The organism is Kluyvera sp. CHPC 1.2972 (genome assembly GCF_036759925.1).
Classification (GTDB): domain Bacteria; phylum Pseudomonadota; class Gammaproteobacteria; order Enterobacterales; family Enterobacteriaceae; genus Kluyvera.
Window position 1 is genome coordinate 1 of sequence record NZ_JAPKIB010000001.1, and the last position, 56380, is coordinate 56380.

The following is a 56380-nucleotide window of genomic DNA, read 5'->3' on the forward strand; positions in this document are numbered from 1 at the left end:
TGAAAACCAGTATTATCAACGGCTCGGAAGTGTCTAGATTATCCGTGGCGATTCATCGGAACCCCAGGAATATGAAAATAACTGGAACAGCACAGGCTGAGTTTTTAGCTCTCCCGACCCACTCTAAGGCGAAGGTGATACATGCTATCGACAGGTTCCTGCTCGGCGATGGTTTCTCTACCCTGGTCAGGGTGGATGATAATTTAACAGGGATTCAAACAGAAGGAGCAGGCATCCAAAGAGTTATTTTCATTCGCAGAACCGTTGAAGGTGACGTAATTCTAGGCGTAGCAATGAAGAAAAAGAAGCGTTTCAACCAGAATGACGCCTTAGCATTTTTGGCAGACCGACTGGCCTTATCAAAACCAGCTAACCATGAATACTGGAATAATTTCAGAAAAGAGGCACTTACTGTAGCAGCGGTAAAAAGCGGATTTGAAAATGAAGTTTTAAAGGAAACTCTCCAGAAAACACTGATGAAATGGCGCAGTATCGCTGGCCTGACGCGACAACAACTCGCCAACAAAATGGGGGTGTCTTACAAATACCTATGTAGTATAGAAGCAAACCCATCCAAAGTGAGCATCATTACCCTTTACCATTATGCTAAGAAGTGTAATGTCAAAAGCCCTCAAATTTATCTATAAATAAAAATACAAGATGCATTTCATCGAATTTTAGCTAATGTCCCCAAGACTCAATTGCGCTCAAGATAACAGCCTAATCCTTTTACCAAGCTGAACTGTTTCAGACTGGGTCAGTTTGGATATCGAAAATTATTGTACGTTAATGTCGTTTTTTGACCTTCCTGCTTTAGCTGGCCGCTGACCTGATCCCGGTTGATTATTACATGTCAATGTTAGTCCTACATCCCTGCGGTTATGATAAATGCCAACTTCCGCTTCTCGCTCAAAGCAGACCTTCTAGTCCAGCACGCCTGTCTGCTCCCTGCCAATAGCAGACCTTACCCACTGCAGTAATTTACCCGACTGAGATCCATTCAGTAATGGTTCTCGCCAACGCCTCAGGTTGTTCGAGCGGGATCATATGACCGCAATCCTTGATGGTTCTCAACGATGCACCAGGTATGGCATCGACCAGTTCCTCCGCCTCCTGCATGGAACGGATGGCGTCATCTTCACTGGCAATAACCAGAGTGGGACAACCTATCGTTGCTGAAGGAATATCTTGTCGGGTTAAGGTCGATTGCGTAATGAAGGCTTCAAATCCGAGACAACGTCCCATTTGCTGGATAGTTGAAATCATATCCCGATCTGATGCGTTTAGGGGGTGCAGTGACCGGGCAATAGCATTGCTGCTCAGCCCCTTAAACGTTGCGGGTGACAATGACTGCACGCTTTGCCGCTTTGATTCCGCCTCTAATGGCGTATCCTCCCGTAACGAACTGGCAATCAGTACCAGGGACTCCACACGATCCGAAAAATCTGCAGCAAACTGCCGGGCAATGTACCCTCCCAGTGAAAAACCTATCAACGTAAATTTGTCAGGCAGACAGGTACTCATATGCTGCGCGATATCATGGAGGGTTAGTCCTCCGGTTACGGAAGCATGATGAACAATACAGTTTGCCGGCAGGTATGTTTCAAATTCATGCCAGAGCATTTCATTCAGCATATACCCGGGAATTAAAACGATCGTTCGTGGCATTAGGCTCATAGCACTCGCTTAAATGTATCGAAGGATTAGCTCAGGAACGGTTTAAAAATATCTGACCAGGGCTGAAACGACAATCCCAAGGGTGATAGCTATTAAAGGTCTTTTATAAACCAGCATCACGACGGCCGTGGTCAATAATGCCATCTGAGCGCCTTTGTCGCCTGTGAGGGCAACGGGGGCTAAAATCGCCACGAGAACGGAGCCTGACATCCCCTGAATAAAGGCTTTTATTCGGTGATTAAAAGGCACAAAGGACATAATCCAGACACCACCCCATCGGGTAACGAGTGTGACCAACGCCATAATAAAAATAATAATAAGAGGTCCTGTGCCTACCGTCTCAATACTCATTTTTTCTCTCTCATGATAATTCCAGTAATACCTCCGGCGAGGGCTCCAGCGATCACATGACTATTTTCTGGTAACCATTTATACGCTATCAGCGAGGCACTGGCCGCTGCGGCCCAGATAATCAACATCCTCAGGTTTCTTTCCCCTTCGAACACCATAGAAAGGAGAAAACACCCCATGACCATATCAAGACCAACGCTTTTGGGATCCTGGATAACGCTCCCAAAATACAGTCCTGCCAGGGTCCCTGCTCCCCAAAAAAGCCATAACGCAAGACCGCCACCAAAGAGTAATCCCAACCCCGCGCTTCCCCTGCTGAATGCCTGTATGGACATGGCCCAGTTAGCATCGGAAACGACCATCATGATCCCGTAGCGTTTAGCGGGTGTTAACGCGCGCAACCACGGGTATAAAGTGGCCCCCATTAACAGATGCCTGGCATTAATGGCAAAAACGGTGGCGATAAGGGTTAATACAGGAACCTGATCGGTCCAAAGCTCTAAGGTGGCGAATTGAGCATAACCGGCAAAAACCAGCAAACTCATCATTGTCGCCGACGTCGGGTCCACTCCTTTCTGCGATGCGGCCAGGCCAAAGGCGGCACCAAAAATAGCGACAAAGAGTGAAACCGGGATAAGCTGCCGAAAACCATCCCATATCAGCGAATGATTAAGTTGAGACAAATCGGGCTGGTGATGCGTCATCCGGGACCTCATGAATTTCATAACAGTGAAAGCAAACAGGGGGCCACTATGACAGTGTTGTGGAATCGATAAAAACGCATAATAATTGATATTAATATTTGATTATCGAATGCAAGGCTCAAAGGTGCATCATCAAGACCTCCAGATGGACTGGCTTAAATGTTTTGTCGCGGTAGTGGATGCGGGATCGCTTTCGGCTGCGGCACCTGAAGTCCATCGCTCACAATCTGCGGTCAGCATGCAACTTAAAAAGCTGGAATCTGCATTAGGGTGTCAGCTTTTACTTCGCGGCCCTCGTCAACATCAACTCACGTCTGAAGGACAAAAACTGCTGGGGTATGCCCGAAGGATGCTCGACCTTCATGCTGAAACACAGGCCGCATTTCACGGTAAGGAGTTAACAGGGCGTATTCGTCTGGGAGTCCCTGATGACTATGCAGCAAAATACCTTACCCCTGCGCTGAAGAGATTTGCCCCTAACTTTGGGTCAGTCGAGATCGAACTGAGCTGCGAGCAATCAACGTCACTCATTCCTCGCGTTGAGAGCGGCGATCTCGATTTGGCCCTGGTCTCCCGGGAGCAACCCAACCAGGGCGCGTTACTGTTTTATGAACCGATGGTGTGGGTGGGTTCTCCACAGTTTGAGGTCTGGCGGCGCGATCCATTACCCATTGCGGTTTATGAAAGTACAAGCCTTGCTAGACGTAGTGCTATCAACGCACTAGCACTGCAGGGGCGGAGATATAAGGTGGTGTATAACAGCTCCAGTCTGTCGGGACAGATTACAGCAGTAGAAAGTGGCCTGGCTGTTGCCGTTCTGACCCAGTGCAGCGTGCCACCTCATCTGCAAATTCTTGGCAGTGAACATCTTTTGGGGCCTCTTGAACCCATGGAAGTCTCATTGTTCAGAAGCCATACTTCCCAGGGTTCTCCTGCAGTGGATAGTTTGTACGATTTGCTCCTCAGGACATTACGGGTCAGAAAAGTTGAAAGTTGAGACGATTTATTAGGTGCCTCAACGTCCGCTTCTCGCTCACAGCGGACCTTCACCTCAGTGACCTAGTCCGCTTCGTGCCAGCAGCGGACTTTTCTAACGCCGTTGATGTATTAATCAATGGAGAGCAGGTCATATTTATAATATAAATTGACTGGTACGCTGAATTTTACAGGAACATCTCCGATGAATATTGCCGCCTCTATTGCCCTTTTGAGCGCTTGCCCATTTGTGAGTCTGGCGGCAGTACCGGTGACCTTTTCCGAAACAGTCCTGGATGCCGCAGGGCCAAAAGGCCCTTTGAAAGGTACGTTACTCACCCCGAATTCAAAACCAACAGCCGTTGTTCTTATCGTTCCAGGCTCCGGGCCGACCGATCGGGATGGAAACAACCCGCTTGGTGTGAATGCATCGCCTTACCGACTTCTTGCTGAAGGCCTGGCTGCCAAAGGCTTTGCGACGCTTCGTATCGACAAACGTGGAATGTTCGCTAGCGCAATGGCCGTAGAGGATGCCAATGCGGTGACGATTGCTGACTATGTTGACGACGTTCGATCCTGGGTAGACGTGCTTAGATGTCACATGCACATTCCCTGTATTTGGGTTTTAGGACACAGCGAAGGGGGCGTAGTCGCGCTTGCCTCGGCTCAGGATGAGGATGTTTGCGGCGTGGTTCTTATCGCAACGCCCGGGAGGCCGATGGGCGAGCTGTTGAGGGGGCAACTTAACGCTAATCCAGAAAACGAAATGCTATTAAAGCAGGCACTGCCGATAATTGATGCTCTGGAGCATCGGCGGCGAGTCGATATTACGAATATGCACCCAGCACTGCAAAGTCTCTTTAATCCTGCGGTTCAGGGGTTTTTGATCAATGCGTTTTCATATAATCCGGGTCATCTCATTTCGAGTATTTCCAAACCCGTGTTAGTGCTACAAGGGCAACGCGATCTCCAGGTGCAAGAAACGGATGCAAGACTGCTTAAGGCCGCGAATCCTCAAGCGTCCCTGGTTATACTGCCCAATATGAACCATGTTATGAAAGAGGTGGCTTCGGACGATCGCAAGGCGAATATCGCGTCATACGCTGAACCCGCACTCCCCTTAGCTCCCGGTTTAATCGACGCGATTGAGCATTTCCTGAACCACAACTCACCTTTTCCCGAAAAGTAACAGTTGCTCTGCTCTCGGTGTCCAGCCAAAAAACGATTTACTTTTAAAGAGTTCAGCATGCTTTAAAGAATTCGTCTGCTCCTCGCTCAGAGCGGACATTCAACTCAGTCAGCGATGTCCGCTGTGAGCGAGAAGCAGACATATGTGTTTTTCCTCAAGATAGCCATAGATTGAACAAGGTTGCTGGCGGTTTTGAGGCGTCAGATAGAACGATCCTAAACGGTAGACTCACAAGCTTTCATTTACTTCTTTTAAAAGCGAACCCAGTAAGGTTATGTTGGGAATCCTCTTTAAACTGGACACTGGTGTTGCACATGTCGGCCACACAATCGAATAAAGACTGGGTCAAAGTTGCACAAACTCCGGGGAAAATAGAACGCCTGGAGGCCTATTTCAGTGGGTATGGTTATGAACCCCATCGCCATGATACTTACGCGATCGGCAGGACACTGTCCGGAGTGCAAAGCTTTCGTTATCGCGACAGTAAACAACACAGCTTACCAGGTGGGACAATCGTCTTACATCCGGATGAAATTCATGATGGAGAAGCAGGCACGACAGAGGGATTTCAGTACCGAATGCTGTATATCGAACCTGCGTTAATTCAAAAAATATTGGGCGGAAAACCATTACCCTTTATTCCCGGCGGACTATCATCTGATCCTCGACTTTTCGCCGCTACCGGGCCACTGTTAAAAGCTTCAGAAGATTTTATTGATGTCCTTGAAGAGGAGGATGCACTTTATGATCTTGCCCAGACTTTAGCCGTCGTGGGAGGACAACGCTTTCGTCGGTGCCTTGTGGATTATCAGTCTGCAGAACGTGCGCGCGAATATATACAATCTGAATTCAGCCAGAACATTACACTGGAAACGTTATCCACCGTGTGCGGTAAAGATCGCTGGAGCCTGAGCCGGGATTTTCGGACACTTTTCGGAACGAGTCCTTATCGCTATGTAACAATGCGTCGTCTCGCATACAGCAGACATCTGATTCAGACAGGTCTGTCACTCTCTGATTCTGCTTTAGAGGCAGGGTTCTCAGATCAAAGTCATATGACACGCCAGTTTTTAAAAACATACGGAATTTCACCGGGCCGTTGGCAAACATTTTTTCGACACCACCGTGTCTGAGTTGCACGATCGTTCAAGACCAGAACAGCGACATTATTTATCCTCAGTGTTTCTTAAACATTAAGGAATGTCATCATGTATTTACCAGTAAATCTTAATCAGAAATTCTCTCTTTTCGACGCCCACTGGCAGCCAAAAGTCATCGCGCAGATGAACGATTATCAATTCAAAATCGTGAAAATAGCGGGTGACTTTATCTGGCACTCACATCCTGAAACCGACGAAGCTTTTATCGTGGTAGAGGGCGTATTGCGTATTGATTTTCGCGATGGGCATGTCTTCGTCAATCCAGGAGAAATCTACGTTGTACCAAAAGGCGTAGAACATAAAACGTCAGCTCAGATGACGGTAAAAATGATGATGATAGAACCCTGTGGCGTCCTGAATACTGGACACGAAGGTGGGGAACGCACCGCAGAAAACGATATCTGGATCTAGCTCAGGGTCAACCAGACAGCCGACGACATAGATAACCTCAGGCTCAATTTGATCCTGAGCGACGGTTTATCGCTCTCAGCGGACCTTAAGCTCAGCTATCTCGTCCACTGAGTGCCAAAAGCAGAAGTAACCTACGGATAAAATTCAGCGCCTCACATCCAGAGCCGCTGCATAACGGCAATAAGCTACACTTGTTCATTATTTCCAAAACAGGAAAGCCTTCCGCTGCTTCAACGGTATGTGTTTGACATCGCGCAGTTGGGGCATTTTGATCAACAACGAGCATGGCCAGCTACGATGAAATTGATACTTGTTCGACACGCAGAAACAGAGTGGAATTTGGAAGGAATTATTCAGGGGCACAGCGATAGTTCCTTGACCTGTCGGGGTTTGCGTGAAACATCCGCCCTACTGGCAGCGTTTAGTGCAGGTGAGTATCAAATAGAGCGTGTTTACGCTTCTCCGCTTGGACGTGCCTGGCAAATGGGGCAAAGCCTGGCTGAACACTTTCGCTGTTCACTGACGGCAGAACCGGCCCTTAAAGAGCAGGCCTTTGGTCAGTTTGAAGGTATGCCGTTAGAACTCCTCAGGCAAAAACATCCGAACGATGCAAATGCGTTATTCAGGCTTGATGCAGAGTATTGTCCACCTGGGGGGGAGTCACTGGTGCATGCTTCTCAGCGAATTATGCGTTTTTTACAAAACCTGGAAGATACCTCATCACATCAACAAACAATATGTATTGTGTCTCACGGGCATGTCAGTCAGGGCACTCTGGCAATTCTTAAAGAAGGGACTGTCAATAGTTTCCCTCGCTATGCTCACCCCAATGCAAGTTATTCTGTTATCGACCTGATTAATGGAAAATGTATCGGCCTAAAGTGGGGGATTGCTACACATTTACGTCACCTGAATTAGTGGTCACCTTTCAATCATTGAAAACCCATCCTGCCAGAGTCATCATTATTTAAGCACCATGTCAGCTCCTCGCTCAGAGCAGACCTTTGGTGATAACAAATCTGCCAACCAATGGTCGGCAGACAGGTTTATGATATTAGCTACGCTCCGCAGTATCGGTAGCCGCCCCCATAGCAACGTTGCCAACCCAGTTACCTAACCTCATAGCTTCTAGGCGTGCGTCATCTGATTTGGCATACCTCATGAATGCTTAGGGAGATAAAAGCTAACCAGGGTAACAGGGTAAGGGGCAGGCTTTCCTCTACACTCGAAGGCGTAGGTTCACTTTATTTAGTGCTCTCGTCCTGTTCAACCAGAGCAAAACGCCGACGGCTCCCAGACTGAACAGCGACATACAATAAAGTGCGTAAAATGCGCCAAAGTATTGCGCCATTACACTGGTTATACCGGTGAAAACAGTGGCGGTCAGTACCTGTACACGCCATGACATCGCACTGGCTTTTGCCACCTGGGTTTGTGGGAAGTTCCTCAAAAGACCAAACGTACCCAAAGCAAATACAATATTCGATGCCATATGTGCACCGAAGATAAGAACCAGTCCGATGTATCGATACCCGGCGGAGAGTGGCAATAAAAAATAGCTTCCAATAAATAAACTCAGACAGGTCAACAACAACCTATTATTAGCGGCATACTGCTGCAATTTACTGGCATCAAGCATCAGCGGCCCGCAGAGCTGACCAAGACTTCGTGCAAAAAGTAGCGGCAAGGCCAGCCCGGCAGAATCTTCAGGCCTTATATCTTGTGCCAGTGCAGGTAAAAGTGCCATTGCGGGTGACCCCACCGCGGCAAGCGCGGGTAACAGCATAATGCTTCTTTTTTGCAAGGGTGATATGACACGCCAGAGGGGTTCCCGTCTGACCGGCGTAACCTCTGTTGACCGGTGTGCTTCGCCGCAAAAAAAAGCGGCTGACATCATAAGCAGAATCGCAGAAGCCGTAAAACTTAGCGCATCAATGGCAAGCAGATGCAGCGGAGGAATCAGGCCAAAAAGAAAAACTCCGAGGCCAGTCCCCAACAACACCTGTGAAGCAAAAATGATGGTTTCCATGGCCGTTGCAGCCGGGAGTTCATCATGGCGCAATCCGCGTTTGAACAGCAACGTCAGCGCCGGGTAGCTTATGCCGCTGAGCAGAGCCTCTATGCACTGCACGACCAGCAGCGCCGGTACATGATGATGCAGCAAGCCATATATGGGAAAAACAAGCGCAAACAGACCCGATATTTCGGTAAAAATCAGGATCCGCAGTGGTGACGTTTTCTTACATAGTCTCTCGCCCCAGATGCTGCCAATAAAGCTGGGTAGCATCGACAACATATACACAATGGTAAGTGTCGCAGGAGAAGCATGCCAGTGTAAAAGTTGACCGAAAATAATGACCTGAGTAAGCCCATTGCCCAGCGATGACAGGATATAGGCAAACCCAAGGAAACGAAGCCAGCGGTGGTTACGAAGCGGACCAATAAGCGCAAACAGCAACGTGTTCATAAAGAAAGGTTCTCATCTTAAATAACAGAAGCCCACGCAGCCCACGGCAACGCGGAAAATAAGCACTGTTAAAAGAGATAACCTTTACATCGGAAGCGGTACCCTGCCTGAAATCGATACAATACCTTAGCATATAAAGTACCCTTGAAGTTGAATGTCCGCGAATCGCTCACCGCGAACCTTCAACCCAGTTGGTTTGTCCGCTTCATGCTAAAAGCGAATGTTGATAATCGTAATGGGTACGAGTGTGATGGCAATTCCGGGTTACCGGCTGGATAGTTTTCCTCGGGAAATAAACCTTTCTATTAGTGTGTGTTTATTTACCCGAAGCGTCAGTCGTTCTTTTTTTACTCAACAACAATAAGATTTATCTCACTTCAAATAGCGGTATCGACTTTTTTCAATCAATGTTAAAAAACAAAAATTCACCAAGGCATTGATTCCCATCACTTAAAGCATTAATGAAATTATTACTTTAATAATTAGGCAGCATATATAAATGACATGATAACTAAATTATACTTCTGCAACATCCGGTAGAGAGGTGAGCGTAAAATGCGGTTAATTGTCATGTTGTTAAGCTTTGTGGTCGCCACGCAGGTCTGGGCGGATGAACTCGCCACACCTACCGGCAAGGTCCTTTTAACGATGTCCGGTAATATAGAAAATAAAAATGCTGCCGGGAAAGCCGTTTTCGATCTCGCCAGCCTTGAGAAACTGGGCATGGTCAGCTTCCAGACCACCACCCCCTGGTATAATGGGCGCACAACCTTTACGGGTATTCCGCTGCAAAAGCTGATGGATTATGTTGGCGCAAAAGGGTCCGTCGTTAAGGTCACGGCGCTCAACGACTACACGACCATTATCCCGCTCAGTGATTTCAAAAAATACAATGTTATCCTTGCGGTTAAAGTCAACGGAGAATATATGCGTATCCGTGACAAAGGCCCATTATTCATTGTGTATCCTTATGACAGCATCCCTGAACTGAATAACCAGGTTTATTATTCCAGATCGGCATGGCAGGTCAGCAAAATGAGTATTGAGTAAGGGTTCAGAAAAGCATTATGAACAGAATACTGGCTGGCATTATCTTCTCCCTCTTTATCGCTACCGGGTATGTCTCATACCTGGTGCATGAAAGGCAGCAAGAGCTGCAGAGTCTGACGCACTACGCCAATTCGTGGTCTGCCGCGCAGGTAGTATCAGAATACTATCGATTTGAATCATCGGTCGGTCTTTATGCTATCGATGATACGATGTCGCTGGATGAAGTACGCCTACGTCTCGACATCATGCTCAGCCAGAGCGACTTACTAAAAGAAGGTGATTTGGCGCATTATATTGAAAGCAATAAAATGCATCATGACCTGGCCCTGAAGCTTGCAAACACCCTTAAATATCTGGACGTTCATCTTGAGACCATGGACCGCCCTGAACTTCAGGCCTATCTGAAAACCATGCATAAGCTTGATGTGCCGCTCAGTCGATTTTCATCCGGAGCGTTAGACAAAGACGTCAACTCGGTGAATAGCGCCAACCTCAAAATTCAGACGCTGTACTATGTATATTCAACAACGTCCGTACTGCTGATAATACTGAGCGCTATTCTCGGCATGCTGAGTTTTGTGCAGAATAGAAATATTCTCAAGGCGCACCGTCAGGTTAAGAGCCTGGCGGAAGAGCTACAGAGGTCGAAAGAAAAGCTACAAACCCAGAATGCCAAACTGGAATATGACGTTTACCATGACTCTCTTACCGAGATGAATAACCGTCAGCTATTCTGGTGGAACTTAAATAACACTATCGAGATCGCGGAGAAGTACCATGACTCGGTCACGGTGATGCTGTTTGATTTAGACCGATTTAAAGAGATAAATGACACCTACGGTCATGATGCCGGGGACATGTTATTACGCCAGATTTCCGACAGGCTGCTGTCGTTGAACTTTAGTTCAGATACGCTTTATCGCCTGGGAGGCGATGAATTTGCATTTCTCGCGCGCGGTCTAACGGAAAGCAGCGCGGTCTCACGCGCCCAGAAAATATGCGACGCCATCAACCAGACCTACACGATTTATAACGCAATTATTAATATCACCACCTGTGTGGGTATTGTTATTTCAGAAACCGAACGCCGCTCCGACTATCTGTATAAATTCGCCGATCTGGCGCTTTACGAAGCCAAAAATGACGGTTCCGGGAAGATAAAAGTCTTCCGCCAACGCATGCTGGATCAGCTACAGGAAACCAGAACGCTTGAGCACGATATGGCGTTGGCGTTAGTGAATAAAGAATTCGTGGTTTATTACCAGCCGATTGTCGACTCGTTCAGCCGGGAAATTTACAGCTACGAAGCCCTTATACGCTGGATACATCCGCGCAAAGGTCTCATGCCGCCGGATAGCTTTATTCCGGTGGCTGAAAAAACTGGCATGATTAACGAGATGGGCAAGCTGGTACTTGAAATGGCCTGCCGGGAAGCGGCCTCCTGGGCGGTTCCGGCTAAAATTTCGGTTAACGTCTCGCCGGTGCAGTTGAGCTGCAAAGGCTTTGTGGGAATCGTCCTGTCCATTTTGAAAGAGACCGGGCTTTCAGCCGATCGTCTTGAGCTGGAAGTGACCGAATCTGCCCTCTTTACCGAGAGCAGTACGCCGATGAATACCCTTAACAAACTCAGAGCCCTGGGCGTGAAAATCTCCATCGATGATTTTGGCACCGGCTACTCTTCCCTGGCGCGGTTGAGCCGCCTTTCCTTCGATAAAATCAAAATTGATAAGTCCTTTGTCCATTCGATATCGACGCAGGAAGACGCCCTGAATATCATCAAGCTCATCACCGGGATGGCGAAATCCCTCAACATGAAGGCGGTGGCGGAAGGCGTTGAAACGCAGGAACAGCTGGAAAACCTTCAGGCTTTGGGATGTGACTTCGCGCAAGGCTATCTGTTTAGTAAGCCTCAACCATCTGTTGCTGGGAAAATTCGCTACGGATAGTGCGCACTATCCGTAGCCCGGCCGAGCAACGCGACGCCGGGCCCGTACGGAACCCGGCACACGTTCCCCATTAAATCTGCGCCAGCCCGCCATCAACATAAATTTCTGCAGCATTAATAAAGCTCGCGTCGTCAGAAGCCAGGAAAGCGACGGTTTTCGCCACCTCTTCCGGTTCCCCCAGACGGCCCAGCGGCACCCCGGCAGCCAGCGCATCAAACAGCCCCTGTCGATGTTCTTCCGCCACCAGCCCGCCGAGACCCGGCGTGCGGACCGGGCCAGGGCTGACGACATTCACCCGAATACCTCGCCCCTGCAGGTCAAGCGCCCATGAGCGCGCCAGATTGCGCACGGCGGCCTTGCTGGCGCTGTACACGCTGAAGTTGGCGGTCCCTTTCACCGCGGCGGTTGAACCGGTCAGGATAACCGACGCCCCCTGAGTCAACAACGGCAGCGCCTTCTGTACGGTGAACAGCACGCCGCGCACGTTGGTGCCAAAAATACGGTCGAAATGTTCTTCAGTAATCGCCCCCAGCGGCATCATGTCGCCGCCACCGGCGTTGGCGAACAGCACGTCCAGTCTGCCAGATTCGCTGGCAATGGTGGCAAACACGGTATCAAGATCGCTCAGGACGGAAGCGTCAGCGCGAATGCCTGTCGCCGACGGCCCGATTAAAGCCACTGCGGCATCAAGCTCTTCCTGGCGACGACCGGTGATGTACACTTTCGCGCCCTGCGCTGCCAGTTCCCGTGCCGAAGCCAGGCCAATCCCCGTGCTGCCGCCGGTAACCAATGCGATTTTTTCCGCTAATTTTTTGCTCATGATGCACATCCTTAAAATAGGTTAATAAAATCATTTAGTTGCAGCGATTAACTAACTGCTAAGCTCGGAAATCACTCTAACGTGCATCACATAGGCAGAAAAATAGGGCAAAATGAAAAACACTATTCACCTGCATGAATAATGGCAACCGATTACCGGGGAAAAGCGAATAATGGATCAATTTCTAGCCCTCAAAGTTTTTACCCGCGTGGTCGAGGCCAACAGCTTTACCCGCGCGGCAGACTCGCTGAACATGCCGAATGCGACCCTCAGCAAAACGATTCAACTGCTGGAGGCTCATCTCGGCACTCGCCTGCTGCAGCGCACCACACGGCGGATTACCGTCACGCCGGAAGGGCTGGAATACTATGAAAAGGCGCGTCAGCTTTTAGCGGATCTGGAAGCGATCGATAGCGCGTTTAACTCCTCCAGCATCAAACCCAAAGGGCAGTTGCGCATTGCGATAGGCGGTTCCACCGCGCGGGATGTGCTGATACCGCTGCTGGCCGAGTTTATGGCCATCTACCCGGATATCCGCCTTGACCTGCTGGTCGCCGATAAACCCTCGGATCTGATCGGCGGCAATATCGACTGCGCGATTCGCGGCGGGCCGATGGAGGACTCTACGCTTATCGCCCGCAAACTCGGCGAAGCGGCGCTCATCACCTGCGCCACCCCAGGTTATCTTAAACGCTGTGGTACGCCCGCCTATCCGGACGAACTGAAGAACGGGCATCGGCTTATCAGCTATTTATCGCCAGCCAGCGGGCGAGCGTTCCCGTTCCGTTTTAGGCAGGATGGTCAACCGATTGAGATAAAGGCCGAGCATCACCTCGGCATCAATGAGAGCAACGCCCATATCGCCGCCGCCCAGGCGGGTCTCGGCATTGTGCAGACGTTTTCTTATTCGCTGCGCCAGGCATTAGCCAGCGGGGAGTTAGTGGAAATTTTAAGCGAGTGGCGTCCGGCCCCCTATCCTTTCCACGTGGTCTATGCGCAGAACCGCTACGTTCCATCGCGGCTGCGGGTTTTTACCCAGTGGCTAGTTGAGGCTTTTCCGGCGGCGGTAAACGCCTGATGTCGTGGTGATCTATAGACGCTACAGCGACTGCCCCAGCTCATTCAAAAACTGAGCGATAACCTGTTCATTGCGCTTGAAATAGGTCCAGGTGGAGACTCTTTTGCTGGTCAGCAGTCCGGCTTTTTGCAGCTTGCTGAGGTGTGAAGAGATGGTCGGCTGCGACAGCGCCGTTTTCTCCTGGATAAAGCTGGCGCATACACCGTCCTGCTGCGGGTCCAGCAGATGCGGATACCCGGCGAAATGCGCGGCAGGGTCACGCAGCCAGTGCAGGATCTCCCGACGGGTCGGGTTGGAAATCGCTTTCAGAATATCGTCAGTATTTAGCGGCATCAGGCTGGCTACGGTAATGGAGTTGGACGGTACATTAGGCAGCGCGCCGTTAAATGTCAATGCGGGCGACGGCTGCCGCCCGCAGACCACTTAGCTCGCGCTGTACGTTGGGTAGTCGGTGTAGCCAACAGCACTACCGCCAAACAGCGTGTTACGGTCCGCCGGGTTCAGCGGCCAGCCGTTAGCCAGGCGCGCGGGCAGGTCCGGGTTGGCGATAAACGTACGGCCAAAACCGAACAAATCCGCCAGCCCGGCTTGCTGCATCCGCTTCGCCTTCTCGGCGGTATATTTCCCGGCATACATCAGTACCCCGTCGAAGGTCTCACGCAGCGCACGGCAGAATTCTGCCGGTAGATCGGGCGCATTATCCCAGTCCGCTTCGGCGATGGAGAGATAGGCAATCCCCAGCTGATTGAGCTGTTTTGCCGCTGCGATATAAGTGGTAAACGGGTCCGGCTCCACCAGACCAAGGTAGACGCGGTCTTCCGATGTGCTTTCGAACAGCGGCGCAAAGCGCACCCCAACGCGCTCTTTGCCGACAACCCCAATCACCGCCTGAGTCACTTCGCGCAGAAAACGCAGTCGGTTATCCAGCGAGCCACCGTAGACGTCGTCGCGCTGGTTGGTATGCACCGACATAAACTGGTTAATCAGATAGCCGTTAGCGGCATGCAGCTCAATGCCATCAAAGCCCGCCGCCATGGCATTGCGCGCGGCGGTAGCGTACAGCGCCACCAGCTCACGCACTTCATCGGTGCTCAGCGCACGCGGTGCAGACGGCTCTGCCAGCGCCCCCGTCCCCGGCCCGGTTTCAATAAACACTTTCACATTGGTCGCCGGAATCGCCGACGGCGCCACGGGCGCGCCTTCTCCCGGCTGCAGAGAGGTATGAGAGACTCGTCCCACGTGCCAGAGCTGGGCAAAAATCACGCCGCCCTGCTGGTGCACCCGTTCGGTGACTTTTTTCCAGCCCGCTATCTGCTCTGGCGTATAGATACCCGGCGTCCACGCGTAGCCCTGACCACGCGGTTCAATCTGCGTCCCTTCGCTGACCATAAACCCGGCGCTGCTGCGCTGCGCGTAATATTCCGCCATCAGATCGTTGGCAACGTTACCCGGCTGGCTGCTGCGTGAGCGTGTCAGCGGCGGCAGCGCAATGCGGTTTTTTAGCGTGAAGGCACCCAGGGTTAACGGGGTAAAAAGTGCAGTATTTTCCATGACATATTCCATCTTGATAGACGCTCTGGCAGGCAACGATGCCTGCCAGTGATGGAACAAAGCCTATTCTCAATATCGGTACATTGCAATATTTATATATTTCGATATTTGAATTTAAAGCGACAAGTCTTCAGGAGTGCACGCGGATATCGCGGGCATTTTTCTGCGTAAGGGTTGCGTAACCCGCCGTGACGAACAATGATGAAGTCACCCAATGCAACCGACACCGTTAACCGATGCCCAACCGCTACCTGCGCTCGCTTTTCCCGCCGATCGCGCTGTTTTTTATCACCAGCCTACTGACGGGCTGCGTATTAAGCCGCGTCTCAGAGAGCGCCCACGCCAAAGAGGTTGATGAACTGCACGTCGTGGGCATGAGCCTTGACGCCGCTCGCGCCGCCGTCACCCAGCACGGGTATACGTGTAGTCCCTACGCCGAGCGCCATCTCGTCAGCACCGAGGATGGTGACCATCAATGGTTGCAGACAGCGTGCGACAAACAGAGCATGGAAGTGATCTGCCCGCAGATCCGCTCGGTGGTGCTGAACGTCGATCCCACCAGCCAAAAGGTGGTGATGGTCGGCAAAAATATCACCCAGAATGCCTGTTTTTAGCCTCTCGTCGGCGTGACAAGGTTCACTTCGGCAAGCGAACACCCTGTTGACTTATTCTGTAAAAAGATTACTTTTCAGGACATGAAGAAAATACTGATTATCGTCCCCGACGGCGGCATGCTGTTTGAGTCCGCCGGCATTGCCGACATCCTGATGCAGGCCAACCGCCTGCATCCTGAGGGCGCCACCTCCCCTTGCTACCAGGTTCAGCTGGCAACCACCCAGCCGCATCAGGTGATCCACGGCCAGTCCGGCCTCAACCTGCTGGCGGATCATCGCCTGCACGAGATAGACCCCCGTGAGCCCCTCGACACCATTATCATCACCGGCAGAGGCCAGAACGCACAGGAAGGCATTGCGGTGGTGGACTGGCTGCGCCTTGCTGCCCCGCACGCCCGCCGTATTGCCTCAATCTGCGGCGGTGCGATGCTGTTGGCGCAAAGCGGGCTGCTCGACGGCAGACGGGCCACCACCCACTGGAAGCTGCTGGAAACCCTCCAGACGGAACACCCGCAGGTGCGCGTCGAAGGCGGGCCGCTCTATGTTCAGGACGATCATATCTGGACCTCCGGCGGGGTGAGCTCCGGCTTCGACCTGACGCTGGCGCTGGTGGAAGAGGATTACGGCTTTAGTCTGGCACGCGATATCGCCCAGGATTTTGTGATGTATCTCCATCGCCCCGGCAGCCAGCTACAGTTCAGTCGCTACAATCTCCAGCGCACCAGCAGCGTGGGGCCCATCAACGACCTGCTCGCCTGGCTGCTCGATAACCTGACCGCCGACCTCAGCGTCGAAACGCTGGCGGAAAAAGTCGCCATGAGTCCACGTAATTTTACCCGCGTCTTTACCCACGAGACCGGCGCCTCCCCGGCACGCTACGTCGCCGAAGCGCGTCTGGCCGCCGCCCGACAGCGTCTGGAGCAGACCAACGACACGCTGGAGCGAATTGCGCAGCAGACCGGCTTTGGCAGCAGCATCAACCTACGCCGTCTGTTTGAAAAACAGCTGCACCTTACCCCCGGAGAGTACCGCCAGCGTTTCCATTGTCGCAAAATGGCGTAAAGTGATCCTTTTTTGTCGTTTACGCCACATGGTGGCCGGCCTACAGTAACGCCAGAGACAACAGATAAGGAGTGGATCATGGTAAAGGTCGGTATTAACGGTTTTGGCCGTATCGGGCGTAACGTTCTGCGCGCTGCGCTGGGTAACCCGGATATCCAGATTGTGGCAATTAACGATCTGACGGACAGCAAAACGCTGGCGCATCTGCTGAAATATGACTCCCTGCTCGGTACGCTCGCCGCCGAGGTCAGCGCCAGCGAAGGTCAACTGGTGGTGGCAGGTAAACCCATCACCGTCTACAGCGAACGCGACCCGGCGAACATTCCGTGGCGACAGGCTGAAGTCGATATTGTGATTGAAGCCACCGGCTTCTTCACCGAGCGTGACAAAGCGGCGGTGCATATCCACAGCGGCGGCGCAAAACGGGTGATTATCTCCGCGCCCGGTAAGAACGACGATTTAACCATCGTGATGGGGGTGAACGACGGCCTCTACTCGCCGAATAAGCACTACGTGGTGAGTAACGGTAGCTGCACCACCAACGGGCTGGCTCCCGCCGCGCAGGTACTGCATCAACACTTTGGTATCAAGCATGGTCTGATGAACACCACCCACGCCTACACCAACAGCCAGGCGCTGCACGACCAGCCGGAGAAAGATTTGCGCGGGGCCCGCGCCGCCGCGCTGTCGATAGTGCCTTACTCCAGCGGCGCGGCAAAAGCGCTGGGTAAAGTGATCCCCGAACTGGATGGCCGTCTGACGGGCTATTCCCTGCGCGTGCCGGTTCCGGTGGTCTCCATCGTCGACCTGACCGTAACGCTTGAACGTGATGTTACCGTCGAAGAGGTGAACAACGCGTTTCGTGAAGCGGCCGCGAGCGGCCCACTGAAAGGCATTCTGGGCTACAGCGATGAACCGCTGGTATCGAGTGACTACCAGGGCGACCCGCGTTCCTCAATTATCGACGGTCTCTCCACGCTGGTGATTGGCGGTAACATGGTCAAAATCCTGGCGTGGTACGACAACGAATGGGGCTTCTCCAACCGCCTGGTCGACCTGGCGCTGCTGATGGCCAAACGCGAAGCGTAATCCTCGACGTTCGCTACCCACTAAAATCCACGCCTGGCGTGGATTTTTTTATCCCCCGCCCTCGAACCTGTAATATGCTGTTCGTTCTGATACAGACCATTTTCTTATACCTATAAAAGACGGCGCTACCGCGCACGTCGCAGACCGTAACGCAAACCACAGGACAGATGGATGTTAATTCACACCGCCGCCTCGTCACGCCATGAGGCCAGGGCACAATTTCGCGCGGGAGTCGCCGCCTGCTTCCCCACCATTCCCGGCTATTGGAGCATCGGCTTTGCGGCCGGGGCTATCGGCACGCTCTCCGGCTTTACGACCCTGCAAACCGCGCTGCTGGCGAGTCTGCTGTACGCCGGGTCGGCACAGTTTCTTTTCTATTCGCTATGGGCGGCAGGCGCGGAAGTCGCGTCGGTGGTGCTGAGCGTGCTGCTGGTAAACCTGCGCTATCTGCTGATGAGTTCGGCGATGAGCGTCTATTTTCGTGAACACACCACGCTGCAAAAAATCGTCAGCGGCCTGCTGCTGACCGATGAAACCTTCGGCGTGGCGGTGCAGCGTGGCGGTGCGCAAAACAAGGTGTCGTTTGCCTGGATGTTTGGCCTGAACGTGGCCGCCTGGCTGAACTGGATCCTCGCCTGCATCATTGGCGCGGGGCTGGCCTCTGCCCTGCCGCAGGCGCTGATGGAAGGGCTGAGCTTTAGCCTGGTATCGATGTTTATCGGTCTGGTGCTGATGCTGTGGTTTGCCAGTCGTCGTAAATGGCTGGAGTCGTTCAGCATCGCCGTCGCGGCGGTCATTACCCTTGCGATGTCCGGGCATGCCGATACCAGCATCGTGGTGATTGTCGCCGCCTCCGTCGCCGCCACGCTGGCAACGATTGGCCTACGTCTGTCTGGCAAGAAGGAGAGTCAGGATGGAGCGTAATATTCTGCTGGCGATTATCGCCTCGGCACTGGTCACCGCGTTGATGCGTGTGGTGCCGGTGCTGTTGCTATCACGTTTTCGTATGCCGCCTGCGCTGCAACAGTGGCTGAGCTTTATCCCAGCGGCGATTATGTCGGCGATTATTGCCGCGGAACTGGTGGGTAAACCGGCGTTAACCAGCGGCGGGCTGAGCATTTCGCTGCTGGCCGCCGTCGTGGCAACGCTGGTTGGGGCGCTCAGCCGCAGTCTGTTTGCCACGGTGATTGCGGGGATGGCGGCGTTTATGGGGTTGAGCTATTTGCTGGCTTGATTTCATCCCCTCACCCCAAAGGGGCGAGGGAACCGTTTTGAGTCGTTGGTATGTTCTGCTCTTTTCCTTAATCCTGTTGCCGATCGGCCCCCAATCTGCTCGGTCTTTTCGCTAACAGCAAACACCAGAGTGACTGAAACGGCGGAGTCCCCGCTGGAAATCGGCGAGCCGGAGAATGGAAGACAAGGTCAGGACGCCATAGATGGCGGACTGAGGCGAACCGAGACAGGACGTCGAGTTTCGCCGTGCCGCAGGCTGGAGTTCGTAGGCGAGCGCAGTGCGAAGCACCGATTTCCCTGCGGGGCCGCAGGGATTGTTAAGGGGGATGCGGTTATCCCCCTTAACACGTTCACCGGTGAAAAGTCCTCATATTCTACCCAACGTAAAGTGAACGGAACCTTTCACCAAACCGACATGTCATTTAGATTAAGGTTACCGCCCTCCTACTCCGTCGTCACCGGCTTAACCCGCACCCCAGCAAACACCATCACCATCGCCGCCACCAGCAGCACACCGCTAACGGTAAACACACCGCTGGCACCATTGAGATCGAACACCAGACCGCCCCCGGCCGCGCCCGCGCTAATAGCCAACTGGATAGACGCCACCATCAGCCCGCCCGCACTTTCCGCTTCGTCCGGCACGGTCGTGGCAAGCCAGGTTGACCAGCCCACCGGCACCAGCCCAAAGGCGAAGCCCCACAGCGTCACCAGCAGACCGTCAAGCAGCGCCAGATGCCCAAAGGCCACCATCAGCAACGCCAGTACGCCCATGCCGAACGGCACCAGCGCCAGCGTTAGACGCAGGTTGCGTGCCAGCAGGTGCCCAGCAATCGACGTACCGATAAAGTTAGCGAGGCCAAACCCCAGCAGGATCAGCGAAATGGTCTCCACGCTGGCACGCCCTACCGTTTCAAGGAACGGGCGCAGGTAGGTAAAGAAAGCGAAGTGACCGCTAAAGATAAAGATGGTCGCCAACAGCCCGCCAATCATGCCGGGGCGGCGCAGCACGTGCAGCAGTGTCCGCAAACTGCCGCCGTTCTCCGGGCGCATCGACGGTAACACCCACAACTGCCAGAGCAGCGCCAGCACGCCCGGTATCACACAGAGAATAAACACATTGCGCCAGCCAATCAGGCTACCCAGATAGCTGCCCAGCGGGGCCGCAACGACGGTCGCAATCGACACCCCGGCAAAGATAATCGACAGCGCTTTTGGCACATCGCTGGCGGGCACCAGCCGCATGGTAGTGGCGGTCGACATGGCCCAGAATCCGCCAATGGCTACGCCGAGCAGCAGGCGTCCCAACAGCAGCACCTGTAACGACGGTGCAAAGGCCACCAGCAGGCTGGAGACAATTTGCATCAGGGTAAAGAACATCAGCACCCAGCGGCGGTCGAGGCTTTTGGTGGCTGAAGTAATCAGCAGCCCGGTCACCAGCGCGACAAGCGCGGTGGCGGTCACGGTCTGCCCGGCCACGCCTTCGGTCACGCCCAGGCTTGCCGCTATCGGGGTCAGCAGACTGGCAGGCAGAAACTCGGCGGTAATCAACCCAAACACCCCTAGAGCTAGCGCCCATACGGCACGCCAGGCGGGTTTTGCGGGGGCGATGGACCCGCTCTCTGCGACGGATGCATTCATCGGTGAATCTCCTGTTATAAAAATGTGATGGCTGTCGCAAAGGATAGAAAGTTCCGTCGGGACGATCTATGATGGATAATCTTCATTTATTGATAATTCGTCCGGAGTTGCGAAAATGACCCTGAATGCCCCTGATATGATTAGCGAACTGCTGCGCGGCATGCGTCTCTCCGGCGTGAACTATCGCCGTTTTGAAGCCAGCGCACCGTTTGGCGTCTCCTTCGGCGATGTGCCCGGCAAGGCGCAGTTCCATTTTGTCAGTCGCGGGCCTGCCCTATTGCGAATGCAAAGCGGCGCGCGCTTTACCCTGAAGAGCGGCGATGCGGTGTTTATCCCTAACGGCGAGGGGCATGCCCTGCTCTCTGATGAGTCGGCCAACGTGACGCCGATTACCGATTTCCCCAGCGAACCTATCTGCAGCCAGGTGCATGACATCCACTGTCCGTCCTGTCCGGACGCGGAAAACGTGGTCATCTTTACCGGGTGTATGAATTTCGAATTGGGCGGCATGCAGCCGCTGGTGAAAGCGATGCCAGAGGTGATGATGGTCAGCAGCCTGATGTCCGATCGTCCGGAAATCCAGGCGCTGCTGGCGGCGATGGAACGTGAATCACTGGGCCGACAGGTGGGCTTTGCCGGTATTCTTGCCCGTCTTGCTGACGTGGTGGCGGCACTGATCGTTCGTGGCTGGGTGGAGAGTGGCTGTGGTAAAGCCACCGGCTGGATCCAGGTCCTGCGCGACCCGCGCCTGAGCCGGGCCATTTACGCGATGCACCAGCAGCCGGGGGTGAACTGGAGCGTGGCGGACCTCGCCAAAGAGGCGGGCACGTCACGCTCGGTGTTTGCCGAACGCTTTCTCTCGGCGACCGGCACGACGCCGGCAAAATACCTCGGCGAGCTGCGGATGCGGCTGGCTATCCAGTATATCGGCCAGGAGCAGCAGGCCATTGAAACCGTCGCCCTGCGTCTGGGATACGGTTCCGTTGCCGCCTTTAGCCGAGCGTTCAAGCGCGTGGTGGGCCACTCACCGGGGGCGCTGCGCGATGCCGTGCCCGCCGCCGAAGTGATGTGACCCGCACGTTTACAGGTAAGTCACGTTATCAATCTGGCGCTGCGCCTCATCGTTCAGCCCCTGAATATCGAAGCCCGGCATATCACGAATAAACTCGAGGAACGGCGGCGCGATACCGAGCAGCGCCAGATCGGCGGCATGCAGCTGATAGCGGATCGCCTCTTCATCGCCCGCTTTCACCTTTTCCACCCAGTTCGGTTCAATGATCAGCTGATGACCCAGCGCCACCAGGTCAATGCCGCTTTGCATCACCTCTTCCGCCTGCGCCGGGGTGCGGATATTACCCACGGCAATAATCGGTTTACGCGGGCTGACCGCGTTAAGCTGGGTGATAATCGGCGCGGTATTGTGCTTATCACGCAGTGAAGAACGCCAGACCGAGCCCATCGAGACGTGGATATAGTCGAGCGCCGTATCCTGTAATTTGCCGACAAAATATTTGGTGTCATCGAGGGTAATGCCCGGCTCCTCAATCTCTTCCGGCGACAGACGGTAGCCCACGATGAAATCGGCGTTCGCATGCTGCTGTTTCACCTTCATCACCGCCTCAATCACCGCCAGCGGCAGCGCGAGGCGTTTATCCAGCGTGCCGCCCCATTGGTCGGTACGACGGTTGGAGTGCGGCGAGACAAACTGCTGCAGCAAGTAGGTATTGGCGCCATGTAGCTCAATGCCGTCAAACCCGGCTTCGATGGCGCGGCGAGTGGCCTCGGCAAAGTCGTTAATCAGGCTCACCACCTCGTCGGCGGTCAGTTCACGCGGGACTTCTGCCCCGGCGCGCGGCGCGGCAACGGCGCTGGCGCTCACCGGCTGGCGTCCACGGGTGACCCACTGGTTGGTCATTCGCCCGGCGCTAAACATCTGCAGAATCGCTTTCGCCCCGCGTGCTTTAATCGCCTGCGCCAGTTTTGCCAGCCCGGGGATTTTTCCATCATCCTCAACGCCTAATTGCCCTTCGAACCCTTTGCCCTCTTTATTGATATAGGCCACCGGGGTAATAAATAACCCCACGCCGCCAGCACGCTGCTGCATATAGTGAATCTCTTCCGCCGTCACCGAGCCGTCTTCAAAAGACATCTGCTCGGTCATTGGCGGTAACACCACGCGGTTTTTCAGCACGACACCATTAGGCAAGGTCAGGGGTGTTAGAAAACGGTAATCCTTCATGTCTGCTCCAGAATGAAAATAACAGGACCGGGATGGTCATCGATGATTCGCATACTAAAACAAACATTGGGGAATGTGCGTCCCATACCAGGGGCGCACCGGGCGCAGTAAAAGACTACAGGCGGTCAGCGCGCTCCCAGGGCACGCCGAGCGTTTGCCACTCATCAGCAATCAAATCGACAAATCCACGAATGCGCGGCGAGAGATAGCGTTTGCTGGGGTAAATTATCCGAACCGGATCCGGCGGGATCTTAAATTCGGTGAGGATAGCCACCAACGTTCCTTTGGCGATCGCGTCGGCGGCCAGGTAGTCCGGCAACTGGATCACGCCAAAGCCGGAAATCGCCGACGACAGCATCGCCTCTGAACTATCGATATCAATACGCCCCGGCCCTTCATAGACAAATTCGCCCTCCGGGGTGGCATAGCGCCAGCTCCTACGCCGCTCGGCGCTGCGAAAGAAAATGGTATCGTGCTGGCGCAGCGCCTGAGGCGTCGTCGGCGTACCGCGCGCTGCCAGGTAAGCCGGTGACGCGCAGGTGACCATATGTTGGGTGCCGATGGTGCGGGTCAGAATGCGTGAGTCACCTCGGGGTTCGCCAATGCGAATCGCGATATCAAATCCTTCGTCAATCAGATCGACAAAGCGGTCGGTGAACACCACGTCGGCACGTAGCGCGGGCGAGGCGCGTAAGAAGCGATCGATAACCGGCAGAATATGGCGCTGCCCCAGCGAGAGCGGCGCGGTCAGGCGCAGGGTCCCGGTCGGTTTTTCCCGGCGCAGCGCCATCGCGTCGTCCACCGCTTCCAGGTCTTCCAGAATGCGCTTGCAGCGCTCATACATAATGCAGCCTTCTTCAGTCAGGCTGAGCTGGCGCGTGGTACGATTCAGCAAGCGAACGCCTAGCTGGGCCTCAAGGCGGGCGATACTTTTACCAATCGCCGAGCGCGATATACCCACGCTTGTCGTCGCACGAGTGTAGCTTCCGGCGTCGACCGCCGCGATAAAGGCAGTAATATCGCCAATGCGATTCAGTTCCACGATCCCCCCTCAATAGGGGAAAGTTATTCCCCAAATGAGCGGAGTATAGCGGGCGAAAAACGCGCTGAATAGCGAGGAAATAGCGTCCTGCTGTACGTCAGGCTTTGGCATACGGCGATTTGCGCCGGGTGTGCGCCGCGTTTTCCCTGACAGGAACAAATAGCGCCCTGATAACATCATAAAAAATCGGGCTGTTCTTGATATTTAACAGGCTCATTGCATCGCGCTTAATGGCACTAATGCGCTTTTCTGAACGTCCGGTAATCTTCGTTAATAATTCTGGCTTCATGCCCATACTGAGCGACAGCAGAATAAACAGCTCATTATCCGAGAGCGAAAAATAGTGCGCCTGTTCAATTTCATCGCGCGTCTCGACACGTTGTACATCAATCAGCACCTCGCAGTGGTTATTTTTAATACTGTAGACGACCAAACCACCGCACTTGCGCAATAAATAACCCACGATCAGCGGCGAGATGGACTCGGTCAGCACCATTACATTTTTCCGCCTGAAGCGTGCCGCTTCTGCGCCTAACATATCGATCGTCTGACGGATGTCCAAATCGTTAAGAATAACGACATAGTCGAGCACCGCATTATTTAATTTATACTGACGGGAGCCCGAAGATGAGAACGCCAATATCGCCTTAATACCTGAATTAAGAAAAATATTGTCGCTATAACTGACAACCTCCATTTACCCAACTCCATGGTAATAGTAGCCATTGTAAAATGCTAATGAGTATAAGATTTTATTGCAACACAGTGTGATGTCCATAATTGGACCCGTCCCCCAGTCACTGGGAATACCATTTCGGACAACAAAAAAGGATTAATCTCATTCGCAAAAACAAATCAAAAACAATCATTAACATCAGCTATATCATCCGATTTCGGCATGCTATACTTCTTTTCATAATACCAATCGAGAAATAAGACATGTCACAATCAGAGGATCCGTCTCGGCCATTGCATGCTTTTGAGTTTAGTCAACAAACTAAACCGTTAAAGGCTATAATGGATTTACATAAAGTTCTTGCCCCTTTTGGCACCGCCTTTACACTTAACGCCTCCACAAAAATGTTACTGAGTAACGATCGGGAGTCGGCGTTTATTTTGCTGGTGACCACCGGCTGTTTTTCCGTGAGCCACGCCCAGGTGGATCTCCATATGGCCACCGTTTTCGCTCCCACCGTCGTTGGTCTTATTGATGGTTACAGCCTTTACTATGATGTTAAGGCGCGACCGCAGCACTATATTCGTGCGGAAACCGAGTGTACCGGCTGGATTGTGCCGCTGGATCTCTTCGTTGAGAAGTGCGATGAGTTTAATTTATGGCACGATATCGCTCGTATTCTCGCCCAGCGCGTGATGGTCATGAGCGCGCGCGACAGCGAACTGGTCGGTAACGATGCCTATAGCAAAATACGCTCACTACTGATGGAACTCTGGCTCTACCCTGAAGACATACGACTGCAAATTAAAGTCTCGTCGTTTATTCAACGCCGCACCAGAATATCGCGTAGCCGAATTATGGACGTACTCGCTGAGCTGAAAAAAGGAAACTACATTGAAATGAAATCCGGCGTACTGATTGCCATGGATAAATTACCGGTCGCTTTCTGATATTATTGAAAACGATTATCATCAGTAAATATCTTTCCCGCTTCTAATTTTATTGCTTTGCCGGCAAATGCGTCACCCATAAAAAATTCGACGTTAATCAGGTTATCATACATATCGGCGTCGACCCATGAGTTAAGCCAGTGAGTCGCCTGTGTGATATATACTGATAAAGTCTGTCGATTTCCTGTTTGTTGATATTCCACAATCAACGCCAGCGCATGGTCTTTCCTGAGACGTGCCGTCTCCAGCCCACTTTCATGCAGCGCTAACACCTGGCGATAATATTTTTCGGGCGTCTGCTCAAAATACGTTAATACGGACTGCTGGCGTAATGTCGCTAAGAGCGTAAATATCCCCGCACAAACAGCAATCATCATCAACGCCGAAACGTACGGTAACCAGCGACCACGGTACGCTCGTGTGGGCGGCCCGGCGGCGAGGCTGAGCAGTACAATAAACGTGAGCCAGTGCGTCGCCGACTGATAAAACGGATATTCCACCTGGGTATGTAATAGCAATGGCAGCAGGCAGACCAGCAGTGACAGCACCTGGCGATTTGTCGTGCGGAAAAAAATAGTGATACCGCCCCACACCAGCAGCATCAGCCCCAGCAGGGCCACCAGCCCGCCTTCGACCCACCAGTAGAGTAATTCATTGTGCGGATGCGGAATAACCAGACGACCATTGGCAATCGGCATCGCGCGATCGGCAATAAAGTGGCTGAAGTGCCAAACATAACCACCGTAGCCCCACCCCGCAAACGGATGTTGCGCAATCATGTGCAGGGTTTCACGTAATATCATCAGCCGCTGTAGAGTAGAACCATCGTGCTGCGCCAGCGCCTCGCTAAACGAGAGCGGCATCAAGCCCATGCCAATAGCAACGCCCACCGCCGGGGCACCCAGCAACAGCCCGCGCCGCCACAGCGGAGCCGTCCGCCAGTGAAGGCATATCATCCCGACATAAACGCAAATCCCGCTTAGCCAGCCGATGCGGGACAGAATCTCGGTTAGCGCCCAGAACAGGACTATCACCGCCATGCTAATAAGCGCGACCCGCTTGCCCTCTTCTCGAGGATGCTGACAGCGGAATAACGGTGAACCTAGACTGTACAACCACACCGCGCCGCCGCAGGCCAAAAACGACCCGGCAACATTGCGCTGCTGAAAGACGCTGATATTTCCCGGCGCAGCCACAAGCACCTGTTGTTCAAACACCGGAAGGACGTTGGGCAGATGCAACCCCAGCAGGCTATACATCGCCTGAATAAACCCGGCTATCGCCAACAAATAAAGTAGCGTTTGCCGCTGGCGTGCGTTGAATCTCACGTGCGTCAACAACAGTAGCAACAGTACACCTGCCCACAGCGCAGCAAAACGCGGTAACGCATCAAGCCGCCAGTCCGGATTAGGGCTCCACGCCAGCGGCAGGCTCATCAGCAGTACCCCGAGAATGATGCGCCGCGTGCCCGGTGCCACGGTGATGCTCGTGCGGATAAACCTGGGCCAGCCGCAGCACAGCAGAAGCAACATACAAAACCAGACCCACAGTGAGGTCGGCAGTTCACTGCCGCTGCCGCCCATGTTGACGATCGTCAGATGCATCACCAGCAGATAGATCAGCGCCAGCATGGCGACCAGTGGCCAGGCGCTTCGCGCCATCACCGCCCTGTTTTGGATCACCATTGGTCTACCTTAGCGTCTGCGTCTGTATAGGCATCACGCGCCCATAATCATTAATGGTTTGCCATTGCAGCACACAGCGCCCGCCGCTCGGGCAGGCGTTTTTCGCTTCAGTGGCAAACGGTGCCACCATACCCGCGCTCTCCAGCGTCCTACCGTTGACGCGTAGATTAAACAGCGTGACGTAATAGGGCGTCGGGTTGCTGACCAGGGTTTTGCCGCCCTGCACTTTCCACGCCAGCTGGCGGTAGGCCTCTTCTTCACGCCCCTTCAGGCCCACGGGGCGATAAAACAGTTTCATCCGGCTACGAATCGCCACCTGTAAGGCGTTTGCGGGCGGTTTGCTCTGGGTTTCAGGAATACTGGCTACGCTCAACCAGAACAGGCTTTCGCGGTCGTCCGGCAAGTCACCGCCCAGACGCATAATGCGCACAATATTGCTATGCCCAGGCAGCAGCGGAAACAGCGGCGGCGTGGTCATAAACGGCACCTGACGGCTGCTTTTCCCCTGTGCGTCCAGCACCTTTGACAGCACCAGATAGCGCTGCTGAGCGGTATTGTTGACCGTGAAGGTGATACTCGGCTTGTCGGCATCAAAGATAAAACGGGTGCCATCTACGGTGACGCCCGCATGGGCATTAACGCCGAAGGCCAGCAGGGTAAACAGGTGATACTTCATGATGTTCTCCCCGCGCTATTGCCAGGTCAGCGTAAAGGTCGCGGTAGCGTTTGCCGTGCCGCTGGTCACGCTGCTCGCCGTCGCCAAATAGCGGGCGTAAAAGATAAAGGCGTTATCGGTACGCGTCGGATCAATCGTGTAGCGGACAGAGGCCTGATTCAGCGGTAGCCGGGCGTGGTCGGCGCTTTGCAACTCGATGGCAATCCCCTGCGCCGTATCGCTGCCGCTGTCGAGCGCCAGCAGCGTTTTATCCGCCGTGTCTGCCGCCCCACTAAAGGTGAAATCAACGCCGGTCGCTGAGGCACCGCACTGTTGCAAATCGATAATAAAAGCCACCGGCGTCGAGCCGCTGCCTTTGGTGGAGAACTGCTTTGCCGCAACGTCTCCCAGCGGCACGGTCTGCGCCTGAGAGGACGGCGCCACGATGCAGGTGTTGTCCTGAATGGAGCCGCTGACGTAGACGGTGCCGTCATGCGCCTGCGCGCTGGCGGCTGCCAGAAGCAGCAGCGTGAAGATGATTTTCATTACTGGTAGCTCAGATCGAAATACATGACCGACGAAGCGTTTCCGGCGGTGACCGGAATTTTCGTCGCCTGATAGCGCAGGAAAAACGTCAGCGCGTTATTGTCTCCTTCCTGCAGCGACTGGCTGTCGCTGGCGGTGTTAATCGCCACCGTTTTCTTATTGGCATCGAGGATCTCCACGCCAACGCCGGAGGCCATATTGCCTTTCCCGGCGGTATCCGAAAGCGCCAGCAGCTTGCCGTTGTCGCCGTCCGGCGTGCCGCTGAACATCACCGTCGCCCCGGAAATACCGCTGCTGCAGTTTTTCAGGCGGATAACCAGATCGGCGGTTGACGATACGTCGCCCGCCGTGTGAAAAGTGTTGCTACTGAAGTTGCCAATAAAAATGGTTTGCAGGGTGTCGGCGGTTTCCACATCGCAGGTAGACGCCACCACCGTGCCGCTCATGTCGATTTCGACGCCGTTATTCGCCGCCTGAACCGTTGCCACGCTCAGCGCCCATCCAATGACCGCCAGCCCGCACCGCCGTTTGCCGTTGTTCATTACCGCTCCTTAGTTAAAATCGACCACGATATAGGCCTGCGCATGGAACACCCCCTGCTGCGGTTTCTTACCCGTGGCGCTAATGGGCGAGACGGTAAACGGCACCGTCGCGACGTAGTCCTGCAGCTGGAACGGGATGGTGCCGGTGTTGGGCACGATCACGTTGCCGAGAATATCGGTAAACTGCACCGCGATATCGCTGTTGTCGGTGGCAATCGCCGTCGGTTCATTCGTGTCAGCCTGCCCCTGAAAACGGAAGCTCAAGCTCGCCATTTCGCTCACGCCGCCCGCGCACTTCACCGGCACCTGTCGGCTCACCGGGGTGAAGCCCGCTGGCTTTTGTCCTTTGGTTTTGAAGTTCCCCGAGGAGAGCGTGCCGAAGTCGATGGTAATCACCTGGTTACCGTTCACTTCGCAGCTCTGCGGCACGGTGATCGAGCCGCTAAACGAGATGGTATAAACCGCCGTGCCGAACGACCCGCCGCTGCTGCGGTTGATATAGACGTTGAACAGCCGCGTCTGCGGGATGGTGACGTTGCCGACAAAGGGTTTGGCGATTTTTATCTGCAGCGTGATGTTAGAGTCCGACACGGGGAAATTGCAGCCGTCGGATACGCAGCCGTCCTGGCCCATTCTGGCGTAGTTGGCCGGGGCGTAAACGTCCCCGGCAACGGCATCGGTCACCCTCAGCGCCCCCTCGAGGTAGTCGTTGAGCCGGAGGTATTTCCAGTTGCCAGAGGTCTCCACTACCGGGTAGTTCGAGACGTAGGAACGATAGGTGTAGTTGTTTCTGTTAGAGACCACCTTCGGGCACTTCGCATTCATATGAATATCGCCAGAGCGCACGACCTGCGTGGTTTTCCCCGCCACGTTGGTATCCGCCGTCAGCGCAGTTGTCACATCAAAGTTTTCGTTCTGCGTTGACCCGGTGGCATTGGAACAGCTGTCCGACGAAACGGCAAACGCCGTGCTGGTCGCACTCATCAGCAGCAAGCTCAACAGCACATTTATCAGTGTTTTCATGGTTATTTCCGCAGCGTTAATGGCAGGTTTCCGCCATCCGGTTAAATGTCGTCATCTGGTCGGCCGAGAGCTGATAGGCCACCGAGCAGCGTTTATCGTCCTCTTGTCCCCACTGCACCATCAGCGTGCCGGACGGCGGTAGGCCGGAAAGATAAACCTGCCCGTCATCGCCCACCAGGCTGCTCTGCTGGCTGTCGTTGACCGTCACCGTGGAACCAAAAGGCACCGGCTTATTGAGATGGCGAAGGGTCATCAGTACGCGGGCGCCGATATGGGCGTTAAACGCCGCGCGCACCATCGCCCCCTGCGTTGGCACCACGTTGACCACCGCATCGTCGATATCGACGTTTTGCCCCATTGAGTTGGTGTCCAACGCCACACGATTCTGCCGATAGGTGGTGGCATACGGCACCACCGCATAGCCGCGCCAATCGGTCTTAATCCCAGTGGTGTTCTCCAGCGCCACGCCCGCTGCACCCGGCGCTTTCACCAGAATATTGGTGTCGCCCAGCGGCTGGCTCAACGTGACGCCGTTGCGATGAACCACGATGCCGCCACTCATGCCGTAGTTGCGCTGGTGATAACCGTCGCTGTAGTTGTAACCGGCTTCCACGTTGCCGTAGGTACCCTGATAGCTGAGGCTGGCGTTGCCGCTGTCGCCGGTGCCATGGTTGCCGTAGCTCTCCTGCACGTTGTAGTTCAGGTTGTTCTCAGCAAGCAACGTGCCGTTGACCCCGGCGGTCTGCGAGGTTTTGCCGTGGCGGTCGGTACTCATGTTGTACGAGGCGTTAAGCGTGTTCGCCGCATGGTAGACGTCGGCGTTACCGCGCCCGGCGAGCCATTCGCCAATCGGCAGCGAGACGTTAAAGGCATAAACCTGGTCAGCCTCGCGCTCTCCCGGCGAGCGGTCGTAGTTCCACGTCAGGCCGAAGGAGATAGCGTTCCATCTGCCGTTGTAGCCAATCTGAATAAGCTTGTCAGTTTCATCGGTATGCCAGTAGCTCTGCTCGGAGCCGGTGATAAACAGCGAACCGTTGTCACCCACCGACTGCGAAACGTTGATCTGCACTTTGCCTTTTTTGGTGTAGTAGAGGTTGTAGAAATCGGTCCACTGCGGCTTATCCTGCTGGCCGTCATGGTCGTCATCCTGAAAACCGTCATCCCCGGTGTACCCCGCCATATGCTGGTAGGTCGTTTCATCAAGGGTGTAAAAACCCTGCGTCGAATAGCGATAGCCCAGCAGCTGGAAGTTGGTGCCCAGCGAGTTCAACGCTTTGGCGTACAGAAAACGCACGGACTGCCCTTCGTGCTGGCTACCGTCCACCAGCGTACTCTTGGCCTGGGTGATATCGGTGGATACCGCCCCCAGGTCGCCCATATTGAGGCCAATACCCAGCGCAAACGCTCGATAGTCTGCCGATGCCTGGCTGCCGCCGTAGACGGTAAACCCCTTTGGTAACCCCCAGATAAGCGTGCCCTGCGCGAAGTCCACTTCGTCCTGCTGATCGTTGCTGCTGCGGTATTTCCCGGCGGTCAGCGCGTACTTGAGTCGCCCTTCACGCTGGAGCAGCGGCACCGCTGAATAGGGTACCGTGTAGCTATTTTCGCTGCCGTCCGTCTCCTGCACCGTCACCTGCAAATCGCCGCTTGATGAAGTGGGATAGAGATCCTTGATAGCAAACGCCCCTGGCGACACGTAGGTCTGGTAGATGACGTAGCCGTTCTGTTTGATGGTGACTTTGGCGTTGCTGCGGGCGATACCACGCACGGTCGGCGCAAAGCCTTTGAGGCTGTCGGGCAGCATATTGTCATCCGAGACAATCTGCGCGCCACGAAAGCCCAGCGAATCAAACACATCCGACGGCGTATAGCTTTCGCCCAGCGTCAATTCGGCCTTTAATGGGACGATCGTTCGTTCAACGTAGGTGCTGATATGCTGCCATTCGTTCTGCGTGTTGCCTTCGCCATGGCTGTAATTCCAGGTGGAGTAATCACGCAGACGCCAGGCCCCGAGGTTCAGGCCGCTTTGCAGGTTCAGGTAATAGCTGTCCTGGCTGCTGGTGCCGCCGCTGTTGCTGCCGGAAAAGTCATAGTTCAGGGTCATGGCGTTAATGCCCTGATCCCACTGTTCCGGCGGAATATAGCCGCGCGCGCTCTGCTTCATCCCGGCCTGCGGAATGCTGATATCGAGCTTCTGGTGTTCAAAATCAAAACGGGTGCTGCCGTCAGGAATGGCGTCAAACGGGACGCACTGGTCGGCAGGCAGCGCTTTAAGCGCCGGAAAGGCGTTCGGGTTAAGCCCCATTGCTTCAAGACGCGTCAGGGTAAAGCACGGCGACAACCCGGTATCGTCCTGACTTTTCTTATCCGCTTTAAAGTCGACGTCCTCGCTGGAAATAAACTGCTGGTTGATATAAATATCAACCCGATATTTTCCCGGCACCTGCCCGTTGCTGTTTTCAAAACGCGACAGGTCCGCTACCGCAGAATTATCACCGACAAGAAACGCCGGGTTAAAATAGTTATCCGCGCAGGCCGTATACGGAATAGCGCTCAGCGCCGCCGGTAAAATAACGGTAAAGCCGTACTTTGGGCAACGCAAAGCCCGTGCGATGGCCTGAGCGGCATAGCAGTTACGAAGTGTCATTATTTCGCCGACCTGTTCCGCGGGTTATTCCATGACCGCATGTTGTTTCGGCGTATTCGCGCCGTAATCATTCACCGTCTGAAAAGTGATGGCACCGTGCGCCGTTGACGGCACGGCGAGGCTGCTCTGCCCTAATGGCGGAACCATCGTGGCCGGAAGCGCAGCGGTGCCTTCAGTCAGCGCCACCAGGGTCACGTAGTACGGCGTGGGGTTTTTAATCGTCAGCTGCGAGCCAGCCTGATGAAAACGCAACTGCGCAGGCGCGTCGGCGGACGGCATCGTCAGCCCTTTCGGGCGTACAAACAGCTTGATGCGGTTCAACACGGCGATTTGCAGCGTATTTTTATTTTGTGCCTCTTTACTGGCGGCCGGAATGGCTTTCACGTTCATCCAGTACAGACTTTCACGGTCTTGAGGTAAAGATATATCCTGGCCGATATACATCACCCGCAGGGTATTTTCTTTTTTCGGCTTAATCACAAACAGCGGCGGCGTCACCACAAAATCGCTGCTCTTTTTATTATCGACATTTTCTACCCACGACTGAATTAAAAAGATGCCCTGACTATCGGTATTATTAACCGATAACGAAATCTGCTCGCTACCCTGAGGATAGATAACCCGCGTAGCACCAAGCGCAATACCACCATAGTCAGCCGCCTGGGCACGCGGCGAGAATAACGGCAGGCTGGCGAACATCAGCACCATCGCCCATAAGCCGGTTCGGGAAAAAATAGACATGAGTTACCTTTAAATAAAATGCGTCCGCCGCGGCGGAATAATTACATATAGGTCAGCGTGAACCAGGCTTGTGCATCTGCTTCGCCAGGCGAAACGTTGTCTGCAGTAGCCCGATATTTGGCGACAAAATTAAGCACGTTGGTGTCATCTTTCAGCGTGGTAAAAAACTGCGGTGCCGTATTGGGGACAACCGCATTGCCACTGCTATCAAAGATGCCGATGCCCACGTGGGCCGCACTGCCCGCCCCGCTGGTCACCGCCAGTACCGTAGGATCTTTCTCGTCGGTCACACCGTTAAACGCCACCCCAACCTGTTGGCTGATGGTGATGTCACAGTCCTTTAGCACAATGGTGAACGGCTGCGGGCTTCCCCAGGTGCCGATACCACCAAACAGGCTGGAACGCATCTGCCCCATGTCCACCGTCTGCGCATCGCTGTTGGTATCCACCGCGCAGGCCGCTTCCACTACCGCGCCGGTAAAATGCACGTCACCGCCGGGAACGGTGACCACGTGGTGATTACCGGCCCAGGCCAGCGGCATCAGGCCATTTAGCAGCAGCGCCAGGCCCGGTTGCGATAGTTTCATCCCGACTCCTCATTCACAAAATTGCCGTCCGTGGCGTAAGCCATCCCTGAAACGTTACTCGTAGGTGACGTTGAAGGTCGCCGTCGCGTCGACGTTACCGGCAGTCAGCGTGCTAGCGGTGGTGATGTAGTCCGCAGAGAAGCTCATGACGTTATCGCCGTCGATAAGGGTGGCGGCTTTCGATGCTTTGCCCAGATCCAGCGCGGAGCCGTCGGTGTCATAAATCTGCACGCCTACGCCCTGCGCGCCGCCCGCACCGGCCATGTTGTCCAGTACGCCAGCGCTGCCTTCCGCCGCCGCGCCGTTAAAGGTCACGGTTGCCTGCGTAGACACCTGAGTGTCGCAGTCGGTCAGCGTGATGCTGAACGGGGTTTTCTGGTTTGCCGCCGTGCCCACCGACGGTTGCTCGCCGAAGGCTGCGAGGCGAACCTGCCCCATATCAACGGTTTTGTTGACCGAGTCTTGCGCAACGGCACAGGCGGCGTTTACCACCGAACCGGTAAAGTGAACCGAGCCACCGGTTACCGTAGTTGGGCCGGTCGCATCGCTGGAACCGCCCATTGCCATTGCCGAACCACCCACCATCATTAATGCCAGCGTCAGTCCTTTAACCGTTAAATTTTTCATTTTCATTGCCTTTGGGTTGTCAAAATTAATATTTCCCTGATGTTTAAGACAAAATAGGGGAACGTTCCCATTTAATAAATTAAATAGTCTGCAAAGCAATTATTGAATTGGATAATTTTTCTCGCAGCAATCGCCAGTAATAATATTTTGTCATCAGATCGTCCTGACCTGATGGCGCAGATTATCCACAATAGGACTATTGGTTTACAACGCCGTTTTTTTCCGATAGTGGACAGTTATTTTTGTATGAATTGTTGCTTCATTTGAAGAAGCAAGCTTAATGAAATGATTTTAAAGAGAAAAACCAATGTTACGCTTTGTTAATTTTATGTACAGCTAACTACTAAGTGGTATTCGCGTGATGACAACAAATAACGTTTCAGCGGTAGATAATATTTTTTAATTTATAGCGTGAAATAAGTTAAATCGACACAGAATAAGCGTAAATAAACATGCATTTTTAATTTATAAAAATGTCAGCAGCGTCTTCATCGCAAAAGATATTTTTACTTAGCGGTGGCTTACTATTTTAGTCGGGTATTCTCGTCTGACAGACGAGAATATGAGCAACAGAACGCGTCAAGCGCCTCCACTCCAGCTGGGAGAGAAGGCGGTGGTAGGATATTACTTAAAAATAGCTAATGGTGACTTCCCGCAACTCCGGATGGCCTGATAACGCTTTCTGGCTCACCGTACCATAATGCTGCATAAAGGGCGCATTGCCTGACGCAGGCATGGCGACCTGGTGAACCTCATTTTTTCCATCGCGATAGCAGCTCACCTGCATGATTTGTGCCTGGGGAACCACATTACAGCCACCTTCAACAATCTTACCAATAAAGTGAATTTTTCCTGAGGTAGCGCGAGTTTGTGCCAATAGCGGGGAGGATAACGTTAAAGCGGCAAGCGCCAGGCAGATTGCATGAACGGTTTTCATTTTCAGACCTCACATCCTGTGAGCAATTATCGGTATCGCGAGCGTCTCGCCATACCTCCTTCTACGGCCTATTTCGCCATCATGTCGGCGGAAAAGGTGAGTCTGCTGACTCTATCGTCGGTGACGTTTTTCAGGTATCCGCCATTCATCGTATTCACCGCTTATTTCAGCCAATTCTGCGATCGCAATCCGATTTTTTTTAAGATTAACCTTAGCCAAAAAAGGCAATAAAACGACCGTTCTGCCGATATTACAGATTGTCAGCCCGGCCCAATATGTTAAGGTAAAGTTATTATTGTTAATTTATGGAGAGAATAACCGTCCTACCTGCCTTTATTTCCACCTTTTATCCAAGCGGGAATAACCTGTCATTTCTGGCTTAACACGCGAAAATAATAAGGTCATGATTATGCAAACCACAACAAAAAGCGTCCTTACGCTGGCAGCACTCTTTACCTCATCTACCCTATTTGCTGCCGACCTGCCCGGTAAGGGCGTGACCGTGCACCCGGTGCAAAGTCCCCTACCGGAAGAGACGTTTCAAACCGAGATAATCAACCGCGCGCTGACGCAGCTCGGCTATACCGTCGCGCCTATCGAAGAGGTGGAGTACAACGTTGCCTACACCTCCATTGCCGCCGGGGATGCCACCTACATGGCGGTGAACTGGATGCCGCTACAGCAGGATATGTACCACGCCAGCGGCGGTGATAAAAAGTTCTACCGTCAGGGCACCTATATTAGTGGCGCAGCGCAGGGCTATTTGATCGATAAAAAAACCGCCGATAAATACCATATTACCGATATTTCGCAGCTGAAAGACCCTAAGCTCGCGCAGCTATTTGACGCCAATGGTGACGGCAAAGCCGATTTAGCGGGTTGTAACCCTGGCTGGGTGTGCGGCTCGGTGATTGATACCCAGATTAAGGCCTACGGCCTTGATGAGACGGTGACGCAAAATCAGGGCAACTATTCGGCGATTATTGCCGACACCCTCTCCCGCTATAAGGCCGGGAAGCCTGTGCTCTACTGGACCTGGACGCCTTACTGGGTAAGCGATGAGCTCAAACCGGGCAAAGATGTGGTGTGGCTGACCGTGCCGTTCTCGGCGAATCCGGGCACGCTTAAAGATTTGAATACCGAATTGCCGAACGGTAAGAATTACGGCTTTGCGGTAAACAACGAGTACATCGTCGCCAATAAAGAATGGGCGGCGAAGAACCCGGCGGCGGCGAAGCTGTTTGCGGTGGCGAAACTGCCGCTGGCGGACGTGAATGCCCAGAACCAGCTGATGCATACCGGGAAATCGACGCCGGAGGATATTCAGAGCCACGTCGACGGGTGGATTAAGGCCCACCAGCAGACGTTCGATGGCTGGATAAAAGAGGCGCTGGCGGCGAAGTAAGACGCGTTGTGGTAAACCCGGGGTCGGCGTAAACGCCTCGCCCGGGCTACCATTTAGTGTAGCCCGGCCAAGCGCAGCGCCGCCGGGGCGGCACCGTGCCTCAAATCACTCCATCACACGCGCACGCTTAATGCGGCTCTCTTCGCTGGTCTCAGCGGACGCCACCAGCGCAAAGTTAAAGCTCACTTCGGTATGCGGCTGGTTGATATGACGTTCCTGAGAAAGCGCTTCATCGGTGATTTTCACCGGGTCGGCAATCAGCTCTTCGCGGGTGGCGAAGGCAAAATCGTCCCACAGATAAGCATCACCGTTAAGATTGATTTGCGTGGTCAAATGCTTATACCCCGGCGCTGAAACAAAGAAGTGCACATGGGCAGGACGGTTGCCGTGGCGGCCTAACTGATCCAGCAATTTCTGGGTTGGGCCATCCGGCGGGCAGCCGTAACCGCAAGGCACGATGCTCTGCACCGCATAGCGTCCATCGGCGCCGGTTTCCACGCGGCGTCGCAGGTGGTATTCGCTTTGCGACTGGTCGAAGAACGAATAGCCGCCCAGGGTATTGGCATGCCAGATATCGACAATCGCCCCCGCTACCGGATTCCCCTCAAGATCGGTCACCTGCCCATGCAGCCACATTGGCTCGCCCTGCTCGCTGCCATCATCCATGCGCGCAAACTGCTTGCTCAGCGGCGCGCCCGCGACGTACAGCGGCCCTTCGATGGTGCGCGGCGTGCCCACATCGTTACCGGCGGCGGCCTCTTTTTCATCGGCGCGCATATCCAGATAGTGCTCCAGCCCCAGCCCTGCCGCCAGCAGCGCCGCTTCTTTGCGCTCGCCCAGTTCGTTCAGGTAGTTCACCGCCAGCCAGAACTCTTCGTCGGTGATATCAAATTTGCGGATGGTCTGGCACAGGTCACTCAGCACCTGATGCATGATCGCCTTAAAGCGCTCATTGCCCTGCTCAGCGTTCAGGCCGCTGCTGATGGCCAGTAAGGATTCCAGTTCGGTCTGTTTTGCGGGATTAACGGACATTGCGTATTCCTCTTCGTAGGGTAAGGTTTGTTGTTTTAATCAATGGCCGACGGGTGTCGGCATAACGGCTGCACGCTGATCTCCATATAGGGATAGAGCGGCAGCGCGGTTAAGAGGTCGTGAAGCTGCTGGTTATCGGCCACGTCAAAAATGCTGACGTTGGCGTACAGCCCGGCGACGCGCCAGATATGCAGCCATTTCCCCTCGCGCTGAAGCTGCTGGGAGTAGGCTTTCTCTTTGGCCTTGATCTCGTCGGCCTCGGCTTTCGGCAGCGTCGGCGGGATATTGACGGTCATTTCAACTTTGAACAGCATCGGGATGTCCTTTTAGTCACGGGCGTAATAACGCAGTTTGTCGAGGTCAATCTCCACGCCCAGCCCCGGCCCCTGCGGCAGCGCAACCTGCCCCTGGCGGAAGTCGAGCGGGGAAACCACAATGTCATCTTTCAGCAGCAGCGGGCCGAACATCTCGGTGCCCCACTGCATCCGTACGGTAGACCAGGCGTGAAGCGAGGCTACCGTGCCGAGCGTGCCTTCCAGCATGGTGCCGCCGTACAGCGCCACGCCCGCCGCCTGCGCCACGTGCGCCAGCTTCAGCGCCTGCGCCGGGCCACCCGCTTTGGCAATCTTCAGCGCATAGGCGCCGCTAAAGCCGCCGTGTGCCAGCGCGTAGCCGTCGTGGCTGGTTGCCACCGCTTCATCAGCGAGAATGGGGACCTCAAAGCGCTGGCTGAGGGCAATCAGCCCCTGCCGATCCCACAGCGGGGTTGGCTGCTCAACGAGATCGATACCGCCCTCCTGCAACTGACTCATGCCTTTCACCGCGGTGGTGAAATCCCACGCCTGGTTAACGTCAACGCGAATGCTGACCTCCGGCCCCAGCGCCGCTTTAATCGCCAGCGCGTGGCGAATATCGGTTTTTAGCTCCCGGGCACCAATTTTCAGTTTGAAGGTGTCGTGCCGCCCTTCCGCCAGCAGCCGTTTGCCTTCGTCGATGTCTTTATCGGTGTCGCCGCTCGCCAGCGTCCACAGCACCGGCAGACGGTCGGTTATCGCCCCGCCGAGCAGCGCGCTCACCGGCAGCCCCAGCAGCTTGCCTTGGGCATCCAGGAATGCGGTTTCCAGCGCTGATTTGGCAAAGGTGTTCCCCTTCACGCTGGCGTTCATTTTGTCCGCCAGTGCCGCCACGCCGCTGAAGGTCTGGCCGCATAGCAGCGGCGACAGGTAGGTTTCAATGGCCGATCTGATGGCCTCCGGGCTTTCCGCGCCGTAGCTCAGTCCGCCGATAGTGGTGGCTTCCCCCCAGCCCACCACGCCCTGGGCGCACTGCATGCGCACAATGGTCAGGGTCTGACAGCCCATGGTGGCCATCGACAGCTTGTGTGGGCGAATAGTGGGAATATCCACCAGCCAGCAGGTCAGTGATTCAATCGTTAACATCCGTTGCTCCAGCCTTTGTAGAGTGTGTTGGGGTTGACGGCAGGCTTCGCAGGGCAATCCACGCCAGTAGCGCATAACCGATCAACAGTAAGGAAACCGGCCAGGAGGCGTCGAACGCCATCAGCAGCGCCACCGCCAGCATCGGACCGAGACCGCCGGAGAAGATCGATCCCACTTCGTGGCCCAGCGCCAGCCCGGAGTAGCGCACGCGCACCGGGAAGAGATCGCTCATGATGCACGGCTGGGTGCCGATCATCGCGCCATGGCACACCGGCAGGCCGAGGAACATCGCCAGCATCACCGCGCCGTAGTTGCCGGTAGAGAGCAGCCAGAAGAACGGGAACGCCATCACCAGCAGGCCAATCACACCGATGTAGTAAACGGGCTTCAGGCCAATCTTGTCCGACAGCGCGCCCCAGAAGAGGATCGAAAAGAATTCAATCAGCATCGCCAGGGTCACCGCGCTGATGATCTCCCCGGTGCCGATGCCAATGTGCTTGGCGTAGACCACCGAGAAGGTGAAGAAAATATAGGACGCCCCGTTTTCCGGCAGCCGCAGCGCAATGGCCTGCAGCAGCGCTTTTGGATGCTCACGCACCAGCACCAGCAGCGGGATCTTCTCGTGCTTGTCTTCTGGCTTCGCCTGGGTGAAGGCTTTGCTCTCGCGAATGTTTTTGCGGATATAGACGCCCACCAGGAAGATGACGATGCTCAGCAAGAACGGCACGCGCCAGCCCCAGCTCAGGAAATCGCGCTCTGGCAGCTGTTGGACAAGGTAAAAAGCGAAGGCCGAGAGCACAAAGCCGCCGGAGACGCCCATCTGGCTCCACGCGGTATAGAAACCGCGACGGGACGCCGGGGCATTTTCGCTCAGCATCAGTACGCCACCGCCCCACTCGCCGCCGGAAGCCACGCCCTGCAAGAGACGCAGGATGATCAGCGACAGCGGTGCCCAGATGCCTATCTGCGCGTAGGTCGGCAGCAGGCCGATAATAAAGGTCGTCGCCCCCATCAGCGTCAGGGTCATGATCAGCGTCATCTTGCGGCTATAGCGGTCGCCAATATGGCCGAACAGAATGCCGCCGAGCGGGCGCGCCAGAAAGCCGACCGCAAAGCCGGAAAACGCCAGCAGCGTGCCCTGTAGCGGGTCGCCGCCGACCGGGAAGAACAGTGGGCCAAACACCAGCGCCGCAGCGGTGCCGTAGAGAAAGAAGTCATACCATTCCAGCGCATTACCCAGTACCGACGCGATCACCAGCTTGCGCATCTGCTGCGCGTCCTGGCGGACAGTCGTTGATGTGACGGCAGTTTCAGAAACGACATTGCTCATCCGGCATTCCCCTTTTGTCTTTAGGCTTCCACGTCGCAGCCAACCGTGTGGTAGCGGCGGTTGAAATAGACCAGCCCGCGCGGCTGCTCGCTGATGCGAATCGCTTGCACCCGGCAGTAAAAGACCGAGTGGCTGCCCACTTCGTGGCAGTCATCAATCAAGCAGTCGAAGCTCGCCACCGCCGAACTGAGTACCGGTGCACCGCTGGCCATCACCTGCCAACTGTCGTGGCAGAAACGCTCTTCGGAGCGCAGGCTGGCGTTGGCAAAAATGCCGGACAGCGTCTGGTGGTCGCTCGACAGCACGTTGACGCACAGCGCGCCGTTTTGTTTGAAGTGCGCGTGGGCAAAAGAGTTGCGGTTCATGCACACCAGCAGCGTCGGCGGCTGGTCGGTTACGCTACAGACGGCAGAGGCGGTAAAGCCAAATTTGCCCGCCGGGCCGTCGGTGGTGATCACCGATACCGCGCTACCCAACTGCGCCATGGCGTTACGAAACTCGGTTTGCAGAGTCATAGGGAGATCCTCAAAGATCGATTATCAGGCGGGCGCTTTTCGCCCGGGAGCAACACAGCAGGATCTGATCGCCATCGGCCTTCTCTTCGTCGGTCAGATAGTGGTCACGATGATCCGGCTCACCTTCCAGCACGTCGGTCAGGCAACTGCCGCAGATCCCCTGTTTGCAGGAGACGCAGACCTTGAGCCCCGCCAGCGCCAGCGCTTCAACGATGGTCTGATTTGCCGCCACCTGAACGGTGATGCCGCTGGCGGCGGCCACCACTTCAAACGGCTGCCCGCCGGTTTCCACCTCGGCGCTAAAACACTCCTGGTGGATCTGCTCCGGCGCGTAGCCCTGCGCAGTGGCCTGCTCGCTGACCGCATCCATCAGCCGCGTGGGGCCGCAGACGTAGACGTGGGTGCCAGCAGGCACATCGCACAGCACCGTATCGAGGTTAATCCGCTGTTCATCGCTGAAGTGCAGATGCACCTGCGGGGCGTAGGCCGAAGCGGTCAGTTGCGCGATAAACGCGGCCTGGGCGCGGCTTCGCGCACAATAATGCAGGCTGAAAGAGCGCCCGGCCGCCAGCAGTTCTGCTGCCATCGCCAGCATCGGCGTAATACCGATACCGCCGCCAATAAGCAGGCTGTGGCTCGCCTTTTCATCCAGCGCAAAGAGGTTGCGCGGCTCGCTCACTTCAATCGCGTCGCCTTCCTGTAGCCGGTGAACGGCAAGTGAGCCGCCTTTGGACTGGCTGTCTTTCAGCACGCCAAGCTGGTAGTGATGGCGCTCGCACGGATCGCCGCACAACGAGTACGGGCGCACCAGATCGTCGCCCAGATGCAAGTCGATATGCGCCCCGGCGGTAAACGTGGGCAGCGCCGCACCGTCGGCTTTGGCCAGCGTAAGCAGCACGACCTCACCCTGAAGCTCGCGGCGGATAACCTGTAATGTCAGCATCGACGGCCCCCCTAACGCATAAACAGTCCGCCGTTAATGTCCCAGGTGGCCCCGGTGACAAACGACGATGATTGGGAGGCCAGCAGTGCGACGGCCTGCGCGACAAACGCCGCGTCGCCAAGTTCACCCACCGGGATCATCTGTAACAGGCCAGGCATCTTCTCTTCCGGCACCAGCGCGTGAACCGTCGGCAGGTCCATCGGCCCCGGTGCGATGGCGTTAACCGTCACGCCGGATTTCGCCAGCTCGCGGGCAAACACTTTGGTCAGCGTCAGGATGCCGCCTTTTGACGCCGCATAGTGCGCCCCGGAGGCGGTGCCGCCGTTCTGCCCGGCGAGCGACGCGAGGTTGATGATGCGACCATAGCCGCGGCGGGCGAAGTAGCGCCCCATCGTCTGGCAGCCGACAAAGGTGCCGCGCAGGTTGGTGGAAATCACCTGGTCAAACTCTTCGGCGCTAATCTCCATCACCGGGGTGGCGAGCGTCAGCGCGGCGTTATTGACCAGCACCTGCAGGCTGCCAAAGCGTTCGATGGTCGCCGTCAGCGCCTGGTCGAAGGCTTCCGGCTGGCGAATATCCAGCCCCAGTGCCAGCACTTTGCCTTCGCCGTTATCCAGCTTTGCTGCGGCATCGGCGGCACGGGCAGCATCAACGTCGGTCAGCACCACTTGAAAACCTTCGGCCAGCAGGTGGGCGGCTATCACGTTGCCGAGGCCGGAGGCGGCCCCGGTGACTAATACGGTTTGCGTCATAAACGGTTCCTTACAGGATGTAGCCGATGCTGTGCAGCACATCGTCGCTGTTGACCAGGCGAATCACCTTCTGCGTGATCCGCCAGCCGTTTTCCTGCGGCTGCAGGCGCCAGGTAATGTCGGCGGCGTAGTGGCGGCTGTGGCCCTTGCGGTGCTCCCACAGCGACTGCGCGCCGCGCACCACCACTTCGTTTTCGCTGGCTTCCAGCAGGCGGAAGCGCGATAGCGTGCGCAGCGTTCTGGCGCGCGGGGTGGTGGAAATAGACTCGCCGCTATAAAGACGCTTCACGCGCTTGGCGCGCATCTCGTGATCGTCGCAGGCGTAGTTGAGCGTGTTTTTAAAGTCGGTTTCGGTCGGGTCGATCGGCACCACGTACAGGCCGTCGTGCTGCCAGAGATCCAGCCAGGCATCAAATTCGCCCTGATCCAGCAGGTCGCCTTCGAGGTTGATAACCGCGATGGCGTTAAACAGTACAGATTCAGCGGTCGTCATTTATTCCATCTCCGTCATCAGTTTTTTCCACTGCTGGTAGGCCGCGCGCATGCCGGTTTCGGCGCTGACGTCGCTGCGCAGGCCGTCGTCGGTGCGGTATTCCCCGGCCAGGCCGCGGTTGAGCATGATCCACAGATCGTCTCCGGCTGTGGCCCCGCGCTGGACGCGCTCCCACGCTTCCGAGTCATCCGGCGTGCCGAAGCCCATCGGCCCCTGGAAGTGTTCGTGCAGACGCAGACGCGCCTGGTTAGCGATTTCCGGGCCGCCATCCATGGTGATCACCGCGTGGTGAATTTCGGTTTCGTTCACCGACACCGGCTGCAATACGCGGAAGAAGGCCATCGAGCAGGCAATATTCGGGAAGATATTGAGGTTGAAGCCGGAGCCACCGACCGCGCGGACGATACGGCGCACCTGATCTTCGTCGTGATCCGCTCGCAGCGCGTCGGCCAGATCGGTAAAGCGCTCGGGGATCGGCGCATCAAGATTGGCTTCCAGATCCACCAGTTCCGGGATCATCACCATCACGCTATGGCCGTTGCCGAGATCTTCGACATAGCCGCTGCCGTCAACAAAGTTGAGCATCTCTTCGGTCTGCTTATCGACCGAGCTTAAGAACGAACGGTGCACCACCGGGAAGTGGTAGCCGTCAGTGGTGTTTTCGAGCTGAATTTTCCAGTTGCCGGGGAAGCGGAAACGGTGCGCCGGGCCGGTTTTGATCGGGTAACCCGCGCCCTGCTTCATAAACAGATCCATCCATTTTTTCGCCGCGCCGAGGAAATCTTCCAGCGGTTGAATGTGGTCGTTAAAGGTGGCGAAGATCATGCCCGCGTACTGTTCGGTGCGCAGGGACACCAGCCCCAGTTCGCCCTTGTCTAACTGGTCAGCATAGCTTTCCGGGTGCGGCACGCCGCGCAGGCTGCCGTCGAGCGCGTAGCCCCAGCCGTGGTATGGGCACACGAAACTGTTGGTTTTGCCGCTGCGGTGTTCGCAGACGGTGGCCGCGCGGTGGCGGCAGCGGTTCAGCAGCGTGTGGACGGTGCCTTTACGGCCCCGCACCACAATTACCGGCTGGGTGCCGATTTCAGTGGTTTTAAAGCTGCCGGTCTCCGGGATTTCACTGGCGTGCGCTACCCAAACCCAGGTTTTGCCGAACACGCGGTCCAGCTCCAGATTGAACAGCGCTTCGGAGGTGTACAGCGAGGTGTGTACACGGTCGTGCTGTACCAGCGAGGCAATCTCTTCGCGGCTCGGCGCGTTCGGCATCGTGGTATCGATATTCTTCACATTAATCAGGTGATCACACTGCATGTCCATTCTCCTGCACGTCTTCGACGGTCTGATTTTGGTCCGGCACCGGGAGGGTATCCTCGGCGTGCCAGTGGCTTACGGGTCGGCTAAACAGGTTGCGGGTGGCAAAATGGTGCATCACCATCTCCCCCGCTTCGCGCCGGAAGGTAACGTTTAATTCGGCGGCATTGAGGTGTGCGCCGCCGGCGTTAAAGGCGGAGGTTTGCAGCATCAGCCAGCGGCCCTGTACGTCGCCACCGGGTGCTGTCGTCAACGCCTCTGAGCAGAGAAAGTGCGCGTTCATGGCGAAGTGCGCGGGCTGGCGGACGTAGCCCGCCATCATCGCGATAATCGCCGCGCGTCCCTGATGACGCCCCAAGCGCGTGGCGTAGGGTTCGCCTACCCCTTCCCAACAAGCATCGATGGAGAACAGCGCACCAATGGCCTGCACCGTATCGAGTGAATCCAGCCTGTCGCACAGGTGCATGTAGTTGCTGATGCATACCCGCGCGGCCTGCTGGTCTTCGAGCTGCTGGAGGCGCAGCGCATCCTGAGAGGTCATCATCTGCTCCCTTAGCCCTGGATAATCAGCTCGCGACCGACGCGGGCTTCAATTTTGCAGTACTTCCACAGCTTGCTGCCGCTGTCGCCGACCGGCGTGGTGCGGAACAGGTTGCAGACTGCCGCGACGTTTTCCAGCGCCTGGGCGTCCGCCAGCACGTAGGTGGTCCACGGTGCGGTGGTAGACGGGCCGACCATCAGCTGGTCGTCGTCCATGTTGCCGATAACCGTGATCCCCGGGGTCTCTTCCATCCCTTTCATCATCACGCCAAAGGCGGCCCATACCTGTTTGGCTTCAGCCGCGCTGGCATCGAAAAAGTTCTGGTTCACGCCGATGCAAAACAGCACGCGCAGTTGGGTTGATTGGCTCATTAGTTGCTCCTTAGGTTAAAAATCACAGGTAACCGGGCATCGGTTTACCGCCGAAAAAGACCGTACCGGCATTGAGGTACGAGAGGTCGCCCATAAAGGCATGTTGGGTAATCACCATCGTGTCGCGGACGTAGCGCTGCAGCGGGCTGGTCATGGTGACGCCGCCCATGCCGCTCAGCGCCAGTGCCTGACGTGCCACTTCAGCGGCGACGCGGGTCACGTGGGTTGAGGAAAGTCGTAAGGCGTTGATCTGCGCGCACTCCGCGTCATCGCCTCTGAGCAACTGCTGCCAGACGTCGTCGATGGCGTCATAGAACCAGGCGCGGGCGGAACGCAGATCGGCCTCGCAGCGGGCAATTTGCATCTGTGCCTGCGGGCGGTCGGCCAGACGCGGCGCGCCGGTGACCGACTGCTGACGATGGGCAATGGCGTAAATTTCGTTGAGCGCCGCGCGGGCCACGCCGAGCGCCACCACCGAGAGCACCTGGGTTGCCAGAGAGAGCACCGGGTAGCGGTACAGCGGCCCTTCGAGGTTCAGCGCGCCGCCGCGAATAAAGGTCCACTCCTGCGGCACAAAAACGTCATCCACCAGCAGGTCGTGGCTGCCGGTTCCGGCAAGGCCGACGGTGTCCCATACCGGATCAATCTGCACGCTGGCGCGAGGCAGTACCGCCATGCGCGGCAGCGCCTGGTCGCCATCGGGCTGAATGCCTACCCCCAGCACCGATGCCCCCATGCTGCCGCTGGCAAAGCTCCAGCGCCCGCTGACCCGGTAGCCGCCGTCAGCCTGACGCGCTTTTTGCGTCGGGAAGATCCCGCCCGCAAAGACCACGTCCGGGCCATCGCGATAAAGATCTTTTAACGTTTCCACCGGCAGCGCACCGAGGTAGAACGGGCTCATACCGAAGCTGGCCACCCAGCCTGCGGAACCGTCTGCGGTGGCAATCTGCTCAATCAGTTCGCAAAACTGTGCCGGAGTGCACTCGTCGCCACCGTAGATTTTTGGCACCAGCGCGCGATAGACGCCCGCCTGTTTAAAACCGGTAATGATGTCGTCAGAAATATGACGTTGATGCTCAAAATCAGTGCTGCGTGCGCTCACTTCACTCAGCAGCGGAACCAGCGATTCACGGACCTGGACGGTAGACATAGCTTTCTCCAGAAATTGATAGGCAGCCGTTCGCCGGGCGAACGAGGCCGCAATGAGTCGAACTCACTGAGTCATCAGGGAAAAGGTAAAGCGAGTGAGGTTAGCGGCGCGTTCGAGCCGCGAGCCACTCGGCGGCCTGCACCAGCAGCCCTTCAGCACCTTTGCGGGCCACCAATTGCAGCGCAATCGGTCGACCATCAAGCGTGCCTGCAGGCAGCGTGAGCGCCGGGTGTCCGCTGAGGTTAAACGGCCTCACCAGCCGGGTCAGGTTGACCACGCTGAGCGGATCGTTCGCCTCGGTAAGCGTTGGCGGCAGCTCCGGCAAGGTGGCCAGCGCCAGCAGCGGTGTGTCGGCAAGCAGCGCATCGACATCGTCGCTAAAGCGGCGGCGTACCTGCTCTGCCTGGGACAGTGCTTCGGCGGTGACCAACCCGCCAGCGCGAATGCGGGTAGCAACGTCCTGGGAGACGGACTCCTCTATCAGCAGCGGGCTAAAGGCCTGCCAGTTTTCATGGCTGATAATGGCGACGCCCGCGAGATGGGCATCAACAAGCGTTGGCAGTTCACCCTGCGCGGACTGCACGCCCGCTTCGGCAAGAAAGCACAGCAGCGCGGCATCGATTTCCGGCAGCGCCGCCGGGATAAAGGTGATGGCTGGCAGCGCGTCCAGCGGGGATTCGACGGCAATGTGCAGGCGGTTCAGCGCCTGACGAAGGGTATGTGTGTCGCGGGTAAACAGGCCCACGCTGTCCAGCGAACTAGCGGCAGGCATCACGCCCTGACGGCTCAGCACGCCGTAGCCCGGTTTCAGGCCGAAGATCCCGCAGCAGGCCGCCGGCATGCGTACCGAACCGCCGGTGTCGGTGCCGAGGGAAAAATCGACCTCGCCCGCCGCCACCACGGTAGCCGAACCGCTGGAGGAACCGCCGGGGATCAGCGACGGAAAGCGCGGATTCACTGGCGTGCCGCTCCAGGGATTAATGCCGGTGACGCCAAACGCCAGTTCGTGCAGCGTGGTTTTCCCCGCCAGAACGCAGGCGTTAGCCAGCAGGGTGGCGACGACGCTTGCATGCTGGGCGGCAACCGGCGTATCAGCCAGCGCCGGACAACCCGCCTGGGTGCGGAATCCCGCCACGTCCAGCGTGTCTTTGACGGCAAAACTCAGGTCGCCCTCACCGAGGGTGAACCGTTCGATAAACCCATTGCTTTCACAAACTGGCTGCATGATTAACACCTTAACCAGAAAAAATGAATCATATTCAGGCGCGCAGTCGATGCTGCTTTTTTGCCCTGTCCGATAGTTAATCACTATGGAATATTTAGATGAAAATTCAAGTAAATTTTCACGTTAAATTTACCATGATATAACAATTCATTAACCTTTTAATTGACAGGGTTACTCATGCAGCCTGATGAATTACATAGCAAATTTCGGCATAAGGGAGGGCGTTACCGCTGAAGTGTTCTTCAGCGGTGGTCGTCATAAAAGGGTTTATTTACAGCGAGTTATGATATTTTTCTACACCAGTCACAATTTTGTCATTGTGCCGTGTGGCGGGCTACAGCTCGTTAAGATTATCCAGCACTTTTGACAGCGTCAGGTTCATTTTCTCTACCTGACTGGCGCTTATCCCCTTAAAGCCTTTGTCAAAAATCTTGCCCACCAGCGGCATCGCTTCCGCCACCTTCTGCTGGCCAGTTTCCGTGAGCATCACCACCGTCACGCGGGCGTCATGGACGCTGTTAGCGGTCGTGACCAGCCCATCCTCGCGCAGGCGACCAACGATTTTGGTTACCGTCGGCATTTTCGCCAGCGCGTATTCGGAGATTTGCGAAATACTCGCTTCTCCGTACTGGTGAGTGATCATCAGCACGCGAAAGCGGGAAACATCCAGGCCAATCTTTTTCAGGGCGACCTCTACGGTTTGGGTGTAACGCGCATAGACGTTAACAATCCAGTAGAACGGAAACTCTTCGCGATGAAAGACGGCGTCTTCCGATACTTTTTTTATATAACCCATGCGTTTCCTTACCCCAAAAAACTTCAGATTTTATGATTATACGCTTTGTCTTTCCGCCCGTCCTGACCCCTTTTTGCCGCAAACCACAATGACGCGTCAATGAAAGCGACGCAGATCTCATTATGATTCACAAATGCCACACACATAACAATTACGTATCATTTTGCACACGGAAAATTGACATCTTCAGCGGCTATTTTCTATACGTTAGCAGCCTGCACGGCACCCATACTAATAATCACAATGTGGAGCTTTTCATGAACGATAGCCCTTCTCTGGGACACAAACGCGACGGGGAGCTTGCCACTCCGCCCCCGGCGCAGCAGCCGCTGAACCCGCGTCAGCAGGCGGTTATCAATAAGCTTTTCCGTCGGTTAATCGTGTTTTTATTCGTGCTGTTTGTCTTTTCTTACCTCGACCGCATTAACATCGGCTTTGCCGGCCTGACCATGGGCAAAGACCTGGGACTCACCAGCACCATGTTTGGTCTGGCGACGACGCTGTTTTACGTGATGTACGTGGTGTGCGGTATTCCCAGCAACGTGATGCTGACCATCGTTGGCGCTCGCCGCTGGATTGCCGTCCTGATGATTGTCTGGGGCATCGCCTCGACCGCGACCCTATTCGCCACCGGGCCAAATAGCCTGTATGCGCTGCGTATGCTGGTCGGGATCGCCGAAGCGGGCTTCCTGCCCGGCCTGCTCTACTACTTAACCTATTGGTTCCCGGCGCATTATCGCGCCCGCGCCAACGCCCTGTTTATGATTGCCATGCCGGTGACGATGGCGCTGGGGTCGCTGGCCTCCGGCTATATTCTCAACATGGACGGCATGTTGAATCTCAAGGGCTGGCAGTGGTTGTTCCTGCTGGAAGGCTTCCCGTCGGTGCTGCTCGGTCTGGTGGTCTGGTTCTGGCTTGATGATAGCCCGTCGAAGGCGAAATGGCTGACCGACGACGATAAAGCCTGCCTCGAGGAGATGATGGAGGCCGACCGCCAAAGCGCGCTGCAAACACAAAGCGCGATTCAGGCCGCGTCGGTGGGGCAAAAGAGCGTGATGCGCGAGCTGATGACGCCCACCATCATGCTCTACACGCTGGCCTACTTTTGCCTGACCAATACGCTCAGTGCGCTAAGCGTCTGGACGCCGTTGATTCTGCGTAGCTTTAACGCCGAAAGCAGCAACGTCACCATTGGCCTGCTTAGCGCCATTCCTCAGGTCTGTACCATTGTCGGGATGGTCTGGTGGAGCAAGCGTTCTGACCGCCATAACGAACGTAAACTGCATACCCTGCTGCCGTATCTGTTCGCCGCCGCAGGCTGGGTGCTGACCGCCACCAGCCCTTACCCACCGCTGCAGTTTACCGGCATTGTGATGGCGTCGATGGGGGCGTTTGCCGCGATGGTGATTTTCTGGACCACGCCGGACAGAGCGCTGTCGCTGCGCGCTCGTGCGCTGGGTATTGCGGTGATTAACGGCACCGGGATGACCGGCGCGGCGCTGGGGCCACTGCTGATGGGGCTGATGAAGGACGTGACCGGCAGCTTTAACGCGGGGATCTATATGGTCGCCGGGTTCCTGGTGCTGGGCGCGGTGATTATCGCGTTTATTCCGATGAAGGCGACGCAGCGGCAGTCCGATACGGTCGGTGCCGCCCCGGAGTCGGCGTAAACGCCTCGTCCGGGCTACCCGAAATCATCACGTAGCCCGGCCGAGCAAAGCGGCAACGAGGTAATGTAGCCCGGCCGAGCGAAGCGACGCCGGGACAGGCTCGTCCAGATCAGAAGGTGTAGCTCGCCCCTACCTGTACCGTCCGGTCACGACCTATCCAGCAGTTGGTGCTGTCATAGCAGGTCAACGTCTCTTTGTTGGTCAGGTTTTGCGCGCTGGCCTTGAGCATCAGCCCTGCCAGGCTGCTGTCCACCGCCGACATATCGTAAGACACCGACATATCATACTGCGTGGTGCCACCCAGCTTGCCCGCGGTGTTATCCGGTGCAATCTCCATCGGCCCGGTGTAGCGCAACCCGGCCCCTATCGTCAGCCCGCGTACCGCGCTCTGATCGAAGGTGTAATCGCCCCACAGGTTAAAGGCGTTTTCCGGTACCTGCGTTGGGCGTTTACCCTGATAGGTTTCATCTTCGGTGTTAATGGCGTGCGTGTAGGCGTAGTTGGCGATCAGGTTGATGTTATCGGTTGGTCGGCTAACCGCCGACAGCTCTGCCCCTTTCGACTCAATCTCCCCGGTCTGATGGTAGTTCCAGCTCGGATCCAGACTCAGAACGTTTTTCTGCTTGATGTTAAACACCGAGGCGGTGAAGGTGGTGGCATAGTCGGCCAGCAGATACTTCACGCCCCCCTCAACCTGCTTACTGGTGGTGGGTTTCACCTGATCGGCCGTCAGGTTACGCGCCGGTGATACCGGCTTAAACCCTTCTGAATAGCTGATGAACGGCGAAAGACCGTTATCAAAGGCGTACAGCGCCCCCAGACGTTTGGTGACCCTATCCTGAGAAATCCACGTCTTCTGGTCGTCGTTCAGGTAATCGGTGGTGGCCGACTGGTACTGGTCATAGCGCAGGCTGGCGAGCAGGTTCAGGCCGCCAAACTCAACCTGATCCTGAAGGTAGTACCCTTTTTGGTTGTAGGAGAGACGGTTTTTCTGTGCCGTGTAAAGCCCCAGCGCGTCTTCATTGACCTGGCCGAAATCCGGATTGCGCATATCAATATCCGGCGACGTGGTCGCATAGCGATAGTGGTAGTGCGAATTCAGCTTCTGGTAGTCAAACCCGGCCAACAGATGGTGCTGCCAGTCACCAAAGGCGAAGGTGCGCGTGACCTGGTTATCGATATTGAAGCTATGGAGGTCTTCATCCGTGGTGTAGGCGAAACGATTTAACGCATAAACGGGATTCCCCGTATTCCCCGTCGAGTAGATGCTGTTCTGGTGGCTGTCGATGTCGAAGTAGCGCGCCTTCTGCGCAATGCCCCAGCCGCTATCAAACTCATGCTCAAAGCTGTAGCCCACCATCCACTGCCGTTGCTTAAATCCGCTCCATTTATCGCCCGCATAATCGCGCTTACCGGCATAGCTTGAGCGCAGATAAGAGAGCGGCAGCGGGTTAGACGGCGTCAGGCTTGGGGTGTTCTGCGCCAACGCGTCAATGGTCAACCGGGTTTTATCGCTCGGCTGCCAGGTGACGCTCGGCGCGACCAAATAATCCTCAGTGCGGGTGGTGTGCGGCTGATCGTCGCCCTCCGTCGCTTTCCCCAGCAGGCGATAGCTCCAGTCGCTGTCGGCAATACGCCCGGTAGAATCGAGATACCCCTCTTTCAGATTACGAGTGCCAGTATTAAAGCCGACCTCGGTGCGCGGCGTGGTCTGCGGCTTTTTGCCCTGAATATTGACCAGCCCGCCCGGCGAGCCGTTGCCATACAGCACGGAGGATGGCCCTTTGAGAATATCCACGCTCTCAACCAGCAGCGGGTCGATGCGCGCTTTGGTATTGCCGGTGACGTTATAAGGCAGCTGCAGGCCATTATAGAACTCGTTATCCACGGTGAAACCACGAATTTTGTATTCGCTCATGTAGGTGGTGCTACCGCGAGATTCCGTCGATACGCCCGGTGCATAGCGCAGAATTTCGTTAACCGACGTCGCGTGCCGCTCGCTGATTTCATGCTGGCTGATGGTGTTGATCACCTGCGGCGTTTTGCTCTCTGCCACCGCAGATTTGGTGGCGCTATTGGTCCAGGCCGGGAGTTCACTACTCTCGCCTGAGCCCGTAACGACCATCGTGGTTTCATTTTTATCAGCCCAGGCTGATGTGGAAAGGGCAACGGCAATCATCCCTGACAGCGTACAACGACGAAAAACGGTTCTTTTCATTTTATAGACGAACTCAATTCAAACAAAGAACGATAATTATTATCATTTGTGTTTGTAGTTCAACATAAAAATGAAGACAGCGACGAAATGGGGGACAACGCGGGGGATAAAACGAAGAACGGCCCCTTGCGGGGCCGTTGAGAGACATGATTATTCGCGGCGAATCAGGCGGAAAACCCCCAGCACAACGATGGCACCGACGACGGCAACCAGGAAGCTGTGCAGGTTAAAACCGGTGACACTGCCGCCGAGGCCAAACGTGGTCGCTAACCAGCCGCCCACCACCGCACCGACTATCCCCAGGATGCAGGTGAGGATGAATCCGCCCCCATCACGCCCCGGCATAATCAGTTTGGCAATAACACCGGCAATCAGACCAAAAATAATCCAGGTAATAATACCCATTTTTCCCACCTCTTCAGTTCCATTAAACAGCCATAAAAGCGCCGACATTCTGCGCCGCTAATACTTCAAGTATAGGTAATTGTTCTTAAAAAACCTGGCAAGGCGATGATATTTTATACGGATAAATACGAATATTGACGTAAGCACTGTCTTAAGTGCTTTGGGCAGCCAAAAGCTGCGAAGATGTTAATTTTTTTCATTTGGGCGCTGAAGTTATATTTTCGTAAGCCGATAAAACATAAAGCCTCTGCCATTCAGGAGCCATTCCAGGTGAGTGAGCACAACACACAGTTTTTAAAGCAAAACCCATTAGCCGTGTTAAGCGTTCTGCGCGATCTTCAGCAGGCTAACGCCGCGCTGCGCGTTAGCTGGTCGTCCCACCAGTTTATTAGTCGTATTCTTGATGTCAGCCAGCAGCGTCTGGTTATCGATTTCGGTAGCCGTGATGAGGACAACGTCGCGGCCCGCTCGGCCAAAAACATTACCATGGTTGCCGAAACCAACGGCGCAAAAATAGAGTTTACGGTGCCGCAGATGCAGGTGGAGGATTATCAAAGCCTGCCCGCGTTCGTGATGCCCACCCCGCCGACGGTCTGGTTTATTCAGCGTCGCGAATTTTTCCGTATTCCCGCGCCGCTGCATCCGCCCTATTTTGGTAAAGCCACGCTGCCGGATAAGAGCACGCTGCGCTTTCGTCTGTTCGATCTGTCGCTTGGCGGCATGGGCGCACTGCTGGATGCACCACCGCCGGACGGCTTGATTTCCGGAATGGAACTCAAAGAGATCGAGCTGGATATGGCGCAGTGGGGGCGTTTTCGTTTTGATGCGCAGCTGCTGGCAATCAGCGAACGCAAGGTGGTGGACAGCAAGAATGAAACTATCGTCACGCCGCGCTTAAGCTTCCGTTTTCTGCATATGAATCCGGTGCTTGAGCGCTCGCTCCAGCGCATTATCTTTTCGCTGGAGCGTGAAGCGCGCGAACGGGCGAATAACGTCCGTTAATTACATCGCATCCATCGCTTTCTGAACTTTCCAGATATAGCGTGGCGCCTGCGGTGCTGGGTGATTCTTCACCACGTGGTCGAAGAATTCGTCCTTATCCATGTCGTTAATTTCCGCAATGGCCTTTTTACGGTCCGATGAGAAGGTGCGCAGCAGCGCACCTGCACCGTTAGCATAGGATACCACCAGCGCGTACTGCATCACTTCCGGGTCGGTGATCCCGGCAAGCGAACCGTGTTCCAGAATGCTCAGATAAGCGGCGCCCATCGAGATATTACGTTCCGGGTTTTTCAGCTCGCTGGTCGACGGCTGTCCGCTCCAGCCCATGTAGCGATAGACGTCCAGACCCGAGGTGGAGGCTTTCAGCTGCATCAGACCCACCGCGTTCGATTTACTGACAAGCGACGGGTTACCGCCGGACTCTACGGCGATAATCGCGGTTATCAGGCGTGGGCTTACGCCCCAGGCCGCACCGGCTTTTTCGCTGATAGGCATCCACTGCATTGCTCGTTTCACCGGCACTTCGGGATTCCAGGGCGGGTTACGGTAATCCGATTTAGAACTGCACCCTGCAAGTAATACAATTAAAAAAGCAAACCATCTCAATTTCACGCATCTATCCTTTTAGCTGAACTGTGCCGCCGTTAATGACAACCATGGGCTCAGGCGGCATGATACTCGTTTCACTATCAGCAAGGAAATGCCATGTCTCAGTTTCATCTCGTCGCCCCTTCCGGTTATTGCATCAATCAGTCTGCCGCGCAGTGCGGGGTTAAGCGATTAGAAGAGGCCGGGCATCAGGTGGAAAATCAGCAGGTTATCGCCCGCCGCGACCGCCGTTTTGCCGGGGTGGAGGCTGAGCGCCTGCACGATATCAACGCGCTGGCGACCCTTAAGGGTAAGAACCGTATCGTCATGCCGGTGCGCGGCGGCTATGGCGCTAGCCGCCTGCTGGACAGCATTGACTGGCAGGCGCTGGTTGCCCGTCAGCAGCAGGATCCGCTGCTGATCTGCGGCCACAGCGATTTCACCGCCATTCAGTTTGGCCTGCTGGCCGCTGGCAACGTCATCACCTTTAGCGGCCCGATGCTGGCGGGAAACTTCGGCGCGGAAACGCTGAACGACTTTACCGAACAGCACTTCTGGAAGGCACTGCGCCAACCGACCTATAGCGTGGAATGGCAGGGAGATGGCCCCGACTGCGAAGCGGCGGGCACGCTGTGGGGCGGCAACCTGGCGATGATCGCCTCGCTTATCGGCACGCCGTGGATGCCGGAAATTCGCGACGGCATTCTGGTGCTTGAGGATATTAATGAACACCCGTTCCGCGTTGAACGTATGCTGTTACAGCTGCTGTACGCTGGGATCCTGCCACGCCAGCGCGCGATTGTGCTGGGCAGCTTTACCGGTGCTAACCCGAACGATTACGATGCCGGGTACTCGCTTGAATCGATGTACGACTATCTGCGCTCACGCCTGTCGATTCCGGTCATCAGCGGCCTCGACTTTGGCCATGAGCAACGGACGGTGACGCTGGCCCTCGGCGCGCAGGCGCAACTTTGCCACGCCGCCGGGCAATCCCGACTCACCCTCACCGGACATCCGGTATTAGCTGAATAAAAAACAATAATCACCCTTTATTAATCCACTGTTCACGCCGCAATTATGGTAACGTTTTGTAACTAGCTTGTACGTTATCGGGGAGTGCGTGAACATTGGACGCCACGGCAGTCATTAGTCTCTTTATTTTGGGTTCAGTCTTAGTAACCTGCAGTATTCTCTTAAGCTCATTTTCTTCCCGTCTCGGTATCCCTATTCTGGTTATCTTCTTAGCCATCGGCATGCTGGCGGGCGTTGACGGCATCGG

59 protein-coding genes (1 of these 59 cut by a window edge) are annotated in these 56380 nt (G+C 55.4%); 21 read left to right on the plus strand and 38 right to left on the minus strand.

Annotated elements, in window-relative coordinates:
• On the plus strand, positions 1-647 hold a 647-nt coding region (locus V6944_RS00005; RefSeq protein WP_333497412.1), incomplete at its 5' end, for a helix-turn-helix domain-containing protein.
• A gap of 334 nt (positions 648-981) precedes the next feature.
• On the opposite strand, the gene V6944_RS00010 is transcribed toward V6944_RS00005, so the two are convergent.
• Genes V6944_RS00010 through V6944_RS00020 form a run of 3 tightly spaced genes read right to left on the minus strand, consistent with a single transcriptional unit; the run spans position 982 to position 2732 of the window.
• Entirely contained in the window at positions 982-1677 is a 696-nt protein-coding gene (locus V6944_RS00010; protein ID WP_333497413.1) for an alpha/beta fold hydrolase, read from the minus strand.
• A gap of 42 nt (positions 1678-1719) precedes the next feature.
• Positions 1720-2028 carry an AzlD family protein gene (locus V6944_RS00015; protein WP_087050606.1) on the minus strand — a complete coding sequence of 103 codons (309 nt, stop codon included), beginning with the start codon at positions 2026-2028 and terminating at the stop codon, positions 1720-1722.
• Entirely contained in the window at positions 2025-2732 is a 708-nt protein-coding gene (locus V6944_RS00020) for an AzlC family ABC transporter permease (RefSeq protein ID WP_087050607.1), read from the minus strand. Before V6944_RS00020 ends, V6944_RS00015 begins: the two co-directional genes overlap by 4 nt.
• A 145-nt stretch (positions 2733-2877) precedes the next feature.
• Between V6944_RS00020 and V6944_RS00025 the strand changes: the two genes are divergently transcribed.
• The 5 genes from V6944_RS00025 (at position 2878) to V6944_RS00045 (ending at position 7385) form a co-directional block, all read left to right on the plus strand.
• A complete protein-coding gene (locus V6944_RS00025) occupies positions 2878-3729 on the plus strand; it encodes a LysR family transcriptional regulator (protein WP_333497414.1) in 852 nt (283 codons plus the stop codon).
• Positions 3730-3912: 183 nt separating this feature from the next.
• Entirely contained in the window at positions 3913-4896 is a 984-nt protein-coding gene (locus V6944_RS00030) for an alpha/beta hydrolase (RefSeq protein ID WP_153646252.1), read from the plus strand.
• A 314-nt stretch (positions 4897-5210) separates the two neighbouring features.
• The gene (locus tag V6944_RS00035) at positions 5211-6029 is read left to right on the plus strand and encodes an AraC family transcriptional regulator (RefSeq protein ID WP_333497415.1); all 819 of its coding nucleotides are present in this window, start codon (positions 5211-5213) and stop codon (positions 6027-6029) included.
• Positions 6030-6104: 75 nt separating this feature from the next.
• Positions 6105-6467, plus strand: a complete 363-nt coding sequence (locus V6944_RS00040; RefSeq protein WP_333497416.1) for a cupin domain-containing protein — start codon at positions 6105-6107, stop codon at positions 6465-6467.
• Positions 6468-6764: 297 nt separating this feature from the next.
• Positions 6765-7385 (plus strand): histidine phosphatase family protein, encoded by a 621-nt coding sequence (locus tag V6944_RS00045; RefSeq protein ID WP_333497417.1) that lies wholly within the window; start codon positions 6765-6767, stop codon positions 7383-7385.
• Positions 7386-7686: 301 nt separating this feature from the next.
• Here V6944_RS00045 and V6944_RS00050 read toward each other — a convergent pair whose 3' ends face one another.
• Positions 7687-8934: an MFS transporter gene (locus V6944_RS00050; protein ID WP_333497418.1), complete on the minus strand. Its 1248-nt coding sequence runs from the start codon at positions 8932-8934 to the stop codon at positions 7687-7689.
• Positions 8935-9489: 555 nt separating this feature from the next.
• Here V6944_RS00050 and V6944_RS00055 point away from each other — a divergent pair.
• Together V6944_RS00055 and V6944_RS00060 are read left to right on the plus strand one after the other, a co-directional pair.
• Positions 9490-9984, plus strand: coding sequence for a molybdopterin-dependent oxidoreductase (locus tag V6944_RS00055; RefSeq protein WP_333497419.1), 495 nt, complete (start codon positions 9490-9492; stop codon positions 9982-9984).
• Between the two features lie 17 nt (positions 9985-10001).
• Positions 10002-11930 carry a putative bifunctional diguanylate cyclase/phosphodiesterase gene (locus tag V6944_RS00060; RefSeq protein ID WP_333497420.1) on the plus strand — a complete coding sequence of 643 codons (1929 nt, stop codon included), beginning with the start codon at positions 10002-10004 and terminating at the stop codon, positions 11928-11930.
• A gap of 70 nt (positions 11931-12000) precedes the next feature.
• Here V6944_RS00060 and V6944_RS00065 read toward each other — a convergent pair whose 3' ends face one another.
• The gene (locus V6944_RS00065) at positions 12001-12750 is read right to left on the minus strand and encodes an SDR family NAD(P)-dependent oxidoreductase (protein ID WP_333497421.1); all 750 of its coding nucleotides are present in this window, start codon (positions 12748-12750) and stop codon (positions 12001-12003) included.
• A gap of 172 nt (positions 12751-12922) precedes the next feature.
• Between V6944_RS00065 and V6944_RS00070 the strand changes: the two genes are divergently transcribed.
• Complete coding sequence (locus V6944_RS00070; RefSeq protein WP_333497422.1) at positions 12923-13828, plus strand: LysR family transcriptional regulator; 906 nt, start codon at positions 12923-12925, stop codon at positions 13826-13828.
• Positions 13829-13849: 21 nt separating this feature from the next.
• Here V6944_RS00070 and V6944_RS00075 read toward each other — a convergent pair whose 3' ends face one another.
• Both V6944_RS00075 and V6944_RS00080 read right to left on the minus strand, forming a co-directional pair.
• Positions 13850-14221, minus strand: coding sequence for an ArsR/SmtB family transcription factor (locus V6944_RS00075; protein WP_333497423.1), 372 nt, complete (start codon positions 14219-14221; stop codon positions 13850-13852).
• A gap of 30 nt (positions 14222-14251) precedes the next feature.
• Positions 14252-15379, minus strand: coding sequence for an alkene reductase (locus V6944_RS00080; protein WP_333497424.1), 1128 nt, complete (start codon positions 15377-15379; stop codon positions 14252-14254).
• A 236-nt stretch (positions 15380-15615) separates the two neighbouring features.
• On the opposite strand from V6944_RS00080, the gene V6944_RS00085 reads away from it, so the two are divergent.
• From V6944_RS00085 to V6944_RS00105, 5 genes are all read left to right on the plus strand, one after another.
• Complete coding sequence (locus V6944_RS00085) at positions 15616-15993, plus strand: hypothetical protein (RefSeq protein ID WP_333497425.1); 378 nt, start codon at positions 15616-15618, stop codon at positions 15991-15993.
• A gap of 81 nt (positions 15994-16074) precedes the next feature.
• Positions 16075-17055 (plus strand): GlxA family transcriptional regulator, encoded by a 981-nt coding sequence (locus V6944_RS00090; RefSeq protein ID WP_333497426.1) that lies wholly within the window; start codon positions 16075-16077, stop codon positions 17053-17055.
• Positions 17056-17133: 78 nt separating this feature from the next.
• Complete coding sequence (gene gap / locus V6944_RS00095) at positions 17134-18144, plus strand: type I glyceraldehyde-3-phosphate dehydrogenase (protein WP_333497427.1); 1011 nt, start codon at positions 17134-17136, stop codon at positions 18142-18144.
• A gap of 171 nt (positions 18145-18315) precedes the next feature.
• Positions 18316-19068, plus strand: a complete 753-nt coding sequence (locus V6944_RS00100; RefSeq protein WP_333497428.1) for an AzlC family ABC transporter permease — start codon at positions 18316-18318, stop codon at positions 19066-19068.
• Entirely contained in the window at positions 19058-19378 is a 321-nt protein-coding gene (locus tag V6944_RS00105) for an AzlD domain-containing protein (RefSeq protein ID WP_185667723.1), read from the plus strand. Before V6944_RS00100 ends, V6944_RS00105 begins: the two co-directional genes overlap by 11 nt.
• A 443-nt stretch (positions 19379-19821) precedes the next feature.
• On the opposite strand, the gene V6944_RS00110 is transcribed toward V6944_RS00105, so the two are convergent.
• Positions 19822-21018, minus strand: a complete 1197-nt coding sequence (locus V6944_RS00110) for an MFS transporter (RefSeq protein ID WP_333497429.1) — start codon at positions 21016-21018, stop codon at positions 19822-19824.
• 115 nt (positions 21019-21133) lie between these two features.
• Here V6944_RS00110 and V6944_RS00115 point away from each other — a divergent pair, with 115 nt between their 5' ends.
• A complete protein-coding gene (locus V6944_RS00115; RefSeq protein ID WP_220439200.1) occupies positions 21134-22090 on the plus strand; it encodes an AraC family transcriptional regulator in 957 nt (318 codons plus the stop codon).
• 9 nt (positions 22091-22099) lie between these two features.
• Here V6944_RS00115 and V6944_RS00120 read toward each other — a convergent pair whose 3' ends face one another.
• The 3 genes from V6944_RS00120 to V6944_RS00130 form a co-directional block, all read right to left on the minus strand.
• A complete protein-coding gene (locus tag V6944_RS00120; RefSeq protein ID WP_333497430.1) occupies positions 22100-23257 on the minus strand; it encodes an NADH-dependent flavin oxidoreductase in 1158 nt (385 codons plus the stop codon).
• A 115-nt stretch (positions 23258-23372) separates the two neighbouring features.
• Entirely contained in the window at positions 23373-24299 is a 927-nt protein-coding gene (locus V6944_RS00125; protein ID WP_333497431.1) for a LysR family transcriptional regulator, read from the minus strand.
• Positions 24300-24396: 97 nt separating this feature from the next.
• The gene (locus tag V6944_RS00130; RefSeq protein WP_333497432.1) at positions 24397-24996 is read right to left on the minus strand and encodes a hypothetical protein; all 600 of its coding nucleotides are present in this window, start codon (positions 24994-24996) and stop codon (positions 24397-24399) included.
• Positions 24997-25238: 242 nt separating this feature from the next.
• On the opposite strand from V6944_RS00130, the gene V6944_RS00135 reads away from it, so the two are divergent.
• Positions 25239-25925, plus strand: coding sequence for a helix-turn-helix domain-containing protein (locus tag V6944_RS00135; RefSeq protein WP_442910710.1), 687 nt, complete (start codon positions 25239-25241; stop codon positions 25923-25925).
• A 2-nt stretch (positions 25926-25927) separates the two neighbouring features.
• Here V6944_RS00135 and V6944_RS00140 read toward each other — a convergent pair whose 3' ends face one another.
• The 10 genes from V6944_RS00140 to V6944_RS00185 all read right to left on the minus strand — a co-directional run bounded on the left by V6944_RS00140 (position 25928) and on the right by V6944_RS00185 (position 35915).
• A complete protein-coding gene (locus V6944_RS00140) occupies positions 25928-27610 on the minus strand; it encodes a PglL family O-oligosaccharyltransferase (protein WP_333497434.1) in 1683 nt (560 codons plus the stop codon).
• Positions 27611-27614: 4 nt separating this feature from the next.
• Entirely contained in the window at positions 27615-28286 is a 672-nt protein-coding gene (locus V6944_RS00145; protein ID WP_333497435.1) for a fimbrial biogenesis chaperone, read from the minus strand.
• A gap of 15 nt (positions 28287-28301) precedes the next feature.
• On the minus strand, positions 28302-28811 hold the full coding sequence (locus V6944_RS00150) for a fimbrial protein (protein WP_333497436.1): 510 nt from the start codon (positions 28809-28811) through the stop codon (positions 28302-28304).
• Positions 28811-29353: a fimbrial protein gene (locus V6944_RS00155; RefSeq protein ID WP_333497437.1), complete on the minus strand. Its 543-nt coding sequence runs from the start codon at positions 29351-29353 to the stop codon at positions 28811-28813. Before V6944_RS00155 ends, V6944_RS00150 begins: the two co-directional genes overlap by 1 nt.
• Positions 29354-29362: 9 nt before the next feature.
• Positions 29363-30376, minus strand: coding sequence for a fimbrial protein (locus V6944_RS00160; protein ID WP_333497438.1), 1014 nt, complete (start codon positions 30374-30376; stop codon positions 29363-29365).
• Positions 30377-30392: 16 nt separating this feature from the next.
• Entirely contained in the window at positions 30393-33023 is a 2631-nt protein-coding gene (locus V6944_RS00165; RefSeq protein WP_333497439.1) for a fimbrial biogenesis usher protein, read from the minus strand.
• Positions 33024-33047: 24 nt separating this feature from the next.
• Complete coding sequence (locus tag V6944_RS00170; protein ID WP_333497440.1) at positions 33048-33764, minus strand: fimbria/pilus periplasmic chaperone; 717 nt, start codon at positions 33762-33764, stop codon at positions 33048-33050.
• A gap of 41 nt (positions 33765-33805) precedes the next feature.
• Positions 33806-34351: a fimbrial protein gene (locus V6944_RS00175; RefSeq protein ID WP_333497441.1), complete on the minus strand. Its 546-nt coding sequence runs from the start codon at positions 34349-34351 to the stop codon at positions 33806-33808.
• A 54-nt stretch (positions 34352-34405) separates the two neighbouring features.
• A complete protein-coding gene (locus V6944_RS00180) occupies positions 34406-34978 on the minus strand; it encodes a fimbrial protein (RefSeq protein WP_333497442.1) in 573 nt (190 codons plus the stop codon).
• Positions 34979-35606: 628 nt separating this feature from the next.
• Entirely contained in the window at positions 35607-35915 is a 309-nt protein-coding gene (locus V6944_RS00185) for a hypothetical protein (protein ID WP_333497443.1), read from the minus strand.
• Between the two features lie 409 nt (positions 35916-36324).
• Here V6944_RS00185 and proX point away from each other — a divergent pair, with 409 nt between their 5' ends.
• The gene (gene proX / locus V6944_RS00190; protein WP_333497444.1) at positions 36325-37320 is read left to right on the plus strand and encodes a glycine betaine/L-proline ABC transporter substrate-binding protein ProX; all 996 of its coding nucleotides are present in this window, start codon (positions 36325-36327) and stop codon (positions 37318-37320) included.
• Between the two features lie 105 nt (positions 37321-37425).
• Here the strand turns inward: proX and catA are convergent, their stop codons facing one another.
• From catA to V6944_RS00260, 14 genes are all read right to left on the minus strand, one after another.
• Positions 37426-38352, minus strand: a complete 927-nt coding sequence (gene catA / locus V6944_RS00195; protein ID WP_333497445.1) for a catechol 1,2-dioxygenase — start codon at positions 38350-38352, stop codon at positions 37426-37428.
• A gap of 35 nt (positions 38353-38387) precedes the next feature.
• Positions 38388-38666: a muconolactone Delta-isomerase gene (catC, locus tag V6944_RS00200; protein WP_333497446.1), complete on the minus strand. Its 279-nt coding sequence runs from the start codon at positions 38664-38666 to the stop codon at positions 38388-38390.
• Between the two features lie 12 nt (positions 38667-38678).
• The gene (locus tag V6944_RS00205) at positions 38679-39791 is read right to left on the minus strand and encodes a muconate/chloromuconate family cycloisomerase (RefSeq protein ID WP_333497447.1); all 1113 of its coding nucleotides are present in this window, start codon (positions 39789-39791) and stop codon (positions 38679-38681) included.
• The gene (locus tag V6944_RS00210) at positions 39778-41058 is read right to left on the minus strand and encodes an MFS transporter (RefSeq protein WP_416020920.1); all 1281 of its coding nucleotides are present in this window, start codon (positions 41056-41058) and stop codon (positions 39778-39780) included. Before V6944_RS00210 ends, V6944_RS00205 begins: the two co-directional genes overlap by 14 nt.
• A gap of 83 nt (positions 41059-41141) precedes the next feature.
• Complete coding sequence (locus tag V6944_RS00215) at positions 41142-41636, minus strand: flavin reductase (protein WP_185667702.1); 495 nt, start codon at positions 41634-41636, stop codon at positions 41142-41144.
• A 10-nt stretch (positions 41637-41646) separates the two neighbouring features.
• Positions 41647-42579: a PDR/VanB family oxidoreductase gene (locus V6944_RS00220; protein ID WP_333497449.1), complete on the minus strand. Its 933-nt coding sequence runs from the start codon at positions 42577-42579 to the stop codon at positions 41647-41649.
• An 11-nt stretch (positions 42580-42590) separates the two neighbouring features.
• Positions 42591-43331, minus strand: a complete 741-nt coding sequence (locus V6944_RS00225) for an SDR family NAD(P)-dependent oxidoreductase (RefSeq protein WP_333497450.1) — start codon at positions 43329-43331, stop codon at positions 42591-42593.
• A gap of 10 nt (positions 43332-43341) precedes the next feature.
• Positions 43342-43824: an aromatic-ring-hydroxylating dioxygenase subunit beta gene (locus V6944_RS00230; RefSeq protein ID WP_333497451.1), complete on the minus strand. Its 483-nt coding sequence runs from the start codon at positions 43822-43824 to the stop codon at positions 43342-43344.
• Entirely contained in the window at positions 43825-45135 is a 1311-nt protein-coding gene (locus tag V6944_RS00235; RefSeq protein WP_333497452.1) for an aromatic ring-hydroxylating oxygenase subunit alpha, read from the minus strand.
• On the minus strand, positions 45125-45679 hold the full coding sequence (locus V6944_RS00240; protein ID WP_333497453.1) for a nuclear transport factor 2 family protein: 555 nt from the start codon (positions 45677-45679) through the stop codon (positions 45125-45127). Before V6944_RS00240 ends, V6944_RS00235 begins: the two co-directional genes overlap by 11 nt.
• A gap of 8 nt (positions 45680-45687) precedes the next feature.
• The gene (locus V6944_RS00245; protein WP_333497454.1) at positions 45688-46047 is read right to left on the minus strand and encodes an IacB protein; all 360 of its coding nucleotides are present in this window, start codon (positions 46045-46047) and stop codon (positions 45688-45690) included.
• A 22-nt stretch (positions 46048-46069) separates the two neighbouring features.
• Entirely contained in the window at positions 46070-47197 is a 1128-nt protein-coding gene (locus tag V6944_RS00250; RefSeq protein WP_333497455.1) for an acyl-CoA dehydrogenase family protein, read from the minus strand.
• 100 nt (positions 47198-47297) lie between these two features.
• Positions 47298-48422: an amidase gene (locus V6944_RS00255; RefSeq protein ID WP_333497456.1), complete on the minus strand. Its 1125-nt coding sequence runs from the start codon at positions 48420-48422 to the stop codon at positions 47298-47300.
• A gap of 334 nt (positions 48423-48756) precedes the next feature.
• Positions 48757-49218 (minus strand): MarR family winged helix-turn-helix transcriptional regulator, encoded by a 462-nt coding sequence (locus V6944_RS00260; protein WP_333497457.1) that lies wholly within the window; start codon positions 49216-49218, stop codon positions 48757-48759.
• A gap of 257 nt (positions 49219-49475) precedes the next feature.
• On the opposite strand from V6944_RS00260, the gene hpaX reads away from it, so the two are divergent.
• Entirely contained in the window at positions 49476-50888 is a 1413-nt protein-coding gene (hpaX, locus tag V6944_RS00265; RefSeq protein WP_333497458.1) for a 4-hydroxyphenylacetate permease, read from the plus strand.
• A gap of 109 nt (positions 50889-50997) precedes the next feature.
• On the opposite strand, the gene V6944_RS00270 is transcribed toward hpaX, so the two are convergent.
• Positions 50998-53106, minus strand: coding sequence for a TonB-dependent siderophore receptor (locus V6944_RS00270; protein ID WP_333497459.1), 2109 nt, complete (start codon positions 53104-53106; stop codon positions 50998-51000).
• A gap of 150 nt (positions 53107-53256) precedes the next feature.
• Entirely contained in the window at positions 53257-53511 is a 255-nt protein-coding gene (locus V6944_RS00275) for a GlsB/YeaQ/YmgE family stress response membrane protein (RefSeq protein ID WP_185667692.1), read from the minus strand.
• Positions 53512-53781: 270 nt separating this feature from the next.
• Between V6944_RS00275 and ycgR the strand changes: the two genes are divergently transcribed.
• Positions 53782-54513, plus strand: coding sequence for a flagellar brake protein YcgR (gene ycgR / locus V6944_RS00280; protein WP_333497460.1), 732 nt, complete (start codon positions 53782-53784; stop codon positions 54511-54513).
• Here ycgR and emtA read toward each other — a convergent pair whose 3' ends face one another.
• Positions 54514-55125 carry a membrane-bound lytic murein transglycosylase EmtA gene (gene emtA, locus V6944_RS00285; RefSeq protein WP_220438857.1) on the minus strand — a complete coding sequence of 204 codons (612 nt, stop codon included), beginning with the start codon at positions 55123-55125 and terminating at the stop codon, positions 54514-54516.
• Between the two features lie 93 nt (positions 55126-55218).
• Here emtA and ldcA point away from each other — a divergent pair, with 93 nt between their 5' ends.
• A complete protein-coding gene (ldcA, locus tag V6944_RS00290) occupies positions 55219-56133 on the plus strand; it encodes a muramoyltetrapeptide carboxypeptidase (protein ID WP_333497461.1) in 915 nt (304 codons plus the stop codon).
• 95 nt (positions 56134-56228) lie between these two features.
• Positions 56229-56380: the 5' portion of a potassium/proton antiporter gene (locus V6944_RS00295; RefSeq protein ID WP_333497462.1), read on the plus strand. The gene runs 1582 nt beyond the window's last position; the window shows 152 of its 1734 coding nt (coding positions 1-152); the start codon lies at positions 56229-56231; its stop codon lies off the right edge, out of view.

What these genes read in the sequence shown, in the direction of transcription:
- V6944_RS00010 (WP_333497413.1), bottom strand. Translation starts at nt 1,677, where the DNA reads ATGAGCCTAATGCCACGAACGATCGTTTTAATTCCCGGGTATATGCTG.
- V6944_RS00015 (WP_087050606.1), bottom strand. Translation starts at nt 2,028, where the DNA reads ATGAGTATTGAGACGGTAGGCACAGGACCTCTTATTATTATTTTTATT.
- V6944_RS00020 (WP_087050607.1), bottom strand. Translation starts at nt 2,732, where the DNA reads ATGACGCATCACCAGCCCGATTTGTCTCAACTTAATCATTCGCTGATA.
- V6944_RS00025 (WP_333497414.1), top strand. Translation starts at nt 2,878, where the DNA reads ATGGACTGGCTTAAATGTTTTGTCGCGGTAGTGGATGCGGGATCGCTT.
- V6944_RS00030 (WP_153646252.1), top strand. Translation starts at nt 3,913, where the DNA reads ATGAATATTGCCGCCTCTATTGCCCTTTTGAGCGCTTGCCCATTTGTG.
- V6944_RS00035 (WP_333497415.1), top strand. Translation starts at nt 5,211, where the DNA reads ATGTCGGCCACACAATCGAATAAAGACTGGGTCAAAGTTGCACAAACT.
- V6944_RS00040 (WP_333497416.1), top strand. Translation starts at nt 6,105, where the DNA reads ATGTATTTACCAGTAAATCTTAATCAGAAATTCTCTCTTTTCGACGCC.
- V6944_RS00045 (WP_333497417.1), top strand. Translation starts at nt 6,765, where the DNA reads ATGAAATTGATACTTGTTCGACACGCAGAAACAGAGTGGAATTTGGAA.
- V6944_RS00050 (WP_333497418.1), bottom strand. Translation starts at nt 8,934, where the DNA reads ATGAACACGTTGCTGTTTGCGCTTATTGGTCCGCTTCGTAACCACCGC.
- V6944_RS00055 (WP_333497419.1), top strand. Translation starts at nt 9,490, where the DNA reads ATGCGGTTAATTGTCATGTTGTTAAGCTTTGTGGTCGCCACGCAGGTC.
- V6944_RS00060 (WP_333497420.1), top strand. Translation starts at nt 10,002, where the DNA reads ATGAACAGAATACTGGCTGGCATTATCTTCTCCCTCTTTATCGCTACC.
- V6944_RS00065 (WP_333497421.1), bottom strand. Translation starts at nt 12,750, where the DNA reads ATGAGCAAAAAATTAGCGGAAAAAATCGCATTGGTTACCGGCGGCAGC.
- V6944_RS00070 (WP_333497422.1), top strand. Translation starts at nt 12,923, where the DNA reads ATGGATCAATTTCTAGCCCTCAAAGTTTTTACCCGCGTGGTCGAGGCC.
- V6944_RS00080 (WP_333497424.1), bottom strand. Translation starts at nt 15,379, where the DNA reads ATGGAAAATACTGCACTTTTTACCCCGTTAACCCTGGGTGCCTTCACG.
- V6944_RS00085 (WP_333497425.1), top strand. Translation starts at nt 15,616, where the DNA reads ATGCCCAACCGCTACCTGCGCTCGCTTTTCCCGCCGATCGCGCTGTTT.
- V6944_RS00090 (WP_333497426.1), top strand. Translation starts at nt 16,075, where the DNA reads ATGAAGAAAATACTGATTATCGTCCCCGACGGCGGCATGCTGTTTGAG.
- gap (WP_333497427.1), top strand. Translation starts at nt 17,134, where the DNA reads ATGGTAAAGGTCGGTATTAACGGTTTTGGCCGTATCGGGCGTAACGTT.
- V6944_RS00100 (WP_333497428.1), top strand. Translation starts at nt 18,316, where the DNA reads ATGTTAATTCACACCGCCGCCTCGTCACGCCATGAGGCCAGGGCACAA.
- V6944_RS00105 (WP_185667723.1), top strand. Translation starts at nt 19,058, where the DNA reads ATGGAGCGTAATATTCTGCTGGCGATTATCGCCTCGGCACTGGTCACC.
- V6944_RS00110 (WP_333497429.1), bottom strand. Translation starts at nt 21,018, where the DNA reads ATGAATGCATCCGTCGCAGAGAGCGGGTCCATCGCCCCCGCAAAACCC.
- V6944_RS00115 (WP_220439200.1), top strand. Translation starts at nt 21,134, where the DNA reads ATGACCCTGAATGCCCCTGATATGATTAGCGAACTGCTGCGCGGCATG.
- V6944_RS00120 (WP_333497430.1), bottom strand. Translation starts at nt 23,257, where the DNA reads ATGAAGGATTACCGTTTTCTAACACCCCTGACCTTGCCTAATGGTGTC.
- V6944_RS00130 (WP_333497432.1), bottom strand. Translation starts at nt 24,996, where the DNA reads ATGGAGGTTGTCAGTTATAGCGACAATATTTTTCTTAATTCAGGTATT.
- V6944_RS00135 (WP_442910710.1), top strand. Translation starts at nt 25,239, where the DNA reads ATGTCACAATCAGAGGATCCGTCTCGGCCATTGCATGCTTTTGAGTTT.
- V6944_RS00140 (WP_333497434.1), bottom strand. Translation starts at nt 27,610, where the DNA reads ATGGTGATCCAAAACAGGGCGGTGATGGCGCGAAGCGCCTGGCCACTG.
- V6944_RS00145 (WP_333497435.1), bottom strand. Translation starts at nt 28,286, where the DNA reads ATGAAGTATCACCTGTTTACCCTGCTGGCCTTCGGCGTTAATGCCCAT.
- V6944_RS00150 (WP_333497436.1), bottom strand. Translation starts at nt 28,811, where the DNA reads ATGAAAATCATCTTCACGCTGCTGCTTCTGGCAGCCGCCAGCGCGCAG.
- V6944_RS00155 (WP_333497437.1), bottom strand. Translation starts at nt 29,353, where the DNA reads ATGAACAACGGCAAACGGCGGTGCGGGCTGGCGGTCATTGGATGGGCG.
- V6944_RS00160 (WP_333497438.1), bottom strand. Translation starts at nt 30,376, where the DNA reads ATGAAAACACTGATAAATGTGCTGTTGAGCTTGCTGCTGATGAGTGCG.
- V6944_RS00165 (WP_333497439.1), bottom strand. Translation starts at nt 33,023, where the DNA reads ATGACACTTCGTAACTGCTATGCCGCTCAGGCCATCGCACGGGCTTTG.
- V6944_RS00170 (WP_333497440.1), bottom strand. Translation starts at nt 33,764, where the DNA reads ATGTCTATTTTTTCCCGAACCGGCTTATGGGCGATGGTGCTGATGTTC.
- V6944_RS00175 (WP_333497441.1), bottom strand. Translation starts at nt 34,351, where the DNA reads ATGAAACTATCGCAACCGGGCCTGGCGCTGCTGCTAAATGGCCTGATG.
- V6944_RS00180 (WP_333497442.1), bottom strand. Translation starts at nt 34,978, where the DNA reads ATGAAAAATTTAACGGTTAAAGGACTGACGCTGGCATTAATGATGGTG.
- V6944_RS00185 (WP_333497443.1), bottom strand. Translation starts at nt 35,915, where the DNA reads ATGAAAACCGTTCATGCAATCTGCCTGGCGCTTGCCGCTTTAACGTTA.
- proX (WP_333497444.1), top strand. Translation starts at nt 36,325, where the DNA reads ATGCAAACCACAACAAAAAGCGTCCTTACGCTGGCAGCACTCTTTACC.
- catA (WP_333497445.1), bottom strand. Translation starts at nt 38,352, where the DNA reads ATGTCCGTTAATCCCGCAAAACAGACCGAACTGGAATCCTTACTGGCC.
- catC (WP_333497446.1), bottom strand. Translation starts at nt 38,666, where the DNA reads ATGCTGTTCAAAGTTGAAATGACCGTCAATATCCCGCCGACGCTGCCG.
- V6944_RS00205 (WP_333497447.1), bottom strand. Translation starts at nt 39,791, where the DNA reads ATGTTAACGATTGAATCACTGACCTGCTGGCTGGTGGATATTCCCACT.
- V6944_RS00210 (WP_416020920.1), bottom strand. Translation starts at nt 41,058, where the DNA reads ATGCGCAAGCTGGTGATCGCGTCGGTACTGGGTAATGCGCTGGAATGG.
- V6944_RS00215 (WP_185667702.1), bottom strand. Translation starts at nt 41,636, where the DNA reads ATGACTCTGCAAACCGAGTTTCGTAACGCCATGGCGCAGTTGGGTAGC.
- V6944_RS00220 (WP_333497449.1), bottom strand. Translation starts at nt 42,579, where the DNA reads ATGCTGACATTACAGGTTATCCGCCGCGAGCTTCAGGGTGAGGTCGTG.
- V6944_RS00225 (WP_333497450.1), bottom strand. Translation starts at nt 43,331, where the DNA reads ATGACGCAAACCGTATTAGTCACCGGGGCCGCCTCCGGCCTCGGCAAC.
- V6944_RS00230 (WP_333497451.1), bottom strand. Translation starts at nt 43,824, where the DNA reads ATGACGACCGCTGAATCTGTACTGTTTAACGCCATCGCGGTTATCAAC.
- V6944_RS00235 (WP_333497452.1), bottom strand. Translation starts at nt 45,135, where the DNA reads ATGCAGTGTGATCACCTGATTAATGTGAAGAATATCGATACCACGATG.
- V6944_RS00240 (WP_333497453.1), bottom strand. Translation starts at nt 45,679, where the DNA reads ATGATGACCTCTCAGGATGCGCTGCGCCTCCAGCAGCTCGAAGACCAG.
- V6944_RS00245 (WP_333497454.1), bottom strand. Translation starts at nt 46,047, where the DNA reads ATGAGCCAATCAACCCAACTGCGCGTGCTGTTTTGCATCGGCGTGAAC.
- V6944_RS00250 (WP_333497455.1), bottom strand. Translation starts at nt 47,197, where the DNA reads ATGTCTACCGTCCAGGTCCGTGAATCGCTGGTTCCGCTGCTGAGTGAA.
- V6944_RS00255 (WP_333497456.1), bottom strand. Translation starts at nt 48,422, where the DNA reads ATGCAGCCAGTTTGTGAAAGCAATGGGTTTATCGAACGGTTCACCCTC.
- V6944_RS00260 (WP_333497457.1), bottom strand. Translation starts at nt 49,218, where the DNA reads ATGGGTTATATAAAAAAAGTATCGGAAGACGCCGTCTTTCATCGCGAA.
- hpaX (WP_333497458.1), top strand. Translation starts at nt 49,476, where the DNA reads ATGAACGATAGCCCTTCTCTGGGACACAAACGCGACGGGGAGCTTGCC.
- V6944_RS00270 (WP_333497459.1), bottom strand. Translation starts at nt 53,106, where the DNA reads ATGAAAAGAACCGTTTTTCGTCGTTGTACGCTGTCAGGGATGATTGCC.
- V6944_RS00275 (WP_185667692.1), bottom strand. Translation starts at nt 53,511, where the DNA reads ATGGGTATTATTACCTGGATTATTTTTGGTCTGATTGCCGGTGTTATT.
- ldcA (WP_333497461.1), top strand. Translation starts at nt 55,219, where the DNA reads ATGTCTCAGTTTCATCTCGTCGCCCCTTCCGGTTATTGCATCAATCAG.